Origin of the sequence: Cryptosporangium japonicum (assembly GCF_039524755.1) — a bacterium.
GTDB classification, from domain to species: domain Bacteria; phylum Actinomycetota; class Actinomycetes; order Mycobacteriales; family Cryptosporangiaceae; genus Cryptosporangium; species Cryptosporangium japonicum.
This window is the reverse complement of record NZ_BAAAGX010000023.1, coordinates 1-57325: the sequence shown is the minus strand read 5'-3', so window position 1 is coordinate 57325 and position 57325 is coordinate 1. Positions and strand designations below refer to the sequence as shown.

Annotated in this window: 52 protein-coding genes and 1 pseudogene (1 of these 53 cut by a window edge); 37 read left to right on the top strand and 16 right to left on the bottom strand. The window is 71.2% G+C overall.

The features are described from left to right. On the bottom strand, nucleotides 1-769 hold the 5' portion of the coding sequence (locus tag ABD437_RS28155; RefSeq protein WP_344651956.1) for a hypothetical protein. It extends 23 nt beyond the left edge of the window; the window shows 769 of its 792 coding nt (coding positions 1-769); its start codon is at nucleotides 767-769; its stop codon lies off the left edge, out of view. An 878-nt stretch (nucleotides 770-1647) separates the two neighbouring features. Here ABD437_RS28155 and ABD437_RS28150 point away from each other — a divergent pair. The 3 genes from ABD437_RS28150 (at nucleotide 1648) to mgrA (ending at nucleotide 5520) form a co-directional block, all read left to right on the top strand. Beyond that, complete coding sequence (locus tag ABD437_RS28150) at nucleotides 1648-2349, top strand: hypothetical protein (RefSeq protein WP_344651955.1); 702 nt, start codon at nucleotides 1648-1650, stop codon at nucleotides 2347-2349. 667 nt (nucleotides 2350-3016) lie between these two features. Beyond that, nucleotides 3017-4495 (top strand): purine-cytosine permease family protein, encoded by a 1479-nt coding sequence (locus ABD437_RS28145; protein WP_344651954.1) that lies wholly within the window; start codon nucleotides 3017-3019, stop codon nucleotides 4493-4495. After that, nucleotides 4495-5520: an L-glyceraldehyde 3-phosphate reductase gene (mgrA, locus tag ABD437_RS28140; RefSeq protein WP_344651953.1), complete on the top strand. Its 1026-nt coding sequence runs from the start codon at nucleotides 4495-4497 to the stop codon at nucleotides 5518-5520. Before ABD437_RS28145 ends, mgrA begins: the two co-directional genes overlap by 1 nt. Nucleotides 5521-5565: 45 nt before the next feature. On the opposite strand, the gene ABD437_RS28135 is transcribed toward mgrA, so the two are convergent. Beyond that, nucleotides 5566-7518: an MMPL family transporter gene (locus ABD437_RS28135; protein ID WP_344652225.1), complete on the bottom strand. Its 1953-nt coding sequence runs from the start codon at nucleotides 7516-7518 to the stop codon at nucleotides 5566-5568. Nucleotides 7519-7642: 124 nt separating this feature from the next. Between ABD437_RS28135 and ABD437_RS28130 the strand changes: the two genes are divergently transcribed. Further along, the gene (locus ABD437_RS28130) at nucleotides 7643-8110 is read left to right on the top strand and encodes a MarR family winged helix-turn-helix transcriptional regulator (protein WP_344651952.1); all 468 of its coding nucleotides are present in this window, start codon (nucleotides 7643-7645) and stop codon (nucleotides 8108-8110) included. Between the two features lie 13 nt (nucleotides 8111-8123). On the opposite strand, the gene ABD437_RS28125 is transcribed toward ABD437_RS28130, so the two are convergent. The 4 genes from ABD437_RS28125 to ABD437_RS28110 all read right to left on the bottom strand — a co-directional run bounded on the left by ABD437_RS28125 (nucleotide 8124) and on the right by ABD437_RS28110 (nucleotide 11757). Continuing rightward, nucleotides 8124-8783 (bottom strand): DUF4352 domain-containing protein, encoded by a 660-nt coding sequence (locus ABD437_RS28125; RefSeq protein WP_344651951.1) that lies wholly within the window; start codon nucleotides 8781-8783, stop codon nucleotides 8124-8126. A 95-nt stretch (nucleotides 8784-8878) separates the two neighbouring features. Beyond that, nucleotides 8879-10264, bottom strand: coding sequence for a PrsW family glutamic-type intramembrane protease (locus ABD437_RS28120; RefSeq protein ID WP_344651950.1), 1386 nt, complete (start codon nucleotides 10262-10264; stop codon nucleotides 8879-8881). 53 nt (nucleotides 10265-10317) lie between these two features. Next, nucleotides 10318-10884 (bottom strand): hypothetical protein, encoded by a 567-nt coding sequence (locus tag ABD437_RS28115; RefSeq protein ID WP_344651949.1) that lies wholly within the window; start codon nucleotides 10882-10884, stop codon nucleotides 10318-10320. A gap of 111 nt (nucleotides 10885-10995) precedes the next feature. Then, a complete protein-coding gene (locus tag ABD437_RS28110; RefSeq protein WP_344651948.1) occupies nucleotides 10996-11757 on the bottom strand; it encodes a MerR family transcriptional regulator in 762 nt (253 codons plus the stop codon). A gap of 99 nt (nucleotides 11758-11856) precedes the next feature. Between ABD437_RS28110 and ABD437_RS28105 the strand changes: the two genes are divergently transcribed. From ABD437_RS28105 to ABD437_RS28095, 3 genes are all read left to right on the top strand, one after another. Further along, a complete protein-coding gene (locus tag ABD437_RS28105) occupies nucleotides 11857-13674 on the top strand; it encodes an FAD/NAD(P)-binding protein (RefSeq protein ID WP_344651947.1) in 1818 nt (605 codons plus the stop codon). Nucleotides 13675-13754: 80 nt separating this feature from the next. Beyond that, entirely contained in the window at nucleotides 13755-14147 is a 393-nt protein-coding gene (locus ABD437_RS28100; RefSeq protein WP_344651946.1) for a helix-turn-helix domain-containing protein, read from the top strand. Between the two features lie 45 nt (nucleotides 14148-14192). Then, the gene (locus ABD437_RS28095; RefSeq protein WP_344651945.1) at nucleotides 14193-14642 is read left to right on the top strand and encodes a hypothetical protein; all 450 of its coding nucleotides are present in this window, start codon (nucleotides 14193-14195) and stop codon (nucleotides 14640-14642) included. A gap of 16 nt (nucleotides 14643-14658) precedes the next feature. On the opposite strand, the gene ABD437_RS28090 is transcribed toward ABD437_RS28095, so the two are convergent. Further along, on the bottom strand, nucleotides 14659-15267 hold the full coding sequence (locus ABD437_RS28090; protein ID WP_344651944.1) for a TetR/AcrR family transcriptional regulator: 609 nt from the start codon (nucleotides 15265-15267) through the stop codon (nucleotides 14659-14661). Then, the gene (locus ABD437_RS28085; RefSeq protein WP_344651943.1) at nucleotides 15264-16475 is read right to left on the bottom strand and encodes an acyl-CoA dehydrogenase family protein; all 1212 of its coding nucleotides are present in this window, start codon (nucleotides 16473-16475) and stop codon (nucleotides 15264-15266) included. Before ABD437_RS28085 ends, ABD437_RS28090 begins: the two co-directional genes overlap by 4 nt. An 81-nt stretch (nucleotides 16476-16556) precedes the next feature. On the opposite strand from ABD437_RS28085, the gene ABD437_RS28080 reads away from it, so the two are divergent. Genes ABD437_RS28080 through ABD437_RS28070 form a run of 3 tightly spaced genes read left to right on the top strand, consistent with a single transcriptional unit; the run spans nucleotide 16557 to nucleotide 19085 of the window. Further along, on the top strand, nucleotides 16557-17348 hold the full coding sequence (locus ABD437_RS28080) for an SDR family oxidoreductase (protein WP_344651942.1): 792 nt from the start codon (nucleotides 16557-16559) through the stop codon (nucleotides 17346-17348). Nucleotide 17349: 1 nt separating this feature from the next. Further along, complete coding sequence (locus ABD437_RS28075; RefSeq protein WP_344651941.1) at nucleotides 17350-18309, top strand: quinone oxidoreductase family protein; 960 nt, start codon at nucleotides 17350-17352, stop codon at nucleotides 18307-18309. Between the two features lie 14 nt (nucleotides 18310-18323). Further along, a complete protein-coding gene (locus tag ABD437_RS28070) occupies nucleotides 18324-19085 on the top strand; it encodes an SDR family oxidoreductase (RefSeq protein WP_344651940.1) in 762 nt (253 codons plus the stop codon). A gap of 905 nt (nucleotides 19086-19990) precedes the next feature. Here the strand turns inward: ABD437_RS28070 and ABD437_RS28065 are convergent. Then, nucleotides 19991-20506, bottom strand: coding sequence for a GNAT family N-acetyltransferase (locus ABD437_RS28065; protein WP_344651939.1), 516 nt, complete (start codon nucleotides 20504-20506; stop codon nucleotides 19991-19993). 24 nt (nucleotides 20507-20530) lie between these two features. Beyond that, complete coding sequence (locus ABD437_RS28060) at nucleotides 20531-21061, bottom strand: inorganic diphosphatase (RefSeq protein ID WP_051569607.1); 531 nt, start codon at nucleotides 21059-21061, stop codon at nucleotides 20531-20533. 77 nt (nucleotides 21062-21138) lie between these two features. On the opposite strand from ABD437_RS28060, the gene dacB reads away from it, so the two are divergent. The 14 genes from dacB (at nucleotide 21139) to ABD437_RS27990 (ending at nucleotide 35001) form a co-directional block, all read left to right on the top strand. Then, nucleotides 21139-22539: a D-alanyl-D-alanine carboxypeptidase/D-alanyl-D-alanine endopeptidase gene (gene dacB, locus ABD437_RS28055; RefSeq protein WP_344651938.1), complete on the top strand. Its 1401-nt coding sequence runs from the start codon at nucleotides 21139-21141 to the stop codon at nucleotides 22537-22539. A gap of 40 nt (nucleotides 22540-22579) precedes the next feature. Next, nucleotides 22580-23665 (top strand): zinc-dependent metalloprotease, encoded by a 1086-nt coding sequence (locus tag ABD437_RS28050; protein ID WP_344651937.1) that lies wholly within the window; start codon nucleotides 22580-22582, stop codon nucleotides 23663-23665. Nucleotides 23666-23671: 6 nt separating this feature from the next. Further along, nucleotides 23672-24661, top strand: coding sequence for a tRNA lysidine(34) synthetase TilS (gene tilS / locus ABD437_RS28045; RefSeq protein WP_344651936.1), 990 nt, complete (start codon nucleotides 23672-23674; stop codon nucleotides 24659-24661). Beyond that, nucleotides 24645-25250 carry a hypoxanthine phosphoribosyltransferase gene (hpt, locus tag ABD437_RS28040; protein ID WP_425558267.1) on the top strand — a complete coding sequence of 202 codons (606 nt, stop codon included), beginning with the start codon at nucleotides 24645-24647 and terminating at the stop codon, nucleotides 25248-25250. Before tilS ends, hpt begins: the two co-directional genes overlap by 17 nt. Nucleotides 25251-25465: 215 nt before the next feature. Continuing rightward, nucleotides 25466-27658: an ATP-dependent zinc metalloprotease FtsH gene (gene ftsH, locus ABD437_RS28035; RefSeq protein WP_344651934.1), complete on the top strand. Its 2193-nt coding sequence runs from the start codon at nucleotides 25466-25468 to the stop codon at nucleotides 27656-27658. Nucleotides 27659-27684: 26 nt separating this feature from the next. After that, nucleotides 27685-28296, top strand: coding sequence for a GTP cyclohydrolase I FolE (gene folE, locus ABD437_RS28030; protein WP_344651933.1), 612 nt, complete (start codon nucleotides 27685-27687; stop codon nucleotides 28294-28296). Nucleotides 28297-28319: 23 nt separating this feature from the next. Next, nucleotides 28320-29120, top strand: a complete 801-nt coding sequence (gene folP, locus ABD437_RS28025) for a dihydropteroate synthase (protein WP_344652224.1) — start codon at nucleotides 28320-28322, stop codon at nucleotides 29118-29120. Next, complete coding sequence (gene folB / locus ABD437_RS28020) at nucleotides 29117-29479, top strand: dihydroneopterin aldolase (protein WP_344651932.1); 363 nt, start codon at nucleotides 29117-29119, stop codon at nucleotides 29477-29479. Before folP ends, folB begins: the two co-directional genes overlap by 4 nt. Continuing rightward, the gene (gene folK / locus ABD437_RS28015; RefSeq protein WP_344651931.1) at nucleotides 29476-29982 is read left to right on the top strand and encodes a 2-amino-4-hydroxy-6-hydroxymethyldihydropteridine diphosphokinase; all 507 of its coding nucleotides are present in this window, start codon (nucleotides 29476-29478) and stop codon (nucleotides 29980-29982) included. Before folB ends, folK begins: the two co-directional genes overlap by 4 nt. Nucleotides 29983-29988: 6 nt before the next feature. Beyond that, nucleotides 29989-30483, top strand: a complete 495-nt coding sequence (locus tag ABD437_RS28010) for a DUF3180 domain-containing protein (protein WP_344651930.1) — start codon at nucleotides 29989-29991, stop codon at nucleotides 30481-30483. Between the two features lie 15 nt (nucleotides 30484-30498). Beyond that, nucleotides 30499-30783, top strand: a complete 285-nt coding sequence (locus ABD437_RS28005) for a hypothetical protein (protein ID WP_344651929.1) — start codon at nucleotides 30499-30501, stop codon at nucleotides 30781-30783. 66 nt (nucleotides 30784-30849) lie between these two features. After that, nucleotides 30850-32052, top strand: a complete 1203-nt coding sequence (locus tag ABD437_RS28000) for an ABC transporter permease (protein WP_344651928.1) — start codon at nucleotides 30850-30852, stop codon at nucleotides 32050-32052. Between the two features lie 92 nt (nucleotides 32053-32144). Next, nucleotides 32145-32861, top strand: coding sequence for an ATP-binding cassette domain-containing protein (locus ABD437_RS27995; protein ID WP_344651927.1), 717 nt, complete (start codon nucleotides 32145-32147; stop codon nucleotides 32859-32861). A 364-nt stretch (nucleotides 32862-33225) separates the two neighbouring features. Then, a complete protein-coding gene (locus tag ABD437_RS27990) occupies nucleotides 33226-35001 on the top strand; it encodes a hypothetical protein (RefSeq protein ID WP_344651926.1) in 1776 nt (591 codons plus the stop codon). Nucleotide 35002: 1 nt separating this feature from the next. On the opposite strand, the gene ABD437_RS27985 is transcribed toward ABD437_RS27990, so the two are convergent. Further along, nucleotides 35003-36094, bottom strand: a complete 1092-nt coding sequence (locus tag ABD437_RS27985; RefSeq protein WP_344652223.1) for an NADH-quinone oxidoreductase subunit D — start codon at nucleotides 36092-36094, stop codon at nucleotides 35003-35005. Nucleotides 36095-36185: 91 nt separating this feature from the next. On the opposite strand from ABD437_RS27985, the gene ABD437_RS27980 reads away from it, so the two are divergent. After that, on the top strand, nucleotides 36186-37415 hold the full coding sequence (locus tag ABD437_RS27980; RefSeq protein WP_344651925.1) for a cytochrome P450: 1230 nt from the start codon (nucleotides 36186-36188) through the stop codon (nucleotides 37413-37415). Nucleotides 37416-37867: 452 nt separating this feature from the next. Further along, nucleotides 37868-38860, top strand: a pseudogene (locus ABD437_RS27975) (Rid family hydrolase); the annotation flags it as partial. Here ABD437_RS27975 and ABD437_RS27970 read toward each other — a convergent pair. Genes ABD437_RS27970 through ABD437_RS27955 form a run of 4 tightly spaced genes read right to left on the bottom strand, consistent with a single transcriptional unit; the run spans nucleotide 38807 to nucleotide 42943 of the window. Beyond that, nucleotides 38807-39859, bottom strand: coding sequence for an SAM-dependent methyltransferase (locus tag ABD437_RS27970; protein WP_344651924.1), 1053 nt, complete (start codon nucleotides 39857-39859; stop codon nucleotides 38807-38809). The pseudogene ABD437_RS27975 and the gene ABD437_RS27970 sit on opposite strands and share 54 nt — an antisense overlap. 9 nt (nucleotides 39860-39868) lie before the next feature. Then, nucleotides 39869-40795 (bottom strand): ABC transporter permease, encoded by a 927-nt coding sequence (locus ABD437_RS27965; RefSeq protein ID WP_344651923.1) that lies wholly within the window; start codon nucleotides 40793-40795, stop codon nucleotides 39869-39871. Then, entirely contained in the window at nucleotides 40782-41762 is a 981-nt protein-coding gene (locus ABD437_RS27960) for an ABC transporter ATP-binding protein (protein ID WP_344651922.1), read from the bottom strand. Before ABD437_RS27960 ends, ABD437_RS27965 begins: the two co-directional genes overlap by 14 nt. Further along, nucleotides 41759-42943 (bottom strand): LolA family protein, encoded by a 1185-nt coding sequence (locus ABD437_RS27955; RefSeq protein ID WP_344651921.1) that lies wholly within the window; start codon nucleotides 42941-42943, stop codon nucleotides 41759-41761. Before ABD437_RS27955 ends, ABD437_RS27960 begins: the two co-directional genes overlap by 4 nt. 140 nt (nucleotides 42944-43083) lie before the next feature. Here ABD437_RS27955 and ABD437_RS27950 point away from each other — a divergent pair, with 140 nt between their 5' ends. Both ABD437_RS27950 and ABD437_RS27945 read left to right on the top strand, forming a co-directional pair. Further along, nucleotides 43084-43761, top strand: coding sequence for a response regulator transcription factor (locus ABD437_RS27950; protein WP_344652222.1), 678 nt, complete (start codon nucleotides 43084-43086; stop codon nucleotides 43759-43761). Next, nucleotides 43758-45164, top strand: coding sequence for a sensor histidine kinase (locus ABD437_RS27945; RefSeq protein WP_344651920.1), 1407 nt, complete (start codon nucleotides 43758-43760; stop codon nucleotides 45162-45164). Before ABD437_RS27950 ends, ABD437_RS27945 begins: the two co-directional genes overlap by 4 nt. A gap of 70 nt (nucleotides 45165-45234) precedes the next feature. Here the strand turns inward: ABD437_RS27945 and ABD437_RS27940 are convergent, their stop codons facing one another. After that, a complete protein-coding gene (locus ABD437_RS27940; RefSeq protein WP_344651919.1) occupies nucleotides 45235-46353 on the bottom strand; it encodes a DoxX family protein in 1119 nt (372 codons plus the stop codon). A 223-nt stretch (nucleotides 46354-46576) separates the two neighbouring features. On the opposite strand from ABD437_RS27940, the gene ABD437_RS27935 reads away from it, so the two are divergent. The 9 genes from ABD437_RS27935 to ABD437_RS27895 all read left to right on the top strand — a co-directional run bounded on the left by ABD437_RS27935 (nucleotide 46577) and on the right by ABD437_RS27895 (nucleotide 57192). Further along, nucleotides 46577-47506, top strand: coding sequence for a Rossmann-like and DUF2520 domain-containing protein (locus ABD437_RS27935; RefSeq protein ID WP_344651918.1), 930 nt, complete (start codon nucleotides 46577-46579; stop codon nucleotides 47504-47506). 56 nt (nucleotides 47507-47562) lie between these two features. Next, nucleotides 47563-48441, top strand: a complete 879-nt coding sequence (gene panC / locus ABD437_RS27930; RefSeq protein ID WP_425558265.1) for a pantoate--beta-alanine ligase — start codon at nucleotides 47563-47565, stop codon at nucleotides 48439-48441. A 10-nt stretch (nucleotides 48442-48451) separates the two neighbouring features. Further along, nucleotides 48452-50119 carry an L-aspartate oxidase gene (locus ABD437_RS27925; RefSeq protein WP_344651917.1) on the top strand — a complete coding sequence of 556 codons (1668 nt, stop codon included), beginning with the start codon at nucleotides 48452-48454 and terminating at the stop codon, nucleotides 50117-50119. Next, nucleotides 50116-50967: a carboxylating nicotinate-nucleotide diphosphorylase gene (gene nadC, locus ABD437_RS27920; RefSeq protein WP_344651916.1), complete on the top strand. Its 852-nt coding sequence runs from the start codon at nucleotides 50116-50118 to the stop codon at nucleotides 50965-50967. Before ABD437_RS27925 ends, nadC begins: the two co-directional genes overlap by 4 nt. Nucleotides 50968-50973: 6 nt before the next feature. After that, nucleotides 50974-51735 carry a type III pantothenate kinase gene (locus ABD437_RS27915; protein WP_344651915.1) on the top strand — a complete coding sequence of 254 codons (762 nt, stop codon included), beginning with the start codon at nucleotides 50974-50976 and terminating at the stop codon, nucleotides 51733-51735. A 3-nt stretch (nucleotides 51736-51738) separates the two neighbouring features. After that, nucleotides 51739-52377, top strand: a complete 639-nt coding sequence (locus tag ABD437_RS27910) for a TetR/AcrR family transcriptional regulator (protein WP_344651914.1) — start codon at nucleotides 51739-51741, stop codon at nucleotides 52375-52377. 27 nt (nucleotides 52378-52404) lie between these two features. After that, complete coding sequence (lysS, locus tag ABD437_RS27905) at nucleotides 52405-53925, top strand: lysine--tRNA ligase (RefSeq protein WP_344651913.1); 1521 nt, start codon at nucleotides 52405-52407, stop codon at nucleotides 53923-53925. A gap of 110 nt (nucleotides 53926-54035) precedes the next feature. Beyond that, complete coding sequence (locus ABD437_RS27900) at nucleotides 54036-54386, top strand: histone-like nucleoid-structuring protein Lsr2 (RefSeq protein WP_035860138.1); 351 nt, start codon at nucleotides 54036-54038, stop codon at nucleotides 54384-54386. A 274-nt stretch (nucleotides 54387-54660) separates the two neighbouring features. Beyond that, nucleotides 54661-57192: an ATP-dependent Clp protease ATP-binding subunit gene (locus ABD437_RS27895; protein WP_344651912.1), complete on the top strand. Its 2532-nt coding sequence runs from the start codon at nucleotides 54661-54663 to the stop codon at nucleotides 57190-57192. The last annotated feature ends 133 nt before the right edge of the window (nucleotides 57193-57325 follow it).

Here is a 57325-nt window from a genome sequence, read left to right as displayed (position 1 = left end):
TTCGGACGCCGTCACCGAGGGCGACGAGGTAGACGGCATCGCCGCGGCGCCAGCGCTCGGGGAGCAGCAGATAGCCGTCCGGTGTCCTCGCCAGCAGGCGAAGTCCCTGGTAGCGGTACTGGTACGCGGAGCTGGCCGGGGTCTTTGCCGCCGCGGTCCAGGTGGCACCGGGCAGCACCAGGAGCCGGTCGCTGTAGACGGTGACCGCGGGCCGGCTCGGTAACTCGTCGTAGAACGTGCGCGCGGCGTGGCGGCCGGCCTGAGCGCCGTAGAGCGTGAACGCCCAGAGCAGACCGATTGCCGCCAGCACCATCAGCGCGGCGCTGGCGAACGCGTCCGACAGCCGCCCCGGCGCGGGGGTACGGCGTGCGGCCGCGGCGGCACCGGCCGCGAAGGTCAGCAGGAGGGGGAGCCCCACGCCGAGGCGGCTGCCCCACTCCTCGAACCGCACGTACAAAACAACTACGGCAGTCGACGTCAGGCAAGTGATCGACCAGAGCACGGTGCGGAGCCGACGGCGGTCGATCGACGCCAGAACGCCGCGGAGGACCCTGCGGTGCAGCTCGATCGCGGCGACCGTGAGGACGTTGAGCGTGATGATCACGGGAATCGCGGTGGGTGGGCTGCGGAGAACGAAGTCGGCCGAGGAGAGGCCGAGGATGCCGACGTCGACGCCGAAATAGCGGAAGGTCTCGGCGGCGCGGATCCAGCCGAGGTAGTAGAGCACCGCGGTGATCGCGGCGAGCTCGGCCAGCGCGGCTTGCACCACCGACCAGGGTTTGTGGATCGGGGCTCTGGGCGCCGGGTCGGCGGGTGGAGAGTGGTCGGTACGGCGGGTGGGTGCGGGGTGGGCGCCGGCTCTGGAGGGTCGGGTTCGGCGGCGGCTCATCGGGGTGGGTCCGGGTCGGAGCTTGCCGGGCCGGGGGAGGAGTTCGGCGCGGTGGGGCTCTGCGCGGTGGGGGTGGGGCTCGGCGCCGGGGGAGCCGGTGATGGAGGGCTTGGGGCTGGGAGGCTCGGAGGGGTCGGGCTCGGCACCGGAGTGTTCGTGGGGATGGGACTCGCTTCGGGGGAGCTCGGCCTCGTGGACTCCGGCGCCGCGGCGCCCGGGGTGGACGGCGTCGCCGATGAGTCGGGTTCGGCCCTCGTCAGTGGGGCTCCTGGTGTCGGCGTAACGCGCTGGGCGTCGGCCGAGGAGGCATCCGGCGGGAGCACCGGATCGGTGCCGAACAGCCAATCGCCGGGCACGATCGGCTGCGGGAACGGCGCCGGCGCCGGATCCGAAAAGGACGGCCGACCCTTCGGGGGCGGAAATACCTCCGGCTCGCTACTTGAGGTCGGCACCAGCGGCGCCGGTGATCCCGTCGACGCCGACGGGCCTGGAACCGGCGGTCGTGCCTCCCCGCACCCAGCTAAATGCACCATCAACACCACGATGACCGCCCCGCGAAACCGCACCCATTCCTCACCTCAAGGGCGAGTATGCCGTCTTTGTCAGCGTTAAGACGTGAATGAATAGTGACGCGAGCGCTCGTCGCGTACTCACGTCGACGGACAAGAACGCTGGTAGGCGCGGGTCGCTAACGTGTGGCACTTGAGGTCTCAGGGATCACGGGGGTCCCGGCGGACAGTGGAAGAAGGATCAGTCACGTGCGAGCCGTACTTTCGGCGTTATCGCTGCTCGTCATCGGGTTGGGCTTCCTGGGGTTCGGTGGGTGGAACTACTACGCCGGCACCACCGGGGAGAAGACCACCGCGGTTGTCGACCAGTGCACGAAGAGCTACGGCCGCAAGGGCCGGACCCGTACGACCTGCTACGGCACGTGGCAGGAGAACGGGGTGAGCAAGCGGGGCCAGATCGACGGGGTCGGGGACGACGACCAGGGCAAGTCGGTCGAGGTTCGGATTCACGACGGCGAGGCTTACGCGTTCAGTTGGGTGGGGGTGCTGATTCCGGCCGGGGTCGGTGGCTTCATGCTCGTTGCGGCCGTGTTCTGGGCTGCGTCGGCGTTCAAGGGGAACAAGAGTGAGCCGGGGTGGTCGGGTGGGGCGCCGCCGCATCCGCAGGCGGTGCGGCCTCCGCAGCCCGCGTATCCGTACGGTGCGCAGCCCGGATACCCCCCGCCGGGGTATCCGCCGGCCGGGTACCCGCATGCCGGTGCGCCGCCCGCGGCTTATCCGCCGCCGGGGTACCCCCAGCCGGCGTACGCGCCGCAGCCAGGGTTCGCGCCGCCGCCCGGCTACGCACCCCAGCCGGGCCAGTACCGCCCCGCCCCGCCGCCGGGCGCCGGCTATCCGCCTCCGGGCTACCCACCCGCCCAGTACCCACCCCCGGGCTACCCTCCGCGCTGAACCAGCCCTAGCCGCCGCGGCCCAGCCCAACCGCCCTGGGCCGCCCGGCTTCGGTCCTGCGCGGCTTCGGTCCTGCGCGTATCCGGACCCGCAGAGAATTCGCGCCACGTGGTCCTACGCTGCGCGAAGCTCCCGCGCTGCGCGAAGCTCCCGCGCTGCGCGAAGCTCCCGCGCTGGGATCGGCCCCGCGCTGGGATCGGCCCCGCGCTGGGATCGGCCCCGCGCTGGGATCGGCCCCGCGCTGGGATCGGCCCCGCGCTGGGATCGGCCCCGCGCTGCGTGCCATATTTTTGCGTCCGTTTTCCTGCGCCCGCGCGCACGGCGATCCACGTACCCCGTGCCCGGGGTTGACGTGCGCTGCGCAAAGCCCCGCCGCGCAGAAACCCCGTTCCGCGGAACCACTCCGCAGAATCTGCCCGACACCAGGCCCCCCACGCGAGGCCCCGCCCGCGAGGCCCCGCCCCACGCGAGGCCCCGCCCCGCGTGAAGCCCGCCCCGCGTGAAGCCCCGCCTCGCGCAAAGCGCCCCACCGCGCAAAGCGCCCCGCCGCGTCCGGGCCGCCATGAAATCGCCGTGGCGGGAATCTGGGTGAGGGTGAGCGGTGCTAACGGGTTCGGGACCTGCGGTGGGACGATCACCACCCACCGGGTGAAGCAAGGGGCACTCCATGTCCGATACCTCGTTGAGCGTCGAGGCCAACGGAATCAATCAGATCGCTGAGAACGAACGTAAAGGCACACCGCGGGACCTGTTCTGGCCCTGGTTCGCGGCCAACGTCTCCGTCCTGGGCGTCGCCTACGGCTCCTACATCCTCGGGTTCGGCATCTCGTTCTGGCAGGCGGCGCTCGTCGGCGTCATCGGGGTCGTGTTGTCGTTCCTGTTCGTCGGCATCATTTCGATCGCCGGCAAACGTGGCTCCGCGCCGACGATGACGTTGACGCGTGCGGCGTTCGGGGTCCGCGGGGGCCGCCTGCCGTCGCTGATCTCGTGGCTGCTCACGGTGGGGTGGGAGACGTCGCTCGTGGTGGTGGCGGTGCTGGCCACCGCCACGATCTTCGACCGGCTCGGCGCGGGCGGCGGCACGGCCACGAAGGTCGTCGCGTTGATCGTGATCGTCGCGTTGGTCGCGCTGGGCGGCACTCTCGGGTTCAACCTGATCATGCGGGCGCAGCGCTGGATCACCTGGATCGCCGGTGCGCTCACGGTCGCCTACCTGGTGTTCGCGGCCGACCACGTCGACTTCGGCGCGGTGAGCGACCTGCCCGGCGGTTCGGCCGCGGCGGTGATCGGTGCGCTGGTGTTCACGATGACGGGCTTCGGCCTGGGCTGGGTGAATGCGGCGGCCGACTACTCGCGTTACCTGCCGCGCTCGGCGTCGACCCGTGGTGTGGTGCTGTGGACGACGCTCGGGTCGTCGCTCCCGCCGGTGATCCTGCTGGTCTTCGGCATCCTGCTGGCCGGTTCCTCGACGGGCCTCAACACGGCGATCAGCGCGGACCCGGTCGGTGCGCTCACCACGATCCTGCCGACGTGGTTCCTGCTGCCGTTCGCGGTGGCGACGATTCTCGGGCTGGTCTCGGGCGCGATCATGGACGTGTACTCGTCGGGGTTGGCGCTGCTCAACGTCGGGTTGAAGGCGCCGCGCTGGGTGGCCGTGTGCATCGACTCGACGCTGATGCTCATCGGTGCGGTCTACGTGGTGTTCTTCGCCAACGACTTCCTCGGGCCGTTCCAGGGTTTCCTGATCACGCTCGGTGTGCCGATCGCGGCCTGGTGCGGCATCTTCATCGCCGACATCCTGCTGCGCAAGGCCGACTACGCCGAGGCGGAGCTCTTCACGCCCAGCGGGCGGTACGGGGACGTGCGGTGGGCGTCGGTCGGGCTGGTCGTGGTGGGTTCGGCGGTCGGCTGGGGCCTGGTCACGAACACGATGGCGTCCTGGCTCGACTGGCAGGGCTACCTGCTCGGGCCGATCGGCGGCAAGGACGGCGACTGGGCGTTCGCGAACCTCGGTGTCATCGCGGCGCTGGTGATCGGGTTCGTGGGGTACCTGCTGCTGGGCCGGGGCGCGGTGCGCTCCCAGGAGGCCGCACCGGCTGTGACAGGCTCGGCGGTGACCAATGCGCAGACCGAAGGTGTGAGTTGATGGTTTACGAGGCTGACGCTGCTCGCTACGAGCAGCAGCCGTACCGCCGGGTGGGCCGCAGCGGGCTGAAGCTGCCGGAGGTCTCGCTCGGGCTCTGGCAGAACTTCGGCGACGTCAACCCGCTGTCGACGCAGCGCGCGATCCTGCGCCGCGCGTTCGACCTGGGCGTCACCCACTTCGACCTGGCCAACAACTACGGCCCGCCGTACGGCTCCGCGGAGATCAACTTCGGGCGGATCTTCGCCGAGGACTTCCGGCCGTACCGGGACGAGCTGGTCATCTCCACCAAGGCCGGGTACGACATGTGGCCGGGGCCGTACGGGGAGTGGGGGTCGCGGAAGTACGTGCTCGCGAGCCTCGACCAGTCGTTGGCGCGGATGGGGCTCGACTACGTCGACATCTTCTATTCGCACCGGTTCGACCCGGAGACGCCGCTCGAGGAGACGATGGGCGCGCTGCACACCGCGGTCGTGTCCGGTCGGGCGCTGTACGCCGGCATCTCCAGCTACTCGCCGGAGCGCACGCTGGAGGCCGCGCAGATCCTGCGTGAGCTGGGAACGCCGTTGCTGATCCACCAGCCGTCGTACTCGATGTTCAACCGCTGGATCGAGGGCGGCCTGCTCGACACGCTCGGTGAGCTGGGCGTCGGGTGCATTCCGTTCTCGCCGCTCGCGCAGGGGCTGCTCACGTCCCGGTACCTCGACGGCATCCCGGAGGACTCCCGGGTGGCGCGGGAAGGGTCGGCGTCGTCGTCGATGCTGACCGACGACGTGCTGCGCCGGATCCGTGCGCTCAACGAGATCGCGGCCGGGCGCGGGCAGACGCTCGCCCAGCTGGCGCTGGCCTGGGGGCTGCGTGACCAGCGCGTCTCGTCGGTGCTGATCGGTGCGTCGAGCGTCGCGCAGCTCGAGGACAGCCTGGCGTCGACGAAGAACACCGCGTTCAGCGACGCCGAGCTGGCCGAGATCGACAAGTACGCCGTGGAGTCCGGCATCGACCTCTGGAAGCGTTCGTCGGAGGGCTGAGCCGAGGTCGCCCCCTCCCGGCGCCGGAGGGGGCGACCGCTCATCTCAGCTCCGGGACAGGGAGCTGGGCCACCAGAACTTCTTGTCCAGCAGCACGACCAGTGCGGGCACCAGCACGGTGCGCACGAGCAGCGTGTCGAGCAGTACGCCCAGGCCGACGATCACGCCGATCTCGGTGAGCGTGATCAGCGGCAGCACGCCGAGCACCGCGAACACCGCCGCCAGCAGGATGCCGGCGCTGGTGATCACCCCGCCGGTCACGGCCACCGCGGTGACGATGCCGTCGCGGGTGCCGTGGTGCAGCGCCTCTTCCCGCGCCCGGGTGACGAGGAAGATGTTGTAGTCGACGCCGAGCGCCACCAGGAACAGGAACGCGAGCAGCGGCACGCCGGTGTCCAACGCCGGGTAGTCGAGCACGTGGGTGAACAGGAACGTGCTCGCGCCGAGCGAGGCGAAGAACGTCGCCACCACGGTGAGCATCAGCAGCAGGGGCGCCACGATCGCACCGCGCAGCAGCACGATCAGCACGATCAGCACCACCCCGAGCACCAGCGGGACGATCACCTCGAGGTCGCGGATAGCGGCCTCACGCGTGTCGAGTTCGGTGGCGACGGAACCGCCGACGAGCGCGCCGGTGGAATCGAGCCGGTCGCGTAGCGCGCGGATCGCGTCGTAACTCTCCGCCGTGGCCGGCGCGGCATCCAGGATGACGTCGACCTCGGCGAGGTCCCCGGCCTTCTCGCCCGGCATCACCGACGCCACGCCGGGGGTGTCCTGCGCGAGACGCGTCACCTCGGCCACCCGATCCGGGGTGGTCATCACCGCCACCGGGTCGGTCGCTCCGGCGGGGTAGTAGCGTGCCAGCGCTTTCAGCCCGTCGACGGACTCGGCCTCCACCCGGAACTGGTCGGCCTGGCTGAGGCCGAGTCGGGCGTCGACCAGCCCCGCGGACAGCACGCCGAGCAGCACCACCGAGAACGCGATCACCGCGACCGGCCGCCGCGCGACGCCGTGCGCGACCCGGGCCCAGGCCCCGGTGCGGGCCTTGTCCTGGTCGCCGACCTTCGGTACGAACGGCCAGAACAGCCCGCGCCCGCACACCACCAGCGCGGCCGGGAGCACGATCAGGCCGAACGTGGCCGCGACGACGATGCCGATCGCGCCGGCCAGGCCGATCGCCCGGTCGTTCTCCAGGATCGCCAGCGCGAGCGTGAGCAGGCTCAGTGTCACCGTGACCGCGCTGGCCACGATCGCACCGCCGCCCGAGCGCAGCGCCTTGCGCATCGCTTCGCGGCGGTCCTCGGTGAGGCGCAGCTCCTCGCGGTAGCGGGCGATCAGCAGCAGCGCGTAGTCGGTGCCGGCGCCGAACACCAGCACGTCGACGATTCCGGTGGTGGACGGGTCGATGTTGAGGCCGGTCGCGCGCGACATCAGCGCGATCACCGAGCCGGCGACGACGTCGGCCGTGCCGACCACCGCCAGCGGGACGAGCCAGAGGATCGGGCTCCGGTAGGTGATGAGCAGCAGCGCCGCGACGACGCCGGCGGTGACCGCGAGCAGCTTGAAGTTCGCGCCGCTGAACGACGACGCGATGTCGGCTCGGAACCCCGCACCGCCGGTGACCTGCGCGGTCAGCCCGTCGGGCAGGTCCGCTTTCGCTTTCTCGCGCAGATCGGTGACGCGGTCGATGACCACGTCGTTCTCGAGGTCGGCGGCGAACGGCACCGCGACCAGGGCGGCGGTGCGGTCGGGCGAGTAGATCGGGGGAGACCCCTTGAAGGCTTTCGCGTCGGCGTCGATCGCGGTGGTGTCGGCCTGGGTCAGGGGTGCGCCGTCCCGCGCGTACAGGATCAGCGCCGGGTTGGTCTCCCCGCTCGGCAGCTTCTTCTGCAGCTCCGCGACCTGGGAGGAGTCGGCGGACGACGGGAGGGCCGCGGTCGGCTCGTTGCTGTTCTCCGCGCTGCCGCCGAACGCGATCACCAGACCCGACAGCAGCACTGCCAACAGGAGTACCAGCCAAGCGGATCGGCGGCCGGTCACTATCTCGGGCATCGCTCTTCTCTCGATCGTGAAGTCTCTCGACCATCGAGAGTTTTCTGGATGCCGCGCTAGTCTGCAACTCGTGGACAGGCGGGAGCGCACCCGAGAGTTGGGGCGGGAACTACGGCGGTACTTCGTGGAAGCCCGTCTCGTCACCCATGCGTTCGCCGAACTGCACGGCCTGCACGCCACCGACCTGCACGCGCTGATCGAGATCATGGACTCGGAGGGGCGCGGCGAACCGATCACCCCCGGCCGGTTGGGCGAGGCGCTGGGGCTCTCGTCCGGTGCGACCACGGCGGTGGTCGACCGCCTGGAGCGGCTCGGGCACATCCGGCGCGAGCGAACCGCCGGCGACCGGCGGCGCGTGCACCTGCACTACGACGAGGGCGGCATGGAACTCGCGCGGGAGTTCTTCGGGCCGCTGCACGAGCGGATCTACCGGGTGGTCGGCGAGTTCACCGAGGAAGAGGTGGCGGTGGCGCACCGGTTCCTCACCGCGGTGACCGACGCCGCCGCGGACCATCGCCGCGCGGTGCGCGACAGCTGAGACGGCTCGGTACTCAGGTCAGGCTGACGGCGACGCTGCCGGCCGCCACCGCCGACCGCAGGCGGACCGAGTCCAGCCGCGAGCCCTTGGGCATGTCGAACGCGATCACGCCGCGGACGTTGGCGCCCGGACCGATCGGGGTCAGGAAGGTGCGGTCGGCGCCGTTGGCGTAGCGGGTCGCTTTGGCGCTGCCCAGGTAGCGGTCGCCCGCCGTGGTGTACGCGATCTGGTCGGACGCGCTGAACACCATCGCGCTGCGCCCCAGGTTGCGCACGTCGAGCGTGACCACGCAGAAGTGGCCACGGGTGGGCTGGCCGTCCTCGCCGGCGTCCTCGCCCACCTCGGGCACACCGCACCGCTGCTCGGTGACGCGGTACTCGAGCGCGCCGTGGCGGATGCGGGTGCCGAGCTGGGGTGCCGCGCTGCCGAGGGTTTCGACGACGTGGTCGTCGGGGGGTGTCTGGCTGGGAGCCGCGGCCAGCAGGGTGGGCTTGCGCGACCCGGTCGCGGTGGGTTTCGGGTCGTCGGCCGGGCCGCCGTCGGCGATCCAGAGCCCGACACCGCACATGCCGAACAGGACCACGCCGCAGATACCGAGGGCGAGCACAACGAGGTTGTTGCGCCGCTCCTGGGGCGGGGTCCATTCGAAGGTCGGTGGATCAGGCTTTTCCATGATTTAACGGTATGTGATGGAGTTACGGGAGTGGTTGTGACTCCAGTGAAGTCGATGCGGTCAAGCCTGGTGGGTCACAGTCGGTGCGCCCGCGCTCAGTCGGTACCGGGCTCGGTCGCCGCCGCCTGGGTGGTGGTCGGCGTCGGCCGGGGGGTGCTCTTCTTTGCTCGTGGCGCGGCCGGGCCCGGCTTTCTGGCACCGTTCGGCTTCTTGGTGCCGCCCGGCTTCCCGGCGGTGCGCGGGGCGGTCGGCCGCGGGTTCGCCGCGCCGCGCGGTGCTGTCTCGTCGGCGGCGGCGCTCGGCTTCTCAGTAACGCGCGGTGGCTCTTCCGTGCTGGCCGGAGGGGTGGGAACCGGCTCCCACTCGCCCTCGGCCATGCCGGTGAGCGGCGCCTGAACCGGTGGCTCCTCGGCCGGGAGCACCTCCGGTGCGACGGTCACCTGGGTGACGGGTGCCACCTCGGCCTCGACGGCGCTCTCGATGTCGGCGGCGGGTGGTGGCTCGACCACGGCGGGAGCCGTAGCGGTCGCCGCCCGAGCGGTGGCCCCCTCCGCGTGAGGTGCCGAGTTCACGGCGACTCGGTCCTGAACCGGAGACCCAGCGCTCCCTTCGTGGGGCGCCACCCCACCGGACTCAGCCCTGGCCGCGCCACGAGTAGGAGCCGCGCCGCGAGGAGAAGCCGCAGCGCGCGGAGGAGTTGCACCGCGCGTGGGCGCGGCGGAACGCGGGAGGACCCGCGTCGACACCCCTCGACGCGCCACCGTGCGTACCACCACCCACCCCAGCAACGCCGCGCTCAGCACGGTGAGCAGAACCCGCACCGCCACCCCGTGCGCCCCTTCCCAGAGCGCGTGCAGCGCCACCACACCCGTGATCGCGAGCACCAACCGGCGCAGCGAGCGCCCGTTCCAGTGCTCCTGCGCGGCGAGCCACAGCGCCAACGCGGTGATGCCGCCCCATGCCAGCTGCGCAGCCGGCGCCAGCCAGCCCCGGAGCAGCACGTCGTGCGCGGACGGGCCCACCACGCTCGGCAGCGTCACCAGGTAGCCCACGGTCTGCGCGACCGCGAACCCGCCACCGGCCGCGGCGCCGACCAGCAGGCCGTCGGAGGCCCGCCGGGTCGGCAGCGCGAAGAGCGCGGCCAACGGCACGAGCAGCGTCACCGACTCCTCGACCAGCGACACCGCCACCGTCGCGACCGGACCCAGCCCGAGCAGCGCGTAGTAGCCGAGCAGCCCGCTCATCACCGAGCCGAGCACGGCGGCGATCGCCACCGCGGCGACCACCACCCAGGTCGGCAGCGTGAAATGCCGGCCGCGGCACGCCGCGTAGAACGCCATCGGCGCGGTCATGACCCCGATCACCAGGACGGGGGCCACCAGACCTGGTTCGTCCGACGTCGACAGGATGCGTTCTCCCACGACAAATGCGACCGTGCCGATCGTGAGGATCGCCAGCCATAGGTCTCGACGCCATTGCATGGCTCAAATACTGACAAAAATGCTGGAACTTCGCCTTCCCTGGCGTGCGAGTGTCACCGACTCTGAATGCGATCCGGCAAATGAGCGCCGAGGTCGGTACCCGCCAACAGCTCGGCGGTCAGATAGGGCGGGGATCCCGAATACCACCCGAGGATCCAGTCCGCGTAGAGCCCGCCGCCCGAGTAGTACGGCTTCAACCCGAAGTCCGTCGGCACCAGACGGACGTTCGGCGGTTGCCCGGTGGTGACGTGGACGGCGTCGGCGTCGCAGGCCGGGACCCGGCGCGGCATGCTCTGCCCCGGTGTCCAGGTGATTTCCGTGGTGGCCGGTCCGTGCGCCGGGTTGAACAGGCACGGCGGCCGGCCGGTCGGGGCGACCAGGCGGCCGGCTTCGGCCATCGCCTCGGTGGCCCGGAACAGGTGCCGACCACCGGCGAAACCGGACGAGCCGAAGGCTTCGACGTGCTGCGCGGCCCGTAACAAGACGGTGTTCATCGGACCGGTCCCGGAGTGCACCCGTAACTGTTCGAGGTCGGCACGCAGCACGCTGTTGACGCGGAGCAGTTCGTTCCGGCTCGCCTCGGCGTCGGCTCGCAGAACCGCGTCGGCGACGCCGATCATGGCGTTGTCAACAAAGGAACCGCCACCAAAAATGCTCTTCCACCAAGCCACCACGCGCCCCTTCCGCCGCACATTCGACGCTAGGGGGCACGCGGTGGCTCTTCTGTCGGATTACTTACCGGCGCGAGTGGCGTTCGCGTGAATCGCGTCGCGGACATAGGCGGCGAGTCCTGGCGTTTCCGTGTCGTAGTGACGCGTGAAGCGCTCGTCCTCGACGTACATCGAGCCCAGACCGCGGTGGATGTCGTAGCCGCAGTCGTAGAACCACCGGGTGATGTGCATGCGGTGCGCCTCGGCCGCGTCCATCGCCTCCGGTGAATCGGCGGGAACGCCGGCCACGAACAGCCGCTGGAAATCCGCGAGATTTCCGGCCGCCTCGTCCTTGATCGCCAGCCAGTCGTCCTTCGTGTACCGGGCCGTCCGGCTCTGCGACTGCCGGTAGGCGTCGGTGTCGCCCCAGCGGTCACGCACCTCGTCCTCGTACTGAGTGGGGTCGTTCTCGCCGAACACCTCGAACATCTCCTGCGGGTTGAGCGAAACGCCCATTTTCCTCGCCTCCATCGTTTTCTCGACGGCGGCGACCATCTGTTGCAGCTCCTCGATCTTTCCGGTCAGCAGTTCGTGCTGCCGCCGGAGATGATCGATCGGATCCACCGAGCTGTCGTCCAGGATCGCCGCGATCTCCTCCAGTCCGAACCCGAGTTGGCGGTAGGCGAGGACGCGTTGGAGTCGCTCCAGGTCGGTGTACGAGTACCGGCGGTAACCGGTATTCGTGCGCTCGCTGGGTACGAGGAGCCCGATCTCGTCGTAGTGGTGCAGGGTCCGCACCGTGACACCGGCTTCCTTGGCGACCTGTCCTACCGACCAACTCATGACAAGGACGCTAAGGACTCACGCCACGTGAGGGTCAAGCGCCGATCTGGCCGATCGCGGAAATTCCTGCCTACTATCCAGGTAGGAGAAGGGGGCCCAATGGCCAAACGACTCGTCGTGGTCGGCGCCGGCCCCGGCGCGACCGGTCTGCTCGAACGTCTCGTCGCCAGCGCACCTGACTTCCTCGACGAGACGCTCCTGATCACGTTCGTCGACCCGCATCCGCCGGGCGCGGGCCGGGTCTGGCGCGCCGATCAGTCGCCGCTGCTGCTGATGAACTCGATGGCCGAGGACGTCACGATGTTCCCCGACGAGACCGTGCTGGTGGAGGGTCCGCTCGCGCCCGGCCCGGCGCTGCACGAGTGGGCCGACGAGACCGGCACGCCCGACGTCGGCGGCCGCTCGTTCGTGAGCCGCACCGTGCAGAGCGGCTACCTCTCCTGGGTGTTCGAGCGCATCCGCGCGTCCGCGCCCGACCGCATCCGCATCGAGGTGCGGCCGGACCGCGCGACCCGGGTGGAGGACGGCCCGCACGGTCAGATCGTCCACCTCGCGAGCGGCGCACTCCTGGACGCGGACGTCGTCGTGCTCGCCCTCGGCCACCTCGACGCCGAACCGACCGGCGAGTCCGCCCGGCTCGCCACCTACGCCGACGAGCACGGGCTCACGTACATCCCACCCGCCTACACCGCCGACCTGGACCTCAGCGCTTTGAAGCCGGGTCAGGACGTCCTGGTGCGCGGCATCGGCCTGGCCTTCGTCGACCTGGTCGTTCTTCTCACCGAGGGGCGCGGCGGCCGGTACGAGAACGGCAGTTACCTGCCCTCGGGTGACGAGCCGCGAATTCACGTCGGCTCCGGACGGGGCGTTCCCTACCACGCCAAAACCGGCTACCGCCTCGTCGGGCCGCCGCCGCCGTTGCCGACACACTTCGGCCCGGAACAGATCGACGCGCTGCCCGACGGTCCGTTGGAGTTCCGCCGTGACGTCTGGCCGCTGATCGCCAAGGAGATCGGCTGGGGCTACTACCACGAGCTGTTCGTCGGCCACCCCGAGCGCACCACGCTCCGGTGGGACCACTTTGCCGCCGCCTACTCGGACGTGCCCTGGTACAGCGACGCACGCGTCGACCTGGTGGCTTCGGCCGTACCGGCCGAGGAGGACCGGCTCGACCTCGACCGGCTCGACCACCCGTTCAAAGACACCACTTTCGCCGACGACGACGCCGTGCAGGCCGCCTTACGGGGGTACATCGAGGCCGACGTCGCGCGCCGGAACGACGAGGCCTACAGCGCCGACCTGGGCGCCTTCCTCGCGCTGCTCTCGATCTACGGGCAGCTGCCCCGGGTGCTGGCCCACAAGCAGCTGACCGGGCGCAGCCAGGTCGACGAGCTCGACGGCTGGTGGCACGGGTTCTTCAGTTTCCTGGCCAGTGGGCCGCCCGCGTTCCGCCTCGATCAGCTGCTCGCGCTCTCCCGCGCGGGCGTGGTGCGCTTTCTCGGCCCGGAGGTCCGGTTCGACGGCGTCGACGGGCGGTTCCGGGCCTGTTCCCCGGCCGTGCCCGGGACGACCTGGGCCGACGCCCTGGTCGAGGCCAGGCTGCCGAGGCCGACGGTCGCCGCCACCGCCGACGAGTTGCTGCGTGATCTGCTGGCGACCGGCCAGGGCGTCGAGGAGGTCGTCGACACCGTCTCCACCGGGCGCCTGCGGACGAACCGGAGCTTCCAGGTCGTCGACGAACACGGCCGCGAGCACCCGCGTCGGTTCGCGCTCGGCTGGTACACCAGCACGCGCGGTGCGGCCGCGTTCGCCCGGCCCCGCACGAACGCCGCGCCGTTCCGGATGGCCGACCACGCCGCCCGCGCCGTGCTGTCCGCGCTGCGGCCGGGTGTGGGCAGCGCCACGGAGGAGTGCTAGCGGAAGTGCTTGCTACTAGCTAGCACTCGACCTAGGCTTGGTCACGTCGGAGAGGATCGAGCCGGTGAGGGGGCGAGGTCATGACTTCGCTCAAGTCACCGCAGGACGCGGTCCGCTCGCTCGGCGAGTTCATTCGTGAGCAGCGGAGCGGATCGCAGATCTCGCTCCGGCAGCTGGCGAAACAGGCCGGCATCAGCAACCCGTACCTCAGCCAGATCGAGCGCGGGCTCCGCAAGCCGTCGGCCGAGATCCTGCAGCAGATCGCGAAAGCGCTGCGGATCTCCGCGGAAACCCTGTACGTCCACGCGGGGCTGCTCGAAAGCCCCGACGGGGTGCGCACCGACGCGGCCCCCGGTCCGGCGGCGTCCGCGATCGAGGCGGATGAGTACCTCACCGACCGGCAGAAGCAAATCCTGCTCGAGATCTACCACTCGTTCCGGCGCGAGAACGAAGCCAGCGCGCCGCCTGCCTGAGCGCAGCTGCCTGCCCGGAACATTCCTTCCAGGGGAGAATTCGTCATGGCTACTGCCAAGACCCAGACCACCAAGACCGGCAACACCGTCGAGGCCACCGGCGACGTGAAGTTCGTCCTCCCGGACGCCAAGCGCGGCCTGTACAGCGCGGTCGGTGCCGCCGACTACGCCGTGGCCCAGCTCCGCGCCCTCCCGCGTTACCAGGGCGCGGTCGTCGAGGCACTCCGTAGCCAGGTGGCGGACCTGCAGAAGCTGCCGCAGCACCTGCGTTCGCAGCTCGTCGACCTGCAGGGCAAGGTCAACGAGACCTACGGCGAGTTCGCCGACCGCGGCGAGAAGCTCGTCTCCGGCATCCGCAAGGACCCGGCCACCCAGGCCGCCGTCGAGCAGACCAAGACCGCCAAGTCGCAGGTCAAGGCCGCTCGTACCTCGGTGAAGAAGGCGGCGGCCGGCACCGGTGCCGCCACCGAGAAGGCCGGCGACAAGATCGGCTGAGCCATGGCCGGCGGGATCAGGGCAGGCGCTCGCCTGCCCTGATCCGTTCCAGCCCGAGCCAGAGGAACTCCACGGCCATCGTCTCGGCCCGCTCACGCGGCACCTCGGGATGATCGAGCCACCACGAGATCAGCGACATCAACCCGCCGGTGACGATCGGCGCGAACAGCGTCACCACCGGCTCCGCCGCGGCCAGCCGCGTCGGGTTGTTCCGCCGGTTCAACAGCATCAGGTCGACGATGATCGCGCCCAGGTCGTCGCGGACGCCCTGTAGTTCGTCGCCGACCTCCGGCTTGTCGAAGTGCCTGATCATCACCGCCCACGCGCTGGGCTGATCGGTCGCGAAGTCGAACAGCGTCCGCACCAGCACGCGCATGCGGTCCAGCCCGGGGTCACCGGGTTTCGTGACCTCGTGCAGCTGGGCCGACAAGCCCTCCACGATCGACGTCGTGACGGCCGCGAACAGCTCCTCTTTCGACTCGAAGTGCTGATAGAGCAGCGCTTTCGAGACGCCGGCCGCGGCGGCGACGTGTTCCATCTGGGTCAGATGAAATCCGCGCCGCCCGAACTCGTCGAGCGCGACCGACCGGAGCTGTTCCCGGCGATTCGCCGCGGTGAGCCTCATTTACCCAGGTAGGGGGCCAGCTCGGTACGCGCGACCGACATGACGTGCACCTCGTCGGGGCCGTCGGCCAGGCGTAGCGTCCGCAGGCCGGCGTACGCCCGGGCCAGCGGGAAGTCGCTGCTGACGCCACCGCCGCCGTGCACCTGGATCGCTTTGTCGAGCACCGCGACCGCCATCTGCGGCACCACGACCTTGATCGCGGCGACCTCGGTACGGGCGGCCTGGAAGCCCTTCTTGTCGATCAGCCACGCGGTCTTGAGCGTGAGCAGCCGGGCCTGCTCGATCGCCATCCGCGATTCGGCGATCCACTGCTGCACGACACCCTGCCGGGCCAGTTCCTTGCCGAACGCGACCCGCGAGACGGCGCGGCGGCACATGGCGTCCAGAGCGCGTTCGGCCATTCCGATCGCGCGCATGCAGTGGTGGATCCGGCCCGGGCCCAGACGTTTCTGGGCCAGCGCGAACGCGCCGTTCTCCTCGCCGAGCAGGTTCGTCACCGGCACCCGCACGTCGGTCAGCCTGATCTCGCAGTGCCCGTGCTGGTCGTGGTAGCCGAAGACGGACAGGTCGCGGACGACCTCCAAGCCGGGGGAGTCCATCGGCACCAGGATCATCGACTGCTGGGCGTACGTCGGCCCGTCCGGGTCGGTCTTGCCCATCAGGATCATGACCTTGCAGCGCGGGTCGGCGGCGCCGCTGGTCCACCACTTGCGACCGTTGATCACGTAGTCGTCGCCGTCACGGACGACGCTCGTGCTGATGTTCCGCGCGTCGGAGCTGGCGACGTCGGGCTCGGTCATCCCGAAGCAGCTGCGGATCTCGCCGTCGAGCAGGGGCTCGAGCCACTGCTTCTTCTGCTCGTCGGTGCCGAACAGGTGGAGCAGCTCCATGTTGCCGGTGTCGGGAGCGGCGCAGTTGATCGCTTCCGGGGCCAGCTGCGGCGAGCGCCCGGTGATCTCGGCCAGCGGTGCGTAGTCCAGCTGGGTGAGGCCGGAGACGTCGGGCAGGAACAGGTTCCACAGCCCGCGCGCACGTGCTTCCTGCTTCAGGTCCAGGACGATCGGCGGCACCTGGTGGGGTTGGCCGGCGGCGATCAGCTCTTCGCGCTGGGTTTCGTAGACGGGCTCGGCCGGGTGGACGTGCGAGTCCATGAACTCGGTCAGGCGGTCGATGTACTCCTGCGCTTTGGGGCTGTGTTCGAAATCCATCGGATGCTCCCCTCGAAGTGCTCCCTAAAGTAACCGACGAGTCAGTAAGTTAACTAGGGACGCCGACCGATGGAGGTACGAATGGCTAAGGCAGCCTGGGTGACCGGTGGAGCGAGCGGCATCGGTGCCGCCGTCTCGCGGCGGCTCGCCTCACAGGGGTACCGGGTGCTGGTCACCGACGTCGACGAGTCCGGCGGGTCCGCCGTCGCGTCGGAGATCGGCGGCATCTTCAAACGCTGCGACGTGACCTCGCCGGCGGACAGCCTCGACGCCGTCGCCGCGGCCACCGAGGCCTTCGGCGGCCTCGACCTGGCGTTCCTCAACGCCGGTGTCGCGACCGGGTTCGCGCTCGAGGAGGGCTTCACGCCCGAGGCGTACCGGCGGGTGATGTCGATAAATCTCGACGGTGTCGTGTACGGCGTGCACGCCGCGCTCCCGGCGCTGAAGGCGCGCGGCGGCGGGAACATCGTCGCGACCGCGAGCCTGGCGGGCCTCACCGCGGTGCCGTTCGACCCCATCTACGGCGCCAACAAGGCCGCCGTGGTCGGGCTCGTGCGCGCGCTCGGCCCGGTCTACGCCAACGACAACATCCGGGTGAACGCGCTCTGCCCGTCGTTCGCCGAGACCGCGATCATCGCCAACGTGCGTGACTCGCTGATCGGGGCGGGCGTGCCGCTACTCGAGGTCTCGGACGTCGTCGCCGCGTTCGATTCGATCCTGGCCGGCGAAGGCACCGGCGAGGCCTGGTACGTGCAGGTGGGGCGCCCCGCGGAGCCGTTCGCGTTCCGCAACGTGCCCGGGCCGCGCACGCCGGCCGGCGACAAAGCGCCGTCCGCGGACGCGTCGGTGCAGACGAGCTTGGGAGAGGCCTGACATGCGCGCAATCCAGATCACGTCGTTCGGCGGCCCCGAAGTACTGGTGCCGACCGAGCTGCCCGACCCGGTCGCGTCGGGGTCCGCCCAGGTGCTCGACGTCTCCCGGGCCGGGGTGAACTACGCCGACACCCACCAGGCCGAGAACTCCTACCTGGCCGCGTCGTCGTTGCCGCTGGTGCCCGGAGCCGAGGTCGTCGGGCGGCTCTCCGACGGACGGCGGGTCGTGTCGCTGCTCGCCGGCGGCGGCGGGTACGCCGAGAAGGCGCTGATCGAGCCGGGTCTCTCGTTCGACGTGCCGGACGACATCGACGACACCACCGCGCTGGCGATGGTGGTGCAGGGCGCCTCGGCATGGCTGCTGCTGCGGCGTTCGGCCGTGCTGAACCCCGGCGAGTCGGTCGTGGTGCACGCGGCGGCCGGCGGCGTCGGGTCGCTGGCCGTGCAGCTGGCCAAGGCGTGGGGTGCCGGACGCGTGATCGCCACCGCCTCCAGCGAGGAGAAGCGCGAGCTGGCCCGGTCGCTGGGCGCCGACGTGGCGATCGACTCCCGCGCCGAGGACATGACCACGGCGCTGCGCGAGGCCAACGGCGGCAAGCGCGTCGACGTCGTGCTGGACATGACCGGCGGGCGGGTCACCGACCAGAGCCTCCGTGCGCTGGCGCCGTTCGGCCGACTGGCCTTCTACGGCATGGCCAGCCGGGAGCAGCCCAGCCCGATCGAGCTGCGCAACCTGCTCGGCCACTCCACGACCGTGGCCGGCATGTGGCTCGCGCACGCGTTCCTGCTGCCCGGCGACGTACTGCGGCCGGCGATCGCCGAGCTGTTCGAGATGGTCACGAAGGGCACGTTGCGCGCCGTCCCCGGCGGCGAGTTCGCCCTCTCCGAGGCGCGGAAGGCCCACGAGGCCCTGCGTTCACGCAACACCGTCGGCAAGCTCGTTCTCGATCCCTCGCGTTGATTGGAGCTCTCTACGTGGACATCAACCTGGAAGGGCGCGTGGCCGTCGTCACCGGCGCCTCCCGCGGCATCGGTGCCGCGATCGCCAAGACCTACGTCGACGCCGGGGCGAAGGTCGTGATCACGGCACGCAAGCCCGAGGGGTTGGAGAAGGCGGCGGCCGAGATCGGCGCACCCGAGTCGGTGCACGCGATCGCCGCGCACGCCGGCAAGGAGGAGGACGCCGAGCGTGTCGTCCGCGAGACCGTGGAGCGGTTCGGGCGGCTCGACGTGCTGGTCAACAACGCGGCGACGAACCCGTACATGGGGCCGGTCATCGACGCTTCGCTGCCCGCGTGGGACAAGACGTTCGAGGTGAATCTCCGCGGCCCGCTGATCTGGACGCAGGCCGCGTACCGGGGCTGGATGAAGGAGCACGGCGGCTCGGTCATCAACATCTCGAGCATCGACGGGCTGCGGCCGGGTGGGCCGCTCGCGATCTACGGCGTCACGAAGTCGGCGCTGGTGTTCCTGTCGCAGCAGCTGGCCACCGAGGTGGGGCCGAACGTCCGGGTCAACGTGCTGGCGCCCGGCCTGGTGAAGACGGACTTCGCGCGGGCGCTCTGGGAGGGCGCCGGGGATGACGCCAAGTACCCGTGGCCGCTGCAGCGTCTCGGCCAGCCCACGGACATCGCGAACGCCGCGCTGTTCCTGGCCAGCGACGCCAGCTCCTGGACCACGGGTGCGGTGCTGGTCGTCGACGGAGGTGGCACTTTGGGCGGCCCGTTCAGGGCGTGACCCTAAGCGGTCTCGCTCGGGCGGGCTATAGCGCGCCCGAACGGGACCGCTTCGATGGCGCTTGGTCGCGGCCCGGAACGGAACCGGTCCTGGGCGGCGTGTCCTAGCTCGTCGGAACGGGAGTGGGCCCCGAACGGCGTGCCCTAGCTCGCTGGAACGGGACCGCTTCGATGGCGCCTGGTCGCGGCCGGAACGGAATCGGTCCCTGGGCGGCGTGTCCATGCCCGCCGAAACGGGACCGGTCCCTGGGCGGAGTGTCCAGGCCTGATGGGACGGGGCCGCCTCGATGGCGCTTGGTCGCGGCCGGAACCGAATCGGTCCCTGGGCGGCGTGTCCATGCCCGCCGAAACGGGACCGGTCCCTGGGCGGCGTGTCCAGGCCTGCTGGGACGGGGCCGCTTCGATGGCGCTTGGTCGCGGCCGGAACCGAATCGGTCCCTGGGCGGCGTGTCCATGCCCGCCGAAACGGGACCGGTCCCTGGGCGGAGTGTCCAGGCCTGATGGGACGGGGCCGCTTCGATGGCGCTTGGTCGCGGCCGGAACCGAATCGGTCCCTGGGCGGCGCGTCCATGCCCGCCGAAACGGGACCGGTCCCCGAACGGCGTGCCCAAGCCTGCTGGAACGGGACCGCTTCGATGGCGCTCGGTCGCGGCCCGAAACGGAACCGGACCCGGGCGGCGTGCCCTAGCTCGTCGAAACGGGACCGGTCCTTGGGCGGCGCGTCCAAGCCTGTCGAACGGGAGCGGTCCCGGAACGGCGTGCCCTAGCTCGTCGAAACGGGACCGGCCCCCGGGCGGCGCGTCCAAGCCCGCCGAAACGGGAGCGGTCCCCGAACGGCGCGCCCTAGCTCGCCGAAACGGGACCGGTCCCCGAACGGCGTGCCCTAGCCCGCCGAAACGGGACCGCTCAAGCGTCGGCGCGTAGCGGGCGGCGCATGGCGCAGCGAGGGGACAGGTCGTCCAGGCCCATCGCGATCTCGTGGTCGCGGGCCTCGCGCAGGCCGGGGGTCAGGTCGGCCTCGTCGAGCTCGACAAAACCGTACCGCCGGTAGAACGGGCCGTTCCACGGGATGTCCCGGAACGTCGTCAGCGTGACCGCGGGATACCCACCGCGCCTGGCCCAGCCGATCACCGCGGCGAGCAGGCCGCGCCCGTGGCCCCGGCGCCCGTACGCCGCGTCCACCGATAACTGCGACAGGTGCGCCGCGCCGTCCACGGCGTCGACCGCCGCGAAGCCGACCGGCGCACCCGACGGGCCCGGAACCACCAGGACGACCGCGCATTTGCGCAGCTCGTCGGCGGAGACGTAGTCGGCGGGCATCGTGATGCCCGCCTCGGTGAAGGGCGCCTCGGAGGCCTTCTCGACCTCCGCGAGGCCCGCCAGTTCGTCGTCCCCGGCCGGTCGTACAGCGTCGAAAGTCACCGGGGCATCATCCCCTAAGCGCGGTTACTCCGACGGCGGGTGCTCGTCACCGGTGCCGGTGAACGCGTCGTGGCCGGCGTCGGCAGCGCGCTTGCGGGACAGTTCGATCTCGCGCTCGGCCTCGGCCCGGCCCACCCACTGCGCACCCTCGACGGACTTACCGGGCTCGAGGTCCTTGTACACCGTGAAGAAGTGCTGGATCTCCAGCCGGTCGAACTCCGGCAGGTGGTGGATGTCGCGCAGGTGCTCCTGGCGCGGGTCGTTCGCGTGGACGCAGAGGACCTTGTCGTCCGGGCCCTTCTCGTCCTTCATCCGGAACATGCCGATCGCGCGGGCGCGGATCAGGCAGCCGGGGAACGTCGGCTCCTGCAGCAGGACCAGCGCGTCCAGCGGGTCGCCGTCCTGGCCGAGCGTCTCCTCGATGAACCCGTAGTCAGCGGGGTACTGCGTCGCCGTGAAGAGAATCCGGTCCAGACGGATGCGCCCGGTCTCGTGGTCGACCTCGTACTTGTTTCGCTGACCCTTAGGGATCTCGATCGTGACGTCGAACTCCACGGGCTGGACTCCTCACCGCTTCGGGCACTGATTGCGACTAGTGTCTCGCAGGTCGGGAACCAGTACCTGGGGAGGATATGCAGATCGGCCGCCACTCTGTGCTGTGGCTCACCCTCTGCTGGGTCCTCGCCGCCGTGCTGGTGACAGACCTGTTGTGGTTCGCGCGCGGTGGCGCGAGCGAGGTGAACAGTGGGCGCGACGGAGTACTCGTACCCGCCGTCGCCGCTGGACCGGTGTTCACCGATCCACCAGCGGTTTTGACCCCGGACGACGACTCCGCGGAGCCACCTACCGAGGCCGGACTCACCACTGCGCTGTCCGCCCTGCTCACGGACTCCCGGCTCGGGTCCAGCGTAGCCGTGTCGGTGCGTGACGCGGAAAACGGGACCACGCTGTTCAGCAGAAATGCCGACACACCGGTCACTCCGGCCTCGACGACCAAGACCGTCACTGCGGCCGGGGTGCTGCTGGCCTACGGTCCGGCGCACCGGCTGACTACGAAAGTGGTCAAGGGCGCTACGGAGGGTGAGATCGTGATCGTCGGCGGCGGCGATCCGACGCTCGCGTTCGGCGAGAAGATGAGTTACCCAGGGTCAGCACGGCTCGACGTGCTCGCGAAGGACGTCAAGGCCGCGCTCAACGGAGCACCGGTCACCAGGATCGTCGTCGACAGCACGCTGTTCAGCGGGCCCACCGAGGGGCCCGGCTGGGACGACGACATCATCTCGGGCAACTACTCGGCCCACGTGAACGCGCTCACCGCGAACGGCGCGCGGGTCGAACCGACCCCCGACCACGAGGGAGCGCGCACCCTCACCCCGGACCTGTTCGTCGGCCAGCGCTTCGCCGGCCTGCTCGGCGCCGGGGACGCCGAGGTCGTCCAGGGGACGGCCCCCGACGGCGCCGAGGCGGTCGCCGAACTGCAGTCGCCGCCGCTCTCGCACATCGTCGACGCGATGCTGACCGAGTCCGACAACGTGATCGCCGAGGCGATGCTGCGTCTGACCGCCGTGAAGAAGGGCCTCCCGGCGACGTTCGACGGCGGCACCCAGGCGCGCAAGGCCGTGCTCGACGAGGCCGGCATCGACACGGCCGGGTACGGCCTGCGTGACGGCAGCGGGCTCTCCCGGCTCAACCGCCTCACCCCCAACCTGCTGACGTCGCTGCTGGCCAAGGCCGTCGGCGCCGGGCACCCGCAGTTGCGGACGCTGCTGGCGGGGCTACCGGTCGCGTCCTACAGCGGCACGCTCGCCGACCGGTTCGGGGGCAGTTCGGCCACGGCGGGCGTCGGCATCGTCAGGGCCAAGACCGGAACGCTCTCCGGGGTGAGTTCGCTGGCCGGGATGACGGTCACGGTCGAGGGCCGGATCCTGACGTTCGCCGCGGTGGCGAACGGTGTTCCGAGTGGCGGCACGGACAGCGCCGAGGCCGCGCTGGACCAGATCGCCGCGACCCTGGCCAAGTGTGGGTGCAAGTGACCGTTGGGCGGTACGTGCGAATCACCCGTACCGTGAAGAGATGACGCAGATGGTGGACTGGGAACTGGCGGTCACCACCGCCGCGACGCTGACCGGTGGTGGCCCGCGGGTGAGCGTCACCGAAGCGGCCGACGTGGTGCTCGAGCTACGCCGCTTGACCGACGTCGCCGAGCGGCACGTCGCGGCCTACACCGGGCTGTCCGCGCAGGTCGAGCACCCGCCGGTGCGCGTCGTCGACCGCACCGACTGGGTCCGGTCGAACGTCGAGGGCCTGCAGGTCGTGATGGACCCGGTGATCGAGAAGCTCCAGTCCGCGTCGCCGTCGAAGCCGTCGGCGTTCGGGCCGGTCGGCACCGCGGTGAAGGTCGTCGGGCAGAAGGCCACCGGCGTCCAGGTCGGCACCATCCTCGGGTTCTTCTCCAGCAAGGTGCTCGGCCAGTACGAGGTCTTCTCCGGCGCGCCGGGCCATCTGCTGCTGGTCGCGCCGAACGTGGTCGAGATCGAGCGCAAGCTCGGCGTCGACCCGACCGACTTCCGCCTCTGGGTGTGCCTGCACGAGGTGACCCACCGCACCCAGTTCACCGCCGTCCCGTGGCTGCGTGACCACTTCCTCTCCGAGGTCAGCGCGTTCGTCGACGCCACCGACCTCGACCCGGACGCGCTCGCGGACCGCGTCCGCAACGGCATCTCGGCGCTCGCCGACGCGGTGCGCAACCCCGACTCGAAGGCGTCCGTGCTCGACCTGGTGCAGACGCCGGCGCAGCGCGCCGTCGTCGACCGCCTCACCGCGCTGATGACGCTGGTCGAGGGGCACGCCGAGTTCGTGATGGACGGCGTCGGGCCGGACGTGGTGCCGACCGTGGAGAGCATCCGGGCCCGGTTCAACCAGCGCCGCGCGGCCCGCAACCCGCTCGACAAGCTGGTCCGGCGCCTGCTCGGCATCGAGGTCAAGATGCGCCAGTACGCCGAGGGCCGGAAGTTCGTCGCCGAGGTGGTCGAGCGGGTCGGCATGGGTGGGTTCAACCTGATCTGGACGTCGCCGGAGACGCTGCCGCGTTCGTCGGAGATCGCCGACCCGGACGCCTGGGTCGCGCGGGTGGTCGGGCCGACCGTCTCCCCGAACTAGGTCGCCGTGGTCGGGCCACCGCCGGCGGTCGCGGCCGTCCGGGTGGCGGTCCGGGCCGCGCTGCGCGACCTGCCGACCGGCTCGTTGGTACTGGTCGCGTGCTCGGGTGGCCCCGACTCGGTCGCGCTGGCCGCGGCCACGGCGTTCGAGGCGCCGCGGGCGGGCCGGTCGGCCGGGCTGGTGACGGTCGACCACGCGCTGCAGCCCGGCTCGGCGGAGCGTGCGGCCGAGGTCGCGACCTGGGGCACGAAGCTGGGGCTGGAGCCGTCGGTGGCGGTGCGGGTGTCGGTCGGCACCGGTGGCGGCCCGGAGGCCGCGGCCCGGCACGCCCGGTACGCGGCGCTCGACGCCGCGGCCGCCGCGCACGGAGCGGCCGCGGTACTGCTCGGCCACACCGCCGACGACCAGGCCGAGACCGTGCTGCTCGGGCTCGCCCGCGGGTCCGGGGCCCGGTCGGCGGCCGGCATGGCGCCGGTCCGGGGCGTCTACCGCCGTCCGCTGCTCGGTCTGCCGCGTGCGCTGGTGCACGAGGCCGTCGAGGAGCACCCGGTCTGGCACGACCCGCACAACGTGGATCCCGCCTACGCCCGGTCGCGGGTGCGTGCGTTGCTGCCCGCGCTCGAGGAGGCGGCCGGCGGGGGTCTGCTGGCCGGTCTCGCGCGCAGCGCCACCCTGTTGCGCGCGGACGCCGACCTGCTCGACGACCTGGCCGCCGACCTGCTCGACCGGGCGACGGTGCCGGACCCGGCCGGGGGCGTCCACCGCGTGCTCGACGCGCGAATCCTGGCCGCCGCCCACCCGGCCCTGCGCGGCCGGGTGCTGCACCGGTGGGCGTTGGAACTGGGCGTTCCGGCCGGTTCGCTGGCGTCGGCGCACGTCGACGCCGTGGACGCACTGGTCACCCGCTGGCGTGGGCAAGGGCCCGTGCACCTGCCCACCGGTATCCGGATCGCCCGGGTGCGGGGTGCCCTGCGCCGGGATGACCGCCTTCCGTAGGCTGCGGAACGTGACGAGCCCAGAGTCAGACGGCCCGTACGCGGCCGACATCGAGCGGGTGGTCGTCTCGGCCGCCGACATCCAGGAAAAAATCGCCGAGCTGGCCCGGAAGGTCGAGGCGGACTACCAGGCCGACGCCGACAGCCCGCTGCTGCTGGTCGGCGTGCTCAAGGGTGCGTTCGTGTTCATGGCCGACTTCGCCCGCGAGCTACGGCACCCGGCCGAGGTCGAGTTCATGGCCGTGTCCTCGTACGGATCCTCGACCACGTCCTCCGGCGTGGTGCGCATCCTCAAGGACCTGGACCGCGACATCGCCGGACGCCACGTCCTCGTCGTCGAGGACATCATCGACTCCGGGCTGACGCTGTCCTGGCTGCTGCGCAACCTGGCCAGCCGGAACCCGGCCTCGGTGCGGGTGGTCGCGCTGCTGCGCAAACCCGACGCGGTCAAGGTGCCGGTGGAGGTGGCCCACGTCGGATTCGACATCCCGAACGAATTCGTCGTCGGCTATGGCCTCGACTACGACGAGCGGTACCGCGGATTGCCTTTTGTCGGAGTATTGAAGCCGGAGGTTTACGGCGCTGCCTGACCGGACACGGGAACGGTCACCAGGGTTCACCCGTTGTCTCGGAGGCGGCTACCAGCCACCTGCACCGCCGGTGGGTGCGGAGTACGCTTCTCGAACCGGGTGACCAACAAGTATTACGCCCGTCGAACCACCTGAAGTGCACACCGACACGCGCCTAATAGCCTGAGAATCGGGAGGGGCCGGGACTCTGCTTTTCGGAGCACCCCGCACGCAGCATGGAACGTACCCGCTTCATCCGCAGGCCCCTGGTCTGGATCATCCTGATGATCCTGGTCGCGCTCCTGTTGGGCTCACTGTTCACCGGTGACGGCGACTACAAGAAGGTCGACACCTCCGTCGCTCTGGCACAGGTGCGCGAGGGCAACTACAACAAAGCGCAGCTCCAGGACAAGGAACAGATCCTTCGCCTGGAACTCAAAAACGACTACCGCGGCGACAAGAAGATCGAAGCGTCGTTCCCGTCGCAGTCCGCTGACGACGTGTTCTCGCTTCTCTCGGAGAAGTCCGAGGCCAACGGTGGACCGGCGTTCGACACGAAGGTCACCCAGGAGTCGATCTTCGTCACGCTGCTGATCACCGTGCTTCCGATCCTGGTGGTCGTCGTCCTGCTCTTCCTCTTCATGAGTCAGATGCAGGGTGGCGGCAGCCGGGTCATGAACTTCGGCAAGTCGAAAGCCAAGCTGGTCAGCAAGGACACCCCGAAAACGACGTTCGCCGACGTCGCCGGGGCGGACGAGGCGATCGAGGAACTCCACGAGATCAAGGAGTTCCTGCAGAACCCGGCCAAGTTCCAGGCGATCGGCGCGAAGATCCCGAAGGGCGTCCTGCTCTACGGCCCGCCCGGTACCGGTAAGACGCTGCTCGCCCGGGCCGTCGCCGGTGAGGCCGGGGTGCCGTTCTACTCGATCTCCGGTTCCGACTTCGTCGAGATGTTCGTGGGTGTCGGTGCCAGCCGCGTCCGCGACCTGTTCGAGCAGGCCAAGCAGAACGCTCCGGCGATCATCTTCGTCGACGAGATCGACGCGGTCGGCCGCCACCGCGGCGCCGGCCTCGGCGGTGGCCACGACGAGCGCGAGCAGACGCTGAACCAGATGCTCGTCGAGATGGACGGCTTCGACGTCAAGGGCGGCATCATCATGATCGCCGCGACGAACCGGCCCGACATCCTCGACCCCGCGCTGCTGCGTCCCGGCCGGTTCGACCGGCAGATCGCGGTCGACCGCCCCGACCTGGAGGGCCGCAAGGCCGTCCTGCGGGTGCACGCCAAGGGCAAGCCGTTCTCGCCCGACGTCGACCTGGACACGATCGCCCGCCGCACGCCGGGCTTCACCGGCGCCGACCTGGCGAACGTGATCAACGAGGCCGCGCTGCTGACCGCCAGGCAGGACAAGAAGGCGATCACCAACGAGTACCTCGAAGAGGCGATCGACCGGGTGATCGCCGGTCCGGAGCGCAAGACCAGGGCGATGAGCGCCAAGGAGCTCAAGGTCACCGCCTACCACGAGGGCGGTCACGCGCTCGTGGCCTGGGCGTTGCCCCACTCCGCGCCGGTGCACAAGCTGACGATCGTGCCGCGTGGCCGCTCGCTGGGCCACACGCTGATCCTGCCGACCGAGGACAAGTACACCCAGACGCGGTCGGAGATGATCGACACGCTGGCGTACGCGCTCGGCGGCCGGGCCGCGGAGGAGCTCGTCTACCACGAGCCCACCACCGGGGCCGGCAACGACATCGAGAAGGCCACCGGCATGGCCCGCGCGATGGTCACCGAGTACGGCATGAGCGCCAAGCTCGGCGCGATCAAGTACGGCACCAGCGACTCCGAGCCGTTCCTCGGCCGGGACATGGGTCACCAGCGTGACTACTCCGACTCGATCGCCGCGGAGATCGACGGCGAGGTCCGCGCTCTGATCGAGCTCGCCCACGACGAGGCGTACGAGATCCTGAGCGAGTACCGCGACGTTCTCGACGCGATGGTGCTCGAGCTCCTGGAGAAGGAGACGCTGAGCAAGGACGACATGGCCCGGATCTGCGCGCGGGTGCAGAAGCGGCCGCCGATGTCGCCGTTCAACGGGTTCGGCAAGCGGGCGCCGAGCGACAAACCGCCGGTCATGACGGCCGCCGAGGTGGCCGAGCTGCAGAAGAAGGCCGCCGACGAGGCGACCGCGCGGCTGGCCAACGGCTCGAACGGCCTGCGGGCCAACGGTGGTGCGCACGCGGCTCCGGACGACGAGCCCGGGGTGACGATCAGCCCCGGTAGCGACGCGTCGGTGCCGGCACCGGGCGACCCGCTCACCGACCCGCTGCCTCCGCAGAGCGACACGCTCGGCGGCCCGCAGCAGCCGGGTCAGCCCGGCTGGCCGGGCACGGGCCACTCCGGCCCGTCGGGGGCGGGAGACCTGCGCTGAGCACGGAAGCGGTCGCGTCGGACGCGTTGACGCCCGCTGGTGAAGGTGGCACGTCGGCGGCGGACGCCGTCGACCTGCCGCGGATCCAGCGGGCCGTCCGGGAGATCCTCACCGCGGTCGGGGAAGACCCCGACCGCGAGGGTCTCCGGGAGACGCCGGCCCGGGTCGCGCGCGCGTACGCGGAGATCTTCTCCGGTCTGCGCGTCGACCCGTCGACGCTGCTCACGACCGTCTTCGAGGAAGACCACGAGGAGCTCGTCCTGGTCAAGGACATCGAGCTCTACTCGACCTGCGAGCACCACCTGGTGCCGTTCCACGGTGTCGCGCACGTGGGATACATCCCGGGTGAGGACGGCCGGATCACCGGGCTGTCGAAGCTCGCCCGGCTGGTCGAGGCGTACGCCCGGCGTCCGCAGGTGCAGGAGCGGCTGACGTCGCAGATCGCCGACACGCTGATGGCCAAGCTCGATCCGCGCGGGGTCATCGTCGTGGTCGAGTGCGAGCACCTGTGCATGTCGATGCGTGGCATCCGCAAGCCCGGTGCCCGCACGGTCACGTCGGCGGTACGCGGCTGGTTCCAGCGTTCCCAGGCCGCCCGGGCCGAGGCGATGAGCCTGATCCTCGGATCAGGTCGGTGAACGTACCCGACCGTTGCCGGGTGATGGGCGTCCTCAACGTGACGCCCGACTCGTTCTCCGACGGTGGGCGTTACGAGAACCTCGACGCCGCTGTGTCGCACGCGCTCGAACTGGTCGGCCAGGGTGCCGACTACGTCGACGTCGGCGGTGAGTCCACCCGGCCCGGAGCCGAGCGGGTCGACGCCGACGTCGAGATCGAACGGGTCGTGCCGGTGATCCGCGAGCTCGCTTCGGCGGGCGTCGCGGTCAGCATCGACACGACCCGCGCCGCCGTCGCGGAAGCCTCGTTGAAGGCCGGTGCGACGGTCGTCAACGACGTCTCCGGTGGGCTGGCCGACGCCCGGATGGGCGCGGTCGTCGCCGACGCCGGCTGCCCGTGGATCCTCATGCACTGGCGTGGTCACAGCCGCCGGATGCAGTCGCTGGCCCAGTACGACGACGTCGTCACCGAGGTTCGGGACGAGCTGTCGGCGCGGGTCGACGCGGCGCTCGCGGCCGGGGTCTCGTCCGACGCGCTGATCCTGGATCCCGGGCTCGGGTTCGCGAAGACCGGCGTGCACAACTGGGAGCTGCTGGCCCGCCTGGACGTGCTGCAGGCGCTCGGCTTCCCGGTGCTGGTCGGGGCGAGCCGGAAGTCGTTCCTGGGCCGCCTGCTCGCCGACGACGAGGGCAAGCCCCGGTCGGTGGACGAGCGGGAGGACGCCACGCTGGCGATCACCGTGCTCGCCGCGCAGGCCGGCGCCTGGGGTGTGCGTGTGCACGGGGTCCGGGCGAGCGTCGACGCGATCGCGGTGCTGGAGGCGTACCGGAGGGCCCGCGGGTGACCACCGACCGGATCGTGCTGACCGGGCTCACGGTCACCGGCTACCACGGCGTCTTCGACTTCGAGCGCCGCGAGGGCCAGCCCTTCGTCGTCGACGTCGTCCTCGAGCTCGACACACGCACGGCCGCCGAGACCGACGACGTCACCGACACCGTGCACTACGGCGAGCTGGCGCAGAAGCTGGCCGCGGTGGTGGCGGGCGAGCCGGTGAACCTGCTGGAGAAGCTGGTGGCCCGGCTCGCCGACGTGTGCCTGGACGACGCCAGGGTGAGCGCCGCCGAGGTCACCGTGCACAAGCCGAAAGCGCCGATCCCGCTGGAGTTCGGCGACGTCGCCGTGACGATCCGGCGGTCCCGATGACCCGCGTGGTGCTCTCGATCGGGTCCAACCTGGGCGATCGGCTGGCGAACCTGGCCGGTGTCGTCGCCGCGTTGCCCGGCGCGAGCGTCTCACCGGTTTACGAAACCGATCCCTGGGGACCGGTGCCCCAGGATGATTACTTGAACGCCATCGTGGTGGCCGACGACGCCGGGCGCGACGCGGCCGGCTGGCTGTCCTTCGTCCGGGAGGCCGAGCAGGCCGCCGGTCGGGTGCGTGACGTGCGATGGGGCCCGCGAACGCTCGACGTGGACGTCGTGCAGGTGCACGACGACCACGGCGAACCCGTGCTCTCGGCGGACCCGTCGTTGACGTTGCCGCACCCGCTGGCGTCCCAGCGGGCCTTCGTCCTGGTGCCCTGGCTCGCGGTCGAACCCGACGCGGTGCTCGCCGGGCGCGGCCCGGTGCGTGAGCTCGTCGACGCACTGCCGGAAGATGAACGGGGCACTGTCCGCCGCCGCGATGACCTGAGCCTGGAGAGGTGAATCGGAGTGACTCCGCCCCCCAGCCCGCCGACGCCGACCCCGCGGTTGACCCCGACGCGACCCGGCAGCCTGGCGTTGGTCGTGCTGGTCGCATGCGTGGCGGCGTGGGCGCTGGCCAATCGGTTCTACGGCGACCTGCCGATGTTCACCTGGTTCCCGGCGCTGACGCTGGCCCTCCTGGCGATCTTCGAACTGATCGCGGCGCGGGCCACCAGGGCCCGGATCGATCGCCAGGAGGGCGCGGGCCCGGTCGAGCCGCTGGCAGTTGCGCGGTTCGCCGCGCTGGCCAAGGCGTCCTCGCTCGGCGGTGCGCTGTTCGTCGGCCTCTACGCCGGTCTGCTGCTGTTCCTGCTCAGTGAGCGGGAGCGCCTGGCCGCCGCCGCTGACGACGTGCCGGAGTGCACCGGTGGGCTGATCGCCGCCGTGCTGCTGGTCGGCGCGGCCCTCTGGCTGGAGCGGTGCTGCCGCATCCCGGATCCACCTGACGACGAAGAGTCCTGATCGAAGGATGTATCGATGAGCGATCTGGCCACCCTGGACGCGCTGTCCACCGAGGAGCTGCGTGAGCGCGCGTTCTCCCGGGCGCGCAAGCGCGGGGACGTCGGCTTCTTCTGGGACCTGATCCAGCGTCTGCCCAGCGCACGGGAGACCGAGTCGAACGACGAGAGCCTCGGGACGCTCGGCAGCACGATCGAGGAGGCCGTCGGTCTCTGGCGGGAGCTGACCGGTCACCAGTACGGCGACTCCGAGCCGCTGATCCGCGCCGCGTTCATCGACTATCTCCTCGAACACCCGGAATAGGAGACTCCGTCTACCCTCGGGGACGACGGGGGTCGGGGCGCAGTACTGCGACCGAGGAGGTAGACGGTGCGTAAGCAGCACGAGGACGATCCGGGGATCGACGACCGCGACGGCGGAACGCTGACGCTGCCCGGCCAGCACGAGGAAGCGCCGGACTACGACTTCCGCGTGGCCAACTCGGACACTCCGACCGAGATGCTGGGTGGCAACACGCCGCCGTACGGGGTTCCGGTCGTCCCGGACGTGCCGGAGCCGCCCGCGCCGCCGTACGAGCCGCCGGCCCCGCCGACGTTCGCCGGGCCGGCCGCGCCGGAACCCCCGGTGCGGGATCGGCTCTGGCCGCACCTGATCTGGGAAATCGTGCTGGCGGCCGCGGTGATCACCGAGGTGCTGCTCGTCCTGGCCCAGGACGACCAGGTCTTCCGCGGCGACGCCGGGCCCGCCCTGATGCTGTGGGTCGCCACCGCGATCCTGCTCGGCAGCGCGGCGGCGCTCTCGTTGCGCGGCGGGATGCCGAACGTCGCGATCGGAGCGATCGCGATCGCGGCCGGTGCCGACTACGCCTGGCTGGTGGGCGCCGAGGGCCACCCGTTCGGTGAGGCGCTGGCGATGGCGTTGGCCGGCGGAGCGCTCGCCGGTCTGGTCATCGCGCTGATCAGCACCACGTTCGGCGTCCCGAGCTGGGCGGTGAGCCTCGGGGTGGCCGGTGTGCTCTCCGGGGTCGTTCCCGCGCTCGTCGGCTACGACGCCCGCCCGGTCGGCGGCGAGACGCCGGACGTCCACGTGTCGGCCGAGTGGTGGCTGATCGGCGCGGCCGGGATCTCGGTGCTCGGTGGTCTGCTGCTCGCGCTGCCGTCGTTCCGGCGGTTCGTCGGCCGGTCCCGCCCGACCGGCGACCCGGCGAAGCGGGCCGGGTTCGTGGCGTCGATCGCGGCCGCCGGCGCGCTGGCCGGGTCGGGTGCGCTGGCCGCGTCGGCCGGGCTGCTCGACGCGGCGACCCGGGGCACCAGCGCCGGTGGTTACACCGGGATGGCCGAGCTGGCGATGGTGGGCTTCAGCGTCGCGCTGCTCGGCGGCGTGAGCGCGCACGGCCGCCGCGGCGGGATCTTCGGTGTCGTACTGGCCGCGACGCTGCTCGGGCTGGTGCGCCTGCACCTCGACCTGGTCGGTGCGGACAAGTGGCTCGGCGCCGTGATCTCGGGTGCCGCGATCATTCTCGGGCTGGTCGTGACCCGGGTGATGGAGCGTCTGGGACGGCGTCCGGTTTGACCCCGAGTGGTAACCGGAACATGTCTTGCAAGTGATGTGACGGTTACCACATACTCGGCAGCTGACGGTTCGTCGCCTCCGAGGGGGACCGGATGCCTGTGACGTCATCTTCCCTAGTTCTTCAGTTATCCGGTGTCCGGACGCGTGCCGGTCGAGCGGGCTCGCTCGACGACCTGTCGCTCGGCGTCGAGCCGGGACAGGTCGTCGCGGTCGTGGGGGGAGCGGGCTCGACGCTCTTCGACACCGTCTGCGGCTTCGAGCGCCCGGAAGCCGGCGAGATCACCTGGCGGGGCTCGGCGCTGCGCCCGCGTCCGCACCGCCTGACGACGCTGGGCGGGCTGGCCCGGACACTGCAGGGCGTCGGGCTCTACGGCGGGCTGACGGTGCTGGAGAACGTCCTCGTCGGCGCGGCCGGGGTGCCGCCGGTCGCCGCCGTGCCGGCCGGACGGCACGGTGGAATGGGCGTGGCGCTGCTCGGCGGGGCCCAGCTCCGGCTGCGCGGCGAGGAACTGCGCCGGCTCGCCCGCGACGTGCTGACCCGGCTCGGTGCGGGGGACCACCTCGACGCGGAGCTGGCGGCCGTCCCGGTGTCGCTGCACCTGCGGGTGGTGCTGGCCCGTGCGTTGCTCGTCGCCCCCGAACTGCTCGTCCTCGACGACCCGACCGCCGGCCTCGAGGCCGGCGAGGCGGCGGCGCTGGCCGAGCTGCTCCGGCCCGAACCGGGGTCGGACCGCGCGGTTCTGGTCACCACCGGCGACACGGAATTCGCCGCGCTGGCCGCCGATCGGGTCGTGTCGCTGGGCGGTTGAGGCCGGCGTGGCGACGGTCACTAAAACCGTCGTCGACCCCGGGACGTCCTGCTGAATTACGCGGAAGTTAACCGCGAAGGGGGAATTATTAATCACGCATAGTGAGGTTTACGGTCGTCGGCGGCACACCGTTGTGGGTTGATCGGGTTACCGTGGCGTTGTGAATCCGCAGAGTGCACGCTCTTCGGAGCCGGTCGGACCGGCTGCGGACGGTGCCCCCTCGTCGACCGACGAGGCAAAGTCGGGCGAACCGTCCGGTGTGGACGCCAACGCTTCCGACAAGAAGGACGAACCGGCACCCCAGCCCCCTTCCGAATCGCCCAGAACTCGGACGGCGGGCGAGCGACTCGCTAACCTCGATCACATGCCGCCGCCTCATCTACCGCCCCCGGAGCGTGGGGAGAGCGAAAGCGCACCCTCCACCCCGGGATTCCGCCGACACGTCGGCAAGCTGTTCTGGGTCGGCGTGGCCATCGCTCCGCTCGCGGCGTTGCTCCTGGTTCTCGGCAGCGGCGTCGGCCCGCTGCGTGCGGCCGCGGTGCTCGCGGTGTTCTCCGTCGTCATCATCGGTCTGAGCGTCGTGCTCCGCGACGACGCCGCGATGGTCAAGGACGACGTCGAAGAGCAGTTGCGTACCGAGGTCAACCAGTTGCGCAACGACATCGACTCGCTGCGTCGTGGCGTGGAGGTCTCGGTCCACCGCGAGCTCGAGCGTGTGCACCGCGAGCTGGAGGCCACCCGGCGCGACAGCGTGCTGCGGGCGGAGTCCACGCGGCTCAATCGCTTAACCGGTGCCTTACCGGCCGGTGAGGACGACTACCCGGTCGACGCCCGCGGCCGCGGCGACCGTCCGATGCGGGCGATCGCCGCCGGCGGCGAGATGCCGTCGCCCGAACCGGGCTACGACTGGTTCGGCGGCAGCGACGACACCGGCGCCGGTCAGCGGCAGGAACCGGTCCGCTACGGGGCGGGCACGTACGGCAGCGCCCGCCCGTCCGACACCGGTGACAACCCCGGCAACTGGCCCCGCCGGCCCGCGGAGGCCGAGCCCGCCGCCTCGGGGCGCCGCTCGAGCGGCACCGAGTACGGCAGCTCCGACCGCGGCAGCACCGATCACGGCGGCACCACGTACGGCGGCACCGACCACGGCGGCGCCCGCACCGACCACGGCGGCGCCCGCACCGACCACGGCGGCGCCCGCAGCGAGTACGGCGGCACCGAGTACGGGCGTCGCCGCCCCGAGGCGGACGAGGGCGCCGGTCGGTACCAGTCGTACCAGGCGAGCACCTACGGCGGCGACGCACCGAGCGAGCCGCGCAGCGGTGGCCGGCGCCGGGCCCCGGAAGAGGACTCCGCCGGGTACGAGATGATCGACTACGACGACGCCCCGCCGGCGTACACGCCGCAGCGCATCGACGCCGGCGTCTACGGTTCGCGTACGACCGACGACCGGGCGAAGGACAACTCCGGCGAACACGGCACGATCGACTACGCCGAGTTCTGGGACCGTTCGGGCAACTCCGCCGAGGGAGCCCGCACCGAGTCGAACCGGCGCGAGGCACCCCGTCGGGACGCCGAGCCGGCCCGCGGCGCCGATCCGCGCAACGCCGACCCCCGGGACGCCGACCCACGGTCCGAGAACTCGCGGGACACCGATCGGAGCTCGGCGAGCGAGTGGTCCTCGTGGCGCGACAACACGAACAGCTGGGACTCCGGGAGCTACGGCTGGGACACCGGCTCGCAGCGCTTCAACCGGGAGGATCCCCAGGTGATCACCGGCGCCATCACCGGTGACGTCTTCGACGTGCCGTACAGCGTCGGCGGCCAGGCCCTTTCCGAACCGGCGTTCGGGTCCGGCAACGGGTTCGGCGCCGGCACGGGCTTCGGCTCGGGCAACGGGTTCGGTGCCCAGCAGCGCTGGGATGAGTTGCCCGACGTCGCGCCCGCGCCCGAGTGGCAGTCGTCGTCGCCGCGCTCCGGGCCCAACTCGACGGTCGCCGAGCCGTCGGCGGAGTTCGAGCTGCCGAGCCTCGAGCACCTTCCGCAGGCTCCGTCCGGCGGTTCCGACGACAACGCCGCCGGACGACGGGCCCGGCACGCGTCGATCGACGAGGACAGCGGGCGTTACCGGTCCTGGTGACCTACTTGTCGACGTCGCCGACGACGAAGAACATCGAGCCGAGGATCGCCACCAGGTCGGGCAGCAGCGTGCCCGGCAGCAGCGTCGCCAGCGCCTGGACGTTCGCGTAGGACGCGGTGCGCAGCTTCAGCCGCCACGGCGTCTTCTCGCCGCGCGAGACCAGGTAGTAGCCGTTGATGCCGAGCGGGTTCTCGGTCCACGCGTAGGTGTGGCCCTCGGGCGCGCGCACGACCTTCGGCAGCCGGACGTTGACCGGCCCGCCGACCGTGCTCAGCCGGTCCAGGCAGGCGTCGGCGAGGTTGAGCGAGACGTGCACCTGGTCGAGCAGGATCTCGAAGCGCGCGTGGCAGTCACCGGCGGTGCGGGTGACCACGTCGAGGACGTCGGTGAGCTCGCCGTAGGCCAGGTACGGCTCGTCGCGACGCAGGTCGAAGTCGAGCCCGGACGCGCGGGCGACCGGACCGCTGGCCCCGTACGCGGCGGCCACGTCGGGCGCGAGGACACCGATGCCCACCGTGCGCGCGAGGAAGATGTCGTTGGTCCGGATGATCTTCTCGAGGTCGACCATTCGGCGGCGGACGTCCGCGACGGCCTGGCGGGCCCGGGTGGTCCAGCCGGCCGGGACCTCCTCCTTGACGCCACCGACCCGGTTGAACATGTAGTGCATGCGGCCGCCGGAGGCCTCCTCCATCACCGCCTGCAGCGTCTCGCGCTCGCGGAACGCGTAGAACATCGGCGTGATCGCGCCGATCTCCAGCGGGTACGAGCCGAGGAACATCAGGTGGTTGAGCACGCGGTTGAGCTCGGCCAGTAACGTCCGCAGCCAGGTGGCCCGCTCGGGCACCTCGATGCCCATCATCCGTTCGACGGCCAGCGCCACGCCGAGTTCGTTCGAGAACGCCGACAGCCAGTCGTGCCGGTTGGCCAGCATCAGGATCTGCCGGTAGTCGCGCACCTCGAACAGCTTCTCAGCACCGCGGTGCATGTAGCCGATGATCGGCTCGGCCGAGATCACGCGCTCGCCGTCCACCACCAGGCGCAGCCGCAGGACGCCGTGCGTGGAGGGATGCTGGGGGCCGATGTTGAGCACCATGTCGGCGGTCGCCAGTTGATCGGCGCCGCTTCCGACGCCTACGGTGAGCTCCACCTGCTCATCGTCCCAGAACGGCAGTTAGCGTGGTGGGATGACCGGTTCTCTCGCCCCGGCGTTCGACCCTTGGTCGCCGGAGTTCGTCGCGTGGCCCTACGACGTGTTCGCCGACCTGCGTGCCCATGCGCCGGTCTGGCGGTTCGAGCGCACCGGGCAATGGGTGATCTCCCGCCACGCCGACGTCGACGCGCTGCTGCGTGACCGCCGCCTCGGCCGGTCCTACCTGCACGTGGCGACGCACGCCGAGATGGGCCACGAGGCGCCGGCGGACCACCTCGAGCCGTTCTGGACGCTGAACAACAACGGGATGCTCGACCGCGAGCCGCCCGACCACACCCGGTTGCGTCGCCTGGTGTCGAAGGCGTTCACCCCGCGGACCGTCGAGCGGCTCGCACCCTGGGTGCGTTCGTACACCGAAGGGCTGGTCTCGACGCTGCTCGACGCGGGCTCGGACGGGACGCCGGTCGACCTGATCGAGACCGTGGCCGAGCCGCTGCCGGTGGCCGTGATCGCCGAGATGCTGGGCATCCCCGAGGCCGACCGGCACCTGCTGCGGCCCTGGTCGGCGGACATCTGCGGGATGTACGAGCTGCGCCCGTCGGCGGCGGCGCAGGAGAAGGCGGTGCGCGCCAGCATCGAGTTCACCGACTACCTGGTCGCACTCGCCGCCGAGCGTCGCAAGAACCCCGGCGACGACCTGATCAGCGCGCTCGCGACCGTTGTCGACGCCGGTGACCAGCTCACCGACCCCGAGCTGGTCGGCACGTGCGTCCTGCTGCTCAACGCCGGACACGAGGCGACGGTGAACGTCACCGGGAACGGCTGGTGGGCGCTCTTCCGCAACCCGTCCGAGCTGGCCCGGCTGCGTGCCGGTGAGGTGGGGGTCGGCACCGCGATCGAAGAGCTGATGCGCTGGGACACGCCGCTGCAGCTGTTCGAGCGTTGGGTGCTCGAGGACATCGAGGTGCACGGTGTCCGGATCCCGCGGGGCGACGAGGTGGCGCTGTTGTTCGGGTCGGCCAACCGGGACTCCGCGGTGTTCCCCGACGCTTCGCGGCTCGACCTGGGCCGAACCCCGAACCCGCACATCTCGTTCAGCGCGGGCATTCACTACTGCCTGGGTGCGCCGCTGGCCCGGTTGGAGCTCAGCACGTCGTTCGAGACGATGTTGCGCCGCGTGCCGGGGCTGGCGCTGGCCGAGGAGCCGCGCTGGAAGGGCGGCTTCGTGATCCGCGGGTTGGAGGCTTTGCGGGTCACCGTGTGACCGCGGCGTCGGCGCATCGTCCGGTTCCGCCACGAACGAGCGCGGAGGCGTCGTAGGGTGTCTGCCAACTCGGTTTGCCCCGGTGCCGCTTCGAAGCGGAAGATGTCCGCACCGGACGGAGCGTGGCCACGCCGAAGTGGCCCGAGGGGCGCGCAGACGGGTCAGGGTACGAGTCTCGAGAGTCGCTGGGACGGTTGGGCGTGAGCTTCGGAGTGACCGACGATGTGGGTTCCAACGGCCGGCACCGGGCGCGCGACGCGGCAGATCATCCCGAGCTGTCGCGACGTCGTTCGCGGCGGGACTCGTGGGACAGCCCGCCGTCGGTCGGCGAGCCGCGACGGCGTCCGGATCCACTGACCGATCCGCTCGGGGCGGTGGAGTCGCCGGATCCGCTGGGCGGCGAGCGGCCTTCCCGGCGTGAGCGTCGGTCCTCGTTCGGCGACTCCGACGAGATGCCACCGGGCCGGTCGGCGGCGCGGCGTGACGACCCGGCGCGCGGCGCGGCCCGGGAGGGGCGCCGGAGCCACCCCGACGAGCTGGACCGGCCCCGGCGCGTGCCCTCGCAGCGCCGCCCCGAACCCGGTGACGACGGCGAGTACGGCGGCCGGGTGCTGCCCCGCCGCTCCGACCGGCCCCGCGGTGCCGCGGACGACCCCCTGCGTCGCAGCGGCGAGATCATCGACCGGCCGCGCGGCGTCGCCGACACGGGTGAGCGCTCGCGCCGGAGCATGGACACGCCCGACCGCCCCCGGGGCGTGGCCGACACCGGCGACCGGATGCGCCGCAGCGGCGAGATCACCGACCGTCCGCGTGGCTCCGCCGACACGGGTGACCACCTGCGTCGCAGCGGGGAGATCACCGACCGTCCGCGTGGGTCCGCCGACACGGGTGACCACCTGCGTCGCAGCGGGGAGATCACCGACCGTCCGCGCGGGGTCAGCGACACCGGTGAGCGCGCACGGGCGGCGGCTCGGGCTTCGGTGCCGGTGGCCGGGCGAGCGGTCGTCGGCGAGCCGATCCGCCCCGACGCCGCCCAGCGCACGTCGGGCCGGATCGTGTCGGTGCCGGAGCGCGCACGGGCGTCGCGCAGCGCCCCGGCGGTGAGCCGCACCCCCACCGGCGAACCCGAGGCCATCCGCCGGGTCAACCCGTTCGACCTGCCCGCACCACGCGGCTACTCGCACGCGACGATCGCGACCGGCCAGCTGGTCTTCCTGGCCGCGCAGTCCGGCGTCGACCTCGACGGCCGGATCGTCGACGGCGGGCTGGTCGGCCAGTTCGACCGGGCCGTGGCGAACCTGCTCTCCGCGCTCGCCGCCGCCGGCGGTTCGGCCGAGCACCTGGTCAGCATCACCATCCAGGTCACCTCGATCGACGACTACAAAGCCAACTCACGCCCGATCGGTCACGTCTGGCGCGCCCGCCTCGGCGGGCTCATGCCCGCCCTCTCGGTCAGCGAGGTCCGCCGCTTCTGGGACGCCGAGGCCGAGATCCAGATCGCGGCTCAGGCCGTGCTCCCCTAGCGGCTGGAGCAGCCAATAGAACGCTCCCAGGCCGTCGGGGGCCAGCAGCTCGGCGGCCCGGGACGCCGAGCTCAACGCGTGCAGGTACCGCGCCGGGTCGGCGCTCGCCAGTTCGCGCGGGGGCAACCCGCCCGAGAGGCCGAGCGCACGCAGCACGTCACGCTGCCGCCGCAGCGGGGCACCGGGGGCGAGCGAGTCCATCGCCACGTGCGCGGTGAGGTCGCAGCTGCCGTCCGGTACCGGCGGCACCTGCCGTCCACCCCGGTAGCCGGTGAGCGTGCCGCCGACCGGACGCGCGCCGGCCACGTGCCCGTAGTCCACGGCGACGGCCAGCCCGCGCCGCACCTGTCCCACGGCCGCGGCCCAGGCGGCGTCGCGCGTCAGCCCGATCTCGGCCCGGTCCCCGGGTGCGCGAAGCGGCCACCAGCGTTCCAGCCACGCCGCGTCGGCGCCCGAGACGACCGGGCCCGGCGTCTCCTCGCCCGACGGCGACACGAGAACCACCCGGTCGACGCCGGACGCGTCCCGGGTGGCCACGTCCACCGGCACGTTGTCGAGCCACTCGTTGGCCACGAGGAGCCCGTCCACCGGAGGAATCTCCGGGCCCCACCGGTACCCGACCCCGGCCGGGCGCGGCCCCCGCTCCACCGCGGTCAACCGCAGCCGCCGCCCCAGCGCGCCGGGCACGGACAGCGCCGAGAACAACTCCCCGCCGCCGGCCCCCACGTCCACCAGGTCGATCGGATCCGGCTGCCCCAGCGCACTGTCGACCCGTGCGAGCAGTTCCCCGATCGCGTCCGCGAACAGATCCGGGGCGGCCTGCACCGACGTGCGGAAATGCGCACCCGGGCGGTTCACGCGGTAGAACCCGCCCGGCCCGTACAGAGCTTCGTCAGCCGCTGCGCGCCAGGTAACCGCCACGGCCGAAGACTACGAGGTGACGTCCTTCGAGCCGAACCGTGCCCACGCGGCGGAGGCGGACACCGCGGTCCAGATCAGCGCGCTGACCAGCCCGGGTACGAGCGCGCCGTAGGAGATCGGGTCACGCAGCAGCTCGCCGAAGTCGGTCCAGTAGTTCGTCAGCAGGAACGGGTGGATCACCTCGAGCTGCGGCACCGCGCCGAGCACCTGCGACGTGATCGCGGTGGCCACGACGGCGATCGTGGCCCCGATCGGCTGCTCGGTGAGCGTCGAGACGAACAGGCCGACCGCCGCCAGCGCCACCAGGCACAGCGTCAGGTAGACGCAGACCATCCCGAGCCGGAGCACGGCCTCGCCGAACCCCACCGGTGTGCCGGAGAGCAACGCGGCCGGCCCGGCGCCGAACAGCAGCAGCCCGATCGCGACGCCGGCCACCGCGATCACCAGCACGCCGACGAACGTGTACGTGATCACCGCGGCGAACTTCGTCAGCAGCAGGCGGGTGCGGCTCACCGGCACGGTCAGCAGGTACCGCAGCGTCCCGAGCGAGGCCTCGCCCGCGATCGCGTCCGCGGCGGTGGTGGAGATCGCCAGCGGCAGGAACAGCGGCAGCGCGACGGTGAGCGCGGCCAACGCCACGAACAGCCCGTTGCCGTTCACGAGCGAGAGGAACGCCGGTCCTTCGCCGCCGCCACGCGGGCCCGACCACCGGACCGCCACCGCGATGACGATCGGCACCGCCGCGAGCACGGCCAGCGCGGCCTGGTTCCGGCGCCGCCCGAACATCAGCCGCAGCTCCGACCGGAACATCCGTCCGGCCGGGAACCCGGTGGTGAGCGCGGGAACGTCGTCGACGGCCGCGGCACGCGACGGACGCAGCGTCGGCACCGGCACGAATGCTCCGGGCACCAACGCGTACTGCTTAGCCGCTGACATCGAAGCCCTCCCCGGTGAGCCCGACGAACACCGATTCGAGGTCCGGCACCACCACGCGGAAGCCTTGGACCGGAACACCGTCGTACACCAGGGCGGCAACGACCCGGTCGGACGGCAGCTCACCGAGCGCCGCGCCGACCCGGCGCCCCTGCACGACGACGTCGGGCAGCTCGAGCCGCTGCATCGTCGCGATGGCGTCCACCGGGCGGTCGGTCTCGACCTCGACCCGGGTGGCCGTGCCGGCGCGCAACTCGGCCAGCGGCGCCTGCGCGACCAGGCGTCCGGAGTTCATCACCCCGACGTGCGTGCAGACCTGCTCGACCTCGGCCAGCAGGTGGGTGGAGAGCATCACGGTGGTGCCGGCGGCGGCGAGTTCCGCGATCAGCGTCCGGACCTCGCGGGTGCCCTGGGGGTCCAGTCCGTTCGTCGGCTCGTCGAGCACGAACAACTCACGTGGACGCAGCAGCGCGGCCGCGAGCCCGAGCCGCTGGCGCATGCCCAGCGAGTACACCCGGTACTTCTTCCGCCCGGCCGGGGTGAGCCCCACCCGGTCCAGCGCGGCGCCGATCCGGGCCCGCGAGGTCGTCGGGTCGGCCGTGCGGTCGACCGCGTCCAGGCGGCGGAGGTTGTCGAGCCCGGACAGGTGCGGGTGGAACGCCGGCCCCTCGACCAGCGCCCCCACCCGCGGCAGGAGCGTGGCGGCGTCCTCGGGCATCCGGCCGCCGAGCAGCCGGTGGGTGCCCGCGGTGGGGCGGGTGAGGCCGAGCAGCATGCGGATCGTCGTGGTCTTCCCCGAGCCGTTCGGCCCGAGGAAGCCGTAGACCGCGCCGGTGGGCACGGCCAGGTCGACGTGGTCGACCGCGACCTGCCCACCCCGGAACTGCTTGGTCAGACCCACGGTGGTGACCGCGTGGGCGTCCGCGTCGGGAGAACGCCGGTGCGGACGCTCGACCGCGGGCGCGGTCACCGCTTCGCCGCCTCGTAGAGCCGCTCGGGGTCGACGGCGCCGAACACCAGCCGGCCGTCGTCGGTCAGCACCGCGCAGAGCAGGTCGGACTCCAGCAGGCGGCCGCTGCCCCAGGCGCCGTTCACCTTCGGCAGCAGATCGAGCATCGACTTCGTCCGGGTGTCGCCGGACCCGGGGGAGTCCAGCCCGGTCAGGATGCCGACCTGCGTCCAGCCGGCGCCGACCACCGTCAGCCGGTCCTTGATCGCGGGGTGCTCGGCGGCGGCCACGGGCTGCTCGGTGACGGTCGCGCCGGGCGGCGGGGTGAACGTGAACTGCGCCGGGTCGGGCGCGGAGAACGAGACCTGGGTGAAACCGACCTCGAACGCGGGCTTGGACGCGTTCCGCGCGTAGATCCGGACCCGCAGCGGCATCTTCTTGTCGGCGTCGATCGCGAGACGCACCTGACCGACGCGGCTGGCTCGGTCCTTGGGCTTCAGCACGAGTTCGTACGCGGCCCGGCCGGCGACCTTCGCGGTGCCGTCGGTGGTGACCTCGGTGCTCGGCGAGATCGCGGCCAACGCCTGGTCGGCGGCGTCCTGGGGGGTGCTCGGCAGCGGCGAACCCGACGGCTGGACCTTCTTCAGGTCCTCGTCGGTGAGCCGGGTGTGGGTGGCCTCGTTCTTCTGGCTCGACCAGGTCCACACGTCGTTGCCGTTGCGGACGACGTCGGACTCGCCGAGCGAGCCGACCAGCGCGACCCGCTGCTTGTCTTCCCCGCCGTACCAGACGCGCAGCGTGTGGGTGCCGGTCAGCATCGACGTGAAGTCCGAGCTGCCCTGCGACCCGGCGCCGGAGAAGTTCGGCAGACCGAGGTCGGACTTCTGGACGACAGTGCCGGAGAGCGGGTGCGGAACCGCGGTCTGCAGATCGACGAGGAGCTGGGCCGCGGTGCGCGGCGGCAGCGCGGGAGACGCGTCGGCGGCGGTGAGGAACCGGCTGACACCACCGATGGTCAGCGCCAGCACCAGTACGGCGGCCGGGAACGCCCAGCGCAGAGCCGGCCGACGCACGAACAGCGGCCGCCGGGGCGGCGCGGTCGCGTCGGAGTTCCAGCTCGAGCCGCTGAGTACTTCCGGCTCCGGATGGTGGTCCTGCGGGGACCGCTCGGGCGGCGGTGCCCCGGAATCCCGCGGAGACATGGCGAACACCTCTCGGTGGGCAGCGGTACAAGTTGATGCTGCTCGGTGCATGCTGAGATCGGGCTGAGACGGTGGGTGGTCCTCAGTCTTCTCTCAGTGCTAATGACAAACGCTTCGAAGATATGGGCGAAGGGACGCTGGTGCGGGTATTGGTCGTCGAGGACGAGGTCCGGCTGGCCGGAGCGCTCAAGCGTGGGCTGCAGGCCGAGGGGTTCGTCGTCGACGTCGCTCACGACGGCCAGGACGGCCTCGAGCGCACCCGGCAGAACGAGTACGACGCGGTCGTGCTCGACGTCATGCTGCCCCGGCTGTCGGGCTACCGGGTGGTGCAGGCGCTGCGCGCGGAGCGCAACTGGGTGCCGGTGCTGATGCTCTCGGCCAAGGACGGCGAGTACGACCAGGCCGACGGGCTGGACGCCGGCGCCGACGACTACCTGACGAAGCCGTTCTCCTACGTGGTGCTGGTGGCCCGGCTCCGTGCGCTGCTGCGCCGGGGGGCGCCGGAACGGCCGGTGGCGCTGAGCGCCGGTGACCTGGTGCTCGACCCGGCGTCCAAGCGCGTCACCCGGGGCGACGTCGAGATCACGCTCACCGCGCGGGAGTTCGCGCTGCTGGAGTACCTCATGCGGCACGCCGGTGAGGTCGTCAGCAAGGTCGAGCTGCTCGAGCACGTCTGGGATCTGTACGACACCGGCGAGGCCAACGTCGTCGAGGTGTACATCGGTTACCTGCGGCGCAAGATCGACCAGCCGTTCGAGCGCCGGGCGGTGACGACCGTGCGCGGGGCGGGGTACCGGCTCGAGCCGGACGGCGGATGAGCCTGCTCCGCCTGCCGGTCCGGCGGTGGCGGCGGGCCCGCCTCAGCACGCGGCTGGTGGCGCTGGCCACCGCGGCGGTGGTGGTGGCGCTGGCGGTGAGCACGGTGGTGCTCGTCGTCGTGCTCAAGTCGACGCTGGAACGGGCGCTCGACGCGGCGGCCAGGCAGACCGGCGAGGACGTCGCCGCGCTGGTCGAGACGGAGAACCTGCCCAACCCGATTCCGGCCGGCGGCACGACGGTGGTGCAGGTGATCGACACGAACGGCCGGGTGCTGGCGGCTTCGGCCGGCGCCGACCGGCTGGTGCCGATGCTGCCGAAGGACGAGTTGGCGCTGGTCAAGCGCGACGAGGAGCGGTACGAACCCGGTTACCGGTTCGGGGTGAAGGACGTCGTCCGGGTGGTCGCGGTGTCGGCCGGCGACAAGACCGTGCTGGTCGCGATCCCGGCCGGTGAGGTGCACGAGTCGGTGCGGGTCGTGCGGGTCGGCCTGCTGTCCGGGTACGCGGTGCTGTTGGTGCTGCTGGTCGTGCTCGCCTGGCGGATGGTGGGGGCGGCGCTGCGTCCGGTGGAGGCGTTGCGCCGGGGCGCGGAGGCGATCGCGTCCGGCGGGGCGTCGCAGCCGCGGCGGGACAGCGGCCGGTTGCCGTTGCCGCGGGCCCGGGACGAGATCTTCCGGCTCGCGGTCACGCTGAACACGATGCTGGGCCGGCTGGACGCCGCCAGGGCACGGCAGCGGGCGTTCGTCGCGGACGCGGCCCACGAGCTACGCAGCCCGCTCGCGAGCCTGCGCACGCAGATCGAGGTCGCGGACGTGACGTCGGTACCGGCCGAGCCGGCCGACCTGCTGGCCGACGTCGAGCGGCTGACCCGGCTCGTCGACGATCTGCTGCTGCTCGCCCGGATGGACGACGCCCCGGCCGGGGGACCCCACGGGGCCCGGCGCCCGGCCGAGCCGGTGGAGATGTCGGTGGTCGCGGACGTGGCCGTGGCGCGGTCGGCCGGTGCGCGGGTGCCGGTGGAGCGCGTCGACCGGCCCGGTGCGGCGTCGGCGGTCGTCGAGGGCGACGAGGACGCGCTGACCAGGGTCGTGACGAACCTGGTGGAGAACGCGGCCCGGTACGCCGAGACCCGCGTCGAGGTGCGGGTGGGCGCGGCGGACGACCGCGCCTGGCTGGAGGTCGTCGACGACGGACCGGGCATACCGGCGGCCGACCGGGAGAAGGTCTTCGCGCGCTTCACCCGGCGCGACGACGCCCGCGACCGGGGCAGCGGCGGGGCCGGGCTCGGGCTGGCGATCGCCCGCGAGATCGTGCGTCACCACGAGGGCACGATCGAACTGTCCGACGCGTCACCGCACGGTCTGGTGGCGACGGTCCGGATCCCGCTGCCGCATCCGGAGTGATGGCGCCCCGACGTCGCCGCTCGGGCCTGAGACGCGACGTCGGGACGCCATCGAGGAAGGTCGCTCCCGGTCAGAGCAGGTGAGCGCCGAGGCTGGTGAGCATTGCGAGCAGAGCGACCCCGGCGGCGACGCACTGCACGGCGGCGCCGTTGAAGAACGGGATCCGGGAGTCGACCGAGTACCGGCCGGGGCCGGCCAGCAGCAGGCCGAGCGCGGCTCCGCTCAGCACCAGCGGCAACTCGATGCCGTCGTGGCTGGCGAAGAACCCGTTGCCGAGGTTCACCGCGACCATCGCGTTCACGGTGACGCCGATGATGCCGCCGGCCGCGAGCGGGGTGAGCAGGCCCGCGGCCAGGAACAGGCCGCCGAACAGCTCGCCGATGATGGCGGCCAGCGCGAACATGGCCCCCGGCGTGTAGCCGAGCGCGGAGAAGCCGTCGGCGGTGGCGCCGAAGCCCGCGCCGCCGAACATGCCGAACGCTTTCTGGGCCCCGTGAGCGGCCATCGTGAGGCCGACGACGAGCCGCATGAGCAACAGGCCGGCGTCGGCGACCGCGGCCGGCGTCTCGATCGTGAGCAGTGCGCCGGTCGAACCCCAGTCGAGCGGGGCGGCGTGGCGCGGACCGGCCCAGATCGTGCGGTTGGTGGACGGTGCGGCGGCGTAACTCAGGTCGAACGGACCGGTGGCGCGGGGCGGCGGTGCGCTCGGACGCCGGGCGGTGTGGTCGGTGGTCGGCTCGTCCGCCGTCTCCGGCTCGGCCGGCGCGGGGCCGGGCGGAATGATCGGGCGGCCGAGGATGGGCACGAACGGTTCGGGCTCGGGCTTGCTGGGGGCGGCGGGCTTCTCGGCCGCCACCGTCGCGTCGACCTCGATCGTTTCGTGCGCCGCCGTCACCTGCTCGACCGTTTCGGGCCCGACCGTTTCGGACGCGGCGGGCTCGGGTTCCTCGTGGGCGCCGGATTCGGAGGGCGCGGCTTCCGGTTCCTCGGTGACCAGGGGCGGTGCGGCGGCTTCCGGTGCTTCCGGTTCCTCGACGGCTTCCGGGGCGGCGGGGGGCATCACGCTCGTCGGCGCGGCCACGACCGCGCTCCACAGTGCGTCGAGCACCGAGCGCTCTTCGAACACGGAGTGGTGCTCGGGTTCGGCGGCCCGCCGGCCGTGCCTGCTCGTCGTGGCACTGCGAGCCATGCAGCCTCCTCGGACCCAGCGGGCAAAGTCGCCTTCACCCCATTAATAGATGAATACGCCAATTCCGGCAAGTGGTGTAATTCGTCCGTTGTAGTGCCGACAAACGTTGACGGTGTTCGCGGTTCAGTAACGGTGTTGTGACACACCCGACACGGACTTCTCGGTCCATCCCGCGCCCGCGCATACTTGCCGCGACCGGTACCGGAATCCCGAGGACTGGATCATGGATCACGCGCACGGTTCCCCGCTCGACCCGCCGAGCCCCGCCGACCGGCCGGGCCGGCTCGCCGTCGGTCTCGTCGGCGCCGGCCGTGCCGGATCGGTGCTGGCCGCCGCGCTGGCCCGGGTGGGGCACCGCACCGTCGCCGTGTCGGCGGTGAGCAGTGCCTCCCGCGAGCGCGCCGCCAAGCGTCTGCCCGGAGCTCCGGTCGTCCCGCCGGACGCCGTCGTGGCCGCGGCCGACCTCGCGCTGCTCGCGGTTCCGGACGACGCGCTGGAGCCGCTGGTGACCGGCTTGGCCGAGGTCGGGGCGTTCCGCCCGGGCCAGCTGGTCGTGCACATCTCCGGCGCGCACGGGCTGGACGTGCTGCAGCCGGCGATCCGCGCGGGCGCCCTGCCGCTGGCGCTGCACCCGATCATGACGTTCACCGGCCGCGACGAGGACGAGAGCCGGCTGGTCGGCGTGCACTGGGGCGTGACGACGGTGCCGGAGTTGCGTCCGGTGGGTGAGGCGCTCGTGGTCGAGATGGGCGGCGAGCCACTCTGGGTGGAGAACTCGCAGCGTGCGCTCTACCACGCCGCGCTCGTGGTGGCCGCGAACCACCTGGTCACCCTCATCAACGACGCGGTGGACCTGCTGCGTGCGGCCGGAGTGGAGCGGCCGGGCGCCGCGCTCGCCCCGCTGGCCGGCGCCGCTCTGGACAACGCGCTGCGCTCCGGCGACGCCGCCCTCACCGGCCCGGTGTCGCGCGGGGACGCCGGCACCGTGGCCAACCACCTCGACGCGTTGCGCGGCCGGCACCCCAGCGCGGTGGCCGGCTACCTCGCGATGGCCCGCCGCACGGCCGACCGAGCCATCGCCGCCGGCCGCCTCGACCCCGCGTCCGCCGAGGGCCTCCTGGACGTGTTGGGTGGCCATTCGACGTCGACCTGATGCAGTACGTGGCAGGTGGAGCGCCGCTGGGCGGGCCGTGCAGGACGGAGCGAAGAATGAGCGCAGTAAGGGTGCCGATCGTGGTGCATGACCGCGAGGCACTGGCGCGTGAGCGCGAGCGGGCGGACGGGCCGGTCGCGGTCGTGATGACGATGGGCGCGCTGCACGAAGGGCACGCGGCGCTGCTGCGTCAGGCCCGGGCCAGGGCCGCGACCGTGATCACGACGATCTTCGTGAACCCGCTGCAGTTCGGGCCGAACGAGGACTTCGACCGCTACCCGCGGACGCTCCCGACCGACCTGGAACTGTGCGCCCGGGAGGACGTCGACGTCGTCTTCGCGCCGAGCGCCGACGTGATGTACCCGGACGGGCAGCCCCGGACCCGGGTCAACCCGGGGCCGCTGGGCGAGATCCTGGAGGGCGCCAGCCGCCCCGGGTTCTTCCACGGCGTGCTGACGGTCGTGCTGAAGCTGATCAACCTGACCCGGCCGGACGTGGTGTTCTTCGGTGAGAAGGACTACCAGCAGGTCGCGCTGGTGCGTCAGATGGTGCGTGACCTCGACCTGGACATCGAGGTCGTCGGGGTGCCGACCGTGCGCGAGCCGGACGGGTTGGCGCTCTCCAGCCGCAACCGGTACCTGTCCGGCCCGGAGCGGGCCACCGCGCTCGCACTCGCGAACGCGCTGCGTGCCGGCTCCGCGGCCGGGGAGAACGGTGCCGCGGCCGTCGAAGCGGCGGCGAAAGCGGTGCTCGGCGACGCGTCCGGCCTCGAGCTGGACTACGCGGTCGTGACCGCGCCCGACCTGGGCCCGGCGCCGGAGAGCGGCGAGGCCCGGCTGATCCTCGCGGCGAAGGTCGGCACCACCCGGCTGATCGACAACGGCCCGGTGAGGCTCGCATCACGGACCGAACTACCGCCGTTCACCGGCGCCTAGGCTGCTCGACGTGGATGTCCAACGGAGGACTGCGGGTGCTGGAAACACGATCCCGCGTCGACTGCTGACCGCGTCGCCGGGCTGGACCGTCACCGCGGACGTCTGCGTGATCGGCTCCGGTGTCGCCGGGCTCTGCGCCGCGCTGCACGCCCGGGAAGCCGGCCTCTCGGTCGTCGTCGTGACGAAGGTCAACATCGACGACGGGTCGACGCGCTGGGCGCAGGGTGGCATCGCGGCGGTGCTCGACCCGCTCGACACCCCGGCGGCCCACGCGCGGGACACGCTCGTCGCCGGGGTCGGGCTGTGCGACCCGGCGGCCGTGGACGTGTTGACCCGCGAGGGGCCGGCGCGGTTGCACGAGCTCATCGCGGCCGGGGCCGAGTTCGACCGGCACTCCGACGGCTCGCTGATGCTCACCCGCGAGGGCGGCCATCACGCGAACCGGATCGTGCACGCCGGCGGCGACGCCACCGGCGCCGAGGTGCAACGCGCGCTGCACGCCGCGATCCACCGCGACGACGGCATCCGGCTGATCGAGCACGCGTTGGTGCTCGACCTGCTCACCGGCGCCGACGGCCGGGCCGCGGGCGTCAGCCTGCACGTGCTCGGCGAGGGGTCGGAGGACGGTGTCGGCGCGGTGCTCGCGCGTGCGGTCGTGCTGGCCACCGGCGGCCTCGGGCAGGTGTTCGCGTCGACGACGAACCCGGCGGTCTCCACCGGTGACGGGGTGGCGCTGGCGCTCCGGGCCGGTGCGGTCGTCACCGACCTGGAGTTCGTGCAGTTCCACCCGACCGCGCTGTACCTGGGCGCGAACGCACCGGCCGGTCAGCAGCCGCTGGTGAGCGAGGCGATGCGCGGCGAAGGTGCCTACCTGCGCAACGGCGCGGGCGAACGGTTCATGGTCGGACGCCACGAACTGGCCGAACTCGCGCCGCGTGACGTCGTCGCGAAGAACATCACCCGGGAGATGCTGTCGGCCGGGGCGGAGCACGTGTGGCTCGACGCCCGGCACCTGGGCGCTGATTTCCTCGAGCACCGGTTCCCCTCGATCCTCGCGCGGGCGCGGCAGGCGGGCATCGACCCGGTCACCGACCTGGTGCCGGTGGCACCGGCGGCGCACTACGCGTCCGGCGGGGTCCGCACCGACCTGCGTGGACGCACCAGCGTGCCCGGCCTCTACGCCTGCGGTGAGGTGGCCTGCACCGGTGTGCACGGCGCGAACCGGCTGGCGTCGAACTCGCTGTTGGAAGGTCTGGTCTTCGCCGGCCGGATCGGTGCGGACCTGGCCCGTGACCTGCCGCCCCAGGCCGAGCCGGTCGACGTCGACGGGAACGGTCTGGAGCACTACGTGGTGTCGTCCACGGTCCGCGAGGACCTGCAGCACGCGATGGTGCGGGGCGCGGGCGTGCTGCGCTCCGCCGCGTCGCTGCGGTCGACGTCCGACGCGTTGGTGCAGCTGGGCGGCAAGCGTTCCATCGACCCGCGGCCGGTGAACTGGGAGGTCACGAACCTCCACACGGTCGCGACCGCGCTGGTCGCCGCGGCTTCGATGCGCGAGGAGACCCGCGGGTGCCACTGGCGCGAGGACTTCCCCGACGCCTCCGACGAGTGGCGCGGGCATCTGTTGGCCGCGATCGCGCCGGACGGGGCGCTCACCGAGACGTATGAGGCGATGTGAATCTCGATCCGGCCTGGGTGGCCGACCTGGTGGCGCGTGCTCTGGCCGAGGACCTCGGCGGCCCCGACGGAGTCGACGTGACGAGCGTCGCGACGATCCCGGCGGGCCAGGTCGACGTCGTGGACATGGTGGCGCGCGCTCCGGGCGTGGTGGCGGGGCTGCCGGTGGCGCTGGCGGTGTTCGAGGCGGTCGGTGACGTCTCCACCGAGGCGCTGGTGGACGACGGTGCGGCGGTGGAGCGCGGCGACGTGCTCGCGACGATCACCGGGCCGACGCGTGCGCTGCTCACCGCGGAACGCACCGCGCTGAACCTGATCTCGCGCGCCTCCGGGGTGGCCACGCACACCCGCCGCTGGGTCACCGCGATCGACGGAACCGGCGCGAAAGTGCTCGACACCCGGAAGACGACGCCGGGTCTCCGTCCGCTGGAGAAGTACGCCGTGCGCGCCGGTGGCGGCACGAACAAGCGGATGGGCCTCTACGACGTCGCGATGATCAAGGACAACCACAAGCTCGCGGCCGGCTCGATCACGGCCGCGTACGAGGCCGTCCGGGGCACGTTCCCGGAGGTCGCGGTGCAGGTGGAGGTCACGACCGTCGCCGAGGCCGTCGAGGCGGTGACCGCCGGGGCGACGTTCCTGCTGCTCGACAACATGGGGCCGGAGCTGCTGCGCGAGGTGGTGGCCGCGGTCGGCGGCAAGGCCGAGCTGGAAGCCACCGGGAACCTGACGCTCGACCGCGCCCGCGAGTTCGCCGGCACCGGCGTGGATTATTTGTCGGTCGGCGGCCTCACGCACTCGTCGCCGATTCTCGACATCGCGTTGGACCTTCGACCCCGAGAGGCGTGAAAGACGGTGCTGCTGACCATCGACGTCGGTAACACGAACATCGTGCTCGCGACCTTCTCGGGGGAGAAGCTCGTGCACTCCTGGCGGGTGCGCACCGACAGCCGGATGACCGCCGACGAGCTCGCGCTGCTCTTCCGCGGGCTGCTCGAGTCGGAGGCCGTGCAGATCACCGGCGTCTCGGCCTGTTCGACGGTGCCGGCGACGCTGCGGGAACTGCGGACGATGCTCGACCGGTACTACGGCGACATCCCGACGATGATCATCGAGCCGGGTGTCCGCACCGGGGTGTCGATCGTGATGGACAACCCGAAGGAAGTCGGCTCCGACCGGATCATGAACACGCTGGCCACGTACCACCTGTTCGGTGGGCCGGCGGTCGTCGTCGACTTCGGTACGTCGACGAACTTCGACGTCGTGGGGCCCGACGGGGCGTTCATGGGCGGCGCGCTGGCCCCGGGCATCGACATCTCGGTCGACGCGCTGGCCGCACGCGCGGCGCAGCTGCGCAAGGTCGAGCTGGTGCGGCCGCGGTCGGTGATCGGGAAGAACACGGTCGAGGCGCTGCAGTCGGGCATCATCTACGGCTTCGCCGGGCAGGTCGACGGCATCGCGCGCCGGATGGTCGAGGAGCTCGGTGGTGCGTCCGCGGTGGTGGCGACCGGTGGCCTCGCTCCGCTGGTGATCGGCGAGTCCCGCGAGATCACCCACCACGAACCCAACCTCACGCTCATCGGCCTGCGGTTGGCGTTCGACCGGGCGGCCCGCTGAGCCATGGCGGAGGACACCCGGCGGCGGCTGATCGACGGCGCCATCGAAACCGTGCGGCGCAACGGCATCACCGGGACGTCCGCCCGGACGGTCGCGGCGACCGCCGGCGTCAACCAGGCGCTGGTCTTCTACCACTTCGGCAGCGTCGCCGACCTGCTCAGCGAGGCCTGCCGGGTGGCCACCGCGGAGAACGTCGAGCGCTACCGGGAGCAGTTCGCCGGGGTGCGGACCCTGCGTGAACTCCTCGTGCTCGGGCGTTCGCTGCACGAGGACCAGCGGGACCGGGGCAACGTCACCCTGTTGGCCCAGATGCTGGCGGGCGCCCAGGCCGACGAGCGGCTCGCGGCCGCCACCCGGGACGCGATCGGGCTCTGGGTACGCGAGATCGAGGCGGTTCTGCGCCGCGTCGTGGTCGGTTCGCCGATCGAACCGGTCGTCGACGTCACCGGGCTCGCGTCCGCGGTGTCCGCGGCCTTCGTCGGCATGGAGTTGTTCGAGGCCGTCGACCCGGCCGGTTCGACGGCGGCGCTCGACGCCCTGGACCGCCTCGGGATTCTGCTCGAGGTGGCCGACGATCTCGGGCCGGTCGCGAGCGCCGCGCTCCGCCGCCGGATCCGCGGCGCGACCGCCGGTCAAAACTGATCGTGCCGGGTCGATAGGCTTTGCCCCGTGACCGAGAACTCCACTGCTCCCGACCCTGATGGCGACGCGTTCGACAGCGACGTGCCGGAGCAGGTAAGGGTGCGGTTGGAGAAGCGGGCCCGGATGCTCGCCGAGGGCACCGAGCCGTATCCGGTGGGATTCCCACGCACCACGACGCTCGCCGCGATCCGCGACCGCTACGCCGATCTCGGGGCCGACGAGCACACCGGGGAGCGCGTTTCCGTCACCGGCCGGGTCATCTTCATTCGCAACACCGGAAAGCTCTGCTTCGCGACGCTGCGTGAGGGCGATGGCACCGAGCTGCAGGCGATGCTGAGCCTCGCCCAGGTCGGGGCGGAATCGCTGGAGCAGTGGAAGTCCCTGGTCGATCTCGGTGACCACGTCGGTATCGAGGGCGAAGTCATCACCTCCCGGCGTGGTGAGCTGAGCGTGTTCGCGGACCGGTGGATTCTCACCACTAAGGCACTGCGCCCGTTGCCGGTCGCGCACAAGCCGATGGGCGAGGAAACTCGCATCCGGCAGCGTTATGCCGATCTGATCGTGCGGCCCGAAGCGCGTCGCATGGTGGAAGTGCGTACCGAGACGGTACGGGCATTGCGGGATTCCCTGAACCGTCGGCAGTTCCTCGAGGTCGAGACGCCGATGTTGCAGTCCGTACAGGGCGGTGCCGCGGCGCGACCGTTCATCACCCATTTCAACGCGTTCGATCTCGACGTGTACCTGCGCATCGCTCCCGAGCTGTTCCTGAAGCGTTGTGTGGTCGGTGGTATCGAGAAGGTTTACGAGATCAATAGAAACTTCCGCAACGAAGGGGCGGATTCAACGCACTCGCCGGAATTCACCATGCTCGAGGTGTACGAAGCCTACGGTGACTACGACACCATGGCCCGGCTCACCCGTGAGCTGTATCAGGAAGCCGCGACCGCGGTGTTCGGCTCGACGGTGGTGGAGCGCTTCGACGGCACCGAGATCGACCTCGGCGGCGAATGGCAGACCGCGTCCCTGTTCGAGCTCGTCTCGGGCGCCATCGGCGAGGAAGTCACCCCGGAGACGCCGATCGAGACGCTGCGTGGGTACGCCGAGAAGCACGGTATCGCGGTGAATCCACTGTGGGTTCACGGCAAGCTGGTGGAGGAGTTGTTCGAAGCGCTCTGTGAGGAGCAGCTCGCCGGCCCGATCTTCGTGCGCGACTATCCGCTCGACACCAGCCCGCTCACCCGCCCGCACCGGTCGCGACCGGGCGTCGCCGAGAAGTGGGACCTTTACATCGGTGGCGTCGAGCGCGGCACCGCGTACTCCGAACTGGTCGATCCGGTGATCCAGCGGGAAAAGCTGGTGGCCCAGTCGGCGCTCGGCGCCAAGGGCGACGTCGAAGCGATGCAGTTGGACGAGGACTTCCTGCGTGCCCTCGAATACGGCATGCCGCCATCCGGTGGAATGGGTATGGGTGTGGACCGTATGCTCCAGGTGTTCACCGGTCGGGGCATCCGGGACACGATTCTCTTCCCGTTCGTGCGCCCGGTATAAGGCGCGGTACGGTTACCGAGCGTTTCCGCGATACTGGGTATTGGCATTGCGGTCGTCGCCGTGATTGTATTTAGTCGTACCCAGTTTTTCTGGTGATCCGGGAGGAATTCGTGGCGCAGAAGGTGCAGGTGCTTCTCGTCGATGACATCGACGGAGGCGACGCAGAAGAGACGGTCTCGTTCTCGCTCGACGGCGTGTCTTACGAAATCGACTTGTCTGCGAAGAACGCCGCGACGCTGCGCGACGCGGTTGCGCCTTACGTCGGCGTCGCCCGCAAGGCCGGCCGCGCGCAAGCCACGAAGGCCGCCGCCGCCACCCGGGTCCGTTCGTCCGGTTCCACCGCGACTGCTGATCGTGAGCAGAACCAGGCCATCCGGGAATGGGCGAAGAAGCGCGGATTCAAGGTTTCCGATCGCGGCCGCATCCCGAGCGACATCGTGAAGCAGTTCCACGCCGGCTGACTTCCCCGGTAGCTCCCCCGGCTCCGGCACCCCGCGAGCGCCGCCGACCACGACGTCCGTAATCTGCAGGTAGCGGCAGATACGGCTGTTCGCTCTCAGCGGACAGCTGGTCGGAAGTGAGACTTCGGCTTCACCGTTGTAGGAACTGTGGTCGTACTGATCCGGTCCCCGTGGCGGGTGGCCGGAGGTCACCACCCGACTACAGTGGTGGGACGAGCGCCATCAGGTGTTCGCGACCACACGGTGCTCACCGGCACGTGAGGAGCAACGAGGGATGTTCGAGAGGTTTACCGACCGCGCGAGGCGTGTTGTCGTCCTGGCTCAAGAAGAAGCCCGGATGCTCAACCACAACTACATCGGCACCGAGCACATTCTGCTCGGCCTCATCCACGAGGGTGAGGGCGTCGCGGCCAAGGCGCTCGAGTCCCTGGGGATCTCGCTGGAGGGTGTCCGCCAGCAGGTCGAGGAGATCATCGGGCAGGGGCAGCAGGCGCCGAGCGGGCACATCCCGTTCACGCCGCGGGCCAAGAAGGTCCTGGAGCTGTCGCTGCGCGAAGCGCTGCAGCTGGGCCACAACTACATCGGCACCGAGCACATCCTGCTCGGTCTCATCCGCGAGGGTGAGGGCGTGGCCGCCCAGGTCCTGGTGAAGCTGGGGGCCGACCTGAACCGGGTCCGCCAGCAGGTGATCCAGCTGCTCTCCGGCTACCAGGGCAAGGAGCCGGCCGGCTCCGGTGCCCCGGCCGAGGGCACGCCGTCGACTTCGCTCGTCCTCGACCAGTTCGGTCGCAACCTGACGCAGGCCGCGCGCGAGCAGAAGCTCGACCCGGTCATCGGTCGGGAGAAGGAAATCGAGCGGGTCATGCAGGTGCTGTCCCGCCGCACCAAGAACAACCCGGTGCTGATCGGCGAGCCCGGCGTCGGCAAGACCGCCGTCGTCGAGGGCCTAGCCCAGGCGATCGTCAAGGGCGAGGTGCCCGAGACGCTCAAGGACAAGCAGCTCTACACGCTCGACCTCGGCGCGCTGGTCGCCGGGTCGCGCTACCGCGGTGACTTCGAAGAGCGCCTGAAGAAGGTGCTCAAGGAGATCCGCACCCGCGGCGACATCATTCTGTTCATCGACGAGATCCACACCCTGGTGGGTGCGGGTGCCGCCGAGGGCGCGATCGACGCCGCGTCGATCCTGAAGCCGATGCTGGCCCGGGGTGAGCTGCAGACGATCGGCGCCACCACGCTCGACGAGTACCGCAAGTACGTCGAGAAGGACGCCGCTCTCGAGCGCCGGTTCCAGCCGATCCAGGTCGGCGAGCCGTCGCTGGCCCACACGATCGAGATCCTCAAGGGTCTGCGCGACCGGTACGAGGCGCACCACCGGATCTCCATCACCGACGGTGCCCTGGTCGCGGCCGCGACGCTGGCCGACCGGTACATCTCCGACCGCTTCCTGCCCGACAAGGCGATCGACCTGATCGACGAGGCCGGCGCACGGATGCGGATCCGCCGGATGACCGCGCCGCCGGACCTTCGCGAGTTCGACGAGCGCATCGCCGGCGTCCGGCGCGAGAAGGAAAGCGCGATCGACGCGCAGGACTTCGAGAAGGCCGCGTCGCTGCGCGACAAGGAGAAGCAGCTGCTGGGCCAGAAGGCGCAGCGGGAGAAGGAATGGAAGGCCGGTGACCTCGACGTCGTGAGCGAGGTCGACGACGAGCAGATCGCCGAGGTGCTGGCGAACTGGACGGGCATCCCGGTCTTCAAGCTCACCGAGGAGGAGACCAGCCGTCTCCTGCGCATGGAGGACGAGCTGCACAAGCGGGTCGTCGGCCAGGAGCAGGCGATCAAGGCGGTCTCGCAGGCCATCCGGCGTACCCGGGCCGGCCTGAAGGACCCGAAGCGTCCCGGTGGTTCGTTCATCTTCGCCGGCCCGTCCGGTGTGGGTAAGACCGAGCTCTCGAAGGCGCTGGCCGAGTTCCTGTTCGGTGACGAGGACGCGCTGATCCAGCTCGACATGTCGGAGTTCCACGACCGGTACACGGTGTCGCGTCTGGTCGGTGCCCCTCCCGGCTACGTCGGGTACGACGAGGGCGGCCAGCTCACCGAGAAGGTGCGCCGCAAGCCGTTCTCCGTGGTGCTCTTCGACGAGGTCGAGAAGGCCCACCCGGACGTCTTCAACACCCTGCTGCAGATCCTGGAAGACGGTCGTCTCACCGACGGCCAGGGCCGCATCGTCGACTTCAAGAACACGGTGCTGATCCTGACGTCGAACCTGGGTACCCGCGACATCGCCAAGGCCGTGTCGCTCGGCTTCCAGTCGGGCAACGACACGTCCAGCAACTACGAGCGGATGAAGCTCAAGGTCCAGGACGAGCTGAAGCAGCACTTCCGTCCGGAGTTCCTCAACCGTATCGACGACACGATCGTGTTCCACCAGCTCACCGAGGACGAGATCGTCGAGATCGTCGACCTCATGCTGGCCCGGGTCGACACGGCTCTGAAGAACAAGGACATGGGGCTCGAGCTCACCGACGGCGCGAAGAAGCTTCTCGCCGCCAAGGGCTACGACCCGGTGCTGGGTGCCCGGCCGCTGCGTCGGACGATCCAGCGCGAGATCGAGGACACGCTGTCGGAGAAGATCCTCTTCGGAGAGCTGGCCGCTGGTCAGATCGTCGTCGTGGACGTCACCGGCACCGACGAAACCGACCGCACCAAGGGCGAGTTCACGTTCCGTGGCGCCGACAAGCCGGCCGAGGTGCCGGACACGGTCACCGCGGAGATCGCGTCCTCGGGTGAGGCTCCGGCCGCCGAGTAACACGCGCTTCGGTCGAGAGGGCGGGCTCCACTGGGGCCCGCCCTTTCGCGTGCGCGGGTTTCCGGGCCTACGACAGGTTGGTGGGCCCTTGGAGTCAACCGGTCGTGGCAACGGTATTAGGCGGCGTGGTTGA

Coding starts and splice junctions, on each gene's coding strand:
- ABD437_RS28075 (WP_344651941.1), top strand. CDS start 17,350: ATGCGCGCAATCCAGATCACGTCGTTCGGCGGCCCCGAAGTACTGGTG.
- ABD437_RS28125 (WP_344651951.1), bottom strand. CDS start 8,783: ATGGAAAAGCCTGATCCACCGACCTTCGAATGGACCCCGCCCCAGGAG.
- ABD437_RS28100 (WP_344651946.1), top strand. CDS start 13,755: ATGACTTCGCTCAAGTCACCGCAGGACGCGGTCCGCTCGCTCGGCGAG.
- ABD437_RS27980 (WP_344651925.1), top strand. CDS start 36,186: ATGACCGGTTCTCTCGCCCCGGCGTTCGACCCTTGGTCGCCGGAGTTC.
- folK (WP_344651931.1), top strand. CDS start 29,476: ATGACCCGCGTGGTGCTCTCGATCGGGTCCAACCTGGGCGATCGGCTG.
- ABD437_RS27945 (WP_344651920.1), top strand. CDS start 43,758: ATGAGCCTGCTCCGCCTGCCGGTCCGGCGGTGGCGGCGGGCCCGCCTC.
- ABD437_RS27910 (WP_344651914.1), top strand. CDS start 51,739: ATGGCGGAGGACACCCGGCGGCGGCTGATCGACGGCGCCATCGAAACC.
- ABD437_RS27985 (WP_344652223.1), bottom strand. CDS start 36,094: ATGGTGCTCAACATCGGCCCCCAGCATCCCTCCACGCACGGCGTCCTG.
- mgrA (WP_344651953.1), top strand. CDS start 4,495: ATGGTTTACGAGGCTGACGCTGCTCGCTACGAGCAGCAGCCGTACCGC.
- ABD437_RS27895 (WP_344651912.1), top strand. CDS start 54,661: ATGTTCGAGAGGTTTACCGACCGCGCGAGGCGTGTTGTCGTCCTGGCT.
- panC (WP_425558265.1), top strand. CDS start 47,563: ATGAGCGCAGTAAGGGTGCCGATCGTGGTGCATGACCGCGAGGCACTG.
- hpt (WP_425558267.1), top strand. CDS start 24,645: ATGACCGCCTTCCGTAGGCTGCGGAACGTGACGAGCCCAGAGTCAGAC.
- ABD437_RS27935 (WP_344651918.1), top strand. CDS start 46,577: ATGGATCACGCGCACGGTTCCCCGCTCGACCCGCCGAGCCCCGCCGAC.
- dacB (WP_344651938.1), top strand. CDS start 21,139: ATGCAGATCGGCCGCCACTCTGTGCTGTGGCTCACCCTCTGCTGGGTC.
- ABD437_RS27940 (WP_344651919.1), bottom strand. CDS start 46,353: ATGGCTCGCAGTGCCACGACGAGCAGGCACGGCCGGCGGGCCGCCGAA.
- folP (WP_344652224.1), top strand. CDS start 28,320: ATGGGCGTCCTCAACGTGACGCCCGACTCGTTCTCCGACGGTGGGCGT.
- ABD437_RS28085 (WP_344651943.1), bottom strand. CDS start 16,475: ATGGATTTCGAACACAGCCCCAAAGCGCAGGAGTACATCGACCGCCTG.
- ABD437_RS28005 (WP_344651929.1), top strand. CDS start 30,499: ATGAGCGATCTGGCCACCCTGGACGCGCTGTCCACCGAGGAGCTGCGT.
- ABD437_RS28090 (WP_344651944.1), bottom strand. CDS start 15,267: ATGAGGCTCACCGCGGCGAATCGCCGGGAACAGCTCCGGTCGGTCGCG.
- ABD437_RS27955 (WP_344651921.1), bottom strand. CDS start 42,943: ATGTCTCCGCGGGATTCCGGGGCACCGCCGCCCGAGCGGTCCCCGCAG.
- ABD437_RS28120 (WP_344651950.1), bottom strand. CDS start 10,264: ATGCAATGGCGTCGAGACCTATGGCTGGCGATCCTCACGATCGGCACG.
- ABD437_RS28115 (WP_344651949.1), bottom strand. CDS start 10,884: ATGATCGGCGTCGCCGACGCGGTTCTGCGAGCCGACGCCGAGGCGAGC.
- ABD437_RS28080 (WP_344651942.1), top strand. CDS start 16,557: ATGGCTAAGGCAGCCTGGGTGACCGGTGGAGCGAGCGGCATCGGTGCC.
- ABD437_RS28095 (WP_344651945.1), top strand. CDS start 14,193: ATGGCTACTGCCAAGACCCAGACCACCAAGACCGGCAACACCGTCGAG.
- ABD437_RS27995 (WP_344651927.1), top strand. CDS start 32,145: ATGCCTGTGACGTCATCTTCCCTAGTTCTTCAGTTATCCGGTGTCCGG.
- ABD437_RS28145 (WP_344651954.1), top strand. CDS start 3,017: ATGTCCGATACCTCGTTGAGCGTCGAGGCCAACGGAATCAATCAGATC.
- ABD437_RS28050 (WP_344651937.1), top strand. CDS start 22,580: ATGACGCAGATGGTGGACTGGGAACTGGCGGTCACCACCGCCGCGACG.
- ABD437_RS27965 (WP_344651923.1), bottom strand. CDS start 40,795: ATGTCAGCGGCTAAGCAGTACGCGTTGGTGCCCGGAGCATTCGTGCCG.
- ABD437_RS28110 (WP_344651948.1), bottom strand. CDS start 11,757: ATGAGTTGGTCGGTAGGACAGGTCGCCAAGGAAGCCGGTGTCACGGTG.
- ABD437_RS28105 (WP_344651947.1), top strand. CDS start 11,857: ATGGCCAAACGACTCGTCGTGGTCGGCGCCGGCCCCGGCGCGACCGGT.
- ftsH (WP_344651934.1), top strand. CDS start 25,466: ATGGAACGTACCCGCTTCATCCGCAGGCCCCTGGTCTGGATCATCCTG.
- ABD437_RS27990 (WP_344651926.1), top strand. CDS start 33,226: ATGCCGCCGCCTCATCTACCGCCCCCGGAGCGTGGGGAGAGCGAAAGC.